General features: G+C 65.6%; 54 protein-coding genes (2 of these 54 cut by a window edge). 15 read left to right on the forward strand and 39 right to left on the reverse strand.

What is annotated here, in order from left to right:
- A protein-coding gene (locus CHB96_RS00595) for an ABC-F family ATP-binding cassette domain-containing protein (RefSeq protein ID WP_089242644.1) crosses the window boundary here: on the reverse strand, nt 1-831 show its 5' portion. 801 nt of this gene lie to the left of the window's left edge; the window shows 831 of its 1,632 coding nt (coding positions 1-831); the start codon lies at nt 829-831; its stop codon lies beyond the left edge, outside the window.
- A gap of 156 nt (nt 832-987) precedes the next feature.
- Here CHB96_RS00595 and CHB96_RS00600 point away from each other — a divergent pair, with 156 nt between their 5' ends.
- The 3 genes from CHB96_RS00600 to ku are packed head-to-tail and all read left to right on the forward strand — an operon-like array spanning nt 988 to nt 3,926.
- Nucleotides 988-1,776, forward strand: a complete 789-nt coding sequence (locus tag CHB96_RS00600) for an SDR family oxidoreductase (RefSeq protein ID WP_089242645.1) — start codon at nt 988-990, stop codon at nt 1,774-1,776.
- Nucleotides 1,773-2,897: a lycopene cyclase family protein gene (locus CHB96_RS00605; protein ID WP_245865115.1), complete on the forward strand. Its 1,125-nt coding sequence runs from the start codon at nt 1,773-1,775 to the stop codon at nt 2,895-2,897. Before CHB96_RS00600 ends, CHB96_RS00605 begins: the two co-directional genes overlap by 4 nt.
- A 51-nt stretch (nt 2,898-2,948) precedes the next feature.
- Nucleotides 2,949-3,926 carry a non-homologous end joining protein Ku gene (gene ku / locus CHB96_RS00610; RefSeq protein WP_089242646.1) on the forward strand — a complete coding sequence of 326 codons (978 nt, stop codon included), beginning with the start codon at nt 2,949-2,951 and terminating at the stop codon, nt 3,924-3,926.
- Between the two features lie 56 nt (nt 3,927-3,982).
- Here the strand turns inward: ku and CHB96_RS00615 are convergent, their stop codons facing one another.
- From CHB96_RS00615 to CHB96_RS00645, 7 genes are read right to left on the reverse strand one after another with little or no spacing between them, the layout of a single operon-like run.
- On the reverse strand, nt 3,983-4,390 hold the full coding sequence (locus tag CHB96_RS00615) for a metal-sulfur cluster assembly factor (protein WP_089242647.1): 408 nt from the start codon (nt 4,388-4,390) through the stop codon (nt 3,983-3,985).
- A complete protein-coding gene (gene sufU, locus CHB96_RS00620) occupies nt 4,387-4,857 on the reverse strand; it encodes a Fe-S cluster assembly sulfur transfer protein SufU (RefSeq protein WP_089242648.1) in 471 nt (156 codons plus the stop codon). Before sufU ends, CHB96_RS00615 begins: the two co-directional genes overlap by 4 nt.
- 1 nt (nt 4,858) lies before the next feature.
- Nucleotides 4,859-6,133: a cysteine desulfurase gene (locus CHB96_RS00625; RefSeq protein WP_089242649.1), complete on the reverse strand. Its 1,275-nt coding sequence runs from the start codon at nt 6,131-6,133 to the stop codon at nt 4,859-4,861.
- A 2-nt stretch (nt 6,134-6,135) separates the two neighbouring features.
- Nucleotides 6,136-6,906, reverse strand: a complete 771-nt coding sequence (gene sufC / locus CHB96_RS00630) for a Fe-S cluster assembly ATPase SufC (protein ID WP_089242650.1) — start codon at nt 6,904-6,906, stop codon at nt 6,136-6,138.
- A 32-nt stretch (nt 6,907-6,938) separates the two neighbouring features.
- Nucleotides 6,939-8,156 (reverse strand): Fe-S cluster assembly protein SufD, encoded by a 1,218-nt coding sequence (gene sufD, locus CHB96_RS00635; RefSeq protein WP_089242651.1) that lies wholly within the window; start codon nt 8,154-8,156, stop codon nt 6,939-6,941.
- Entirely contained in the window at nt 8,157-9,611 is a 1,455-nt protein-coding gene (gene sufB / locus CHB96_RS00640; RefSeq protein WP_089242652.1) for a Fe-S cluster assembly protein SufB, read from the reverse strand. It lies immediately after the preceding gene.
- Nucleotides 9,608-10,429 carry a helix-turn-helix transcriptional regulator gene (locus tag CHB96_RS00645; RefSeq protein ID WP_089242653.1) on the reverse strand — a complete coding sequence of 274 codons (822 nt, stop codon included), beginning with the start codon at nt 10,427-10,429 and terminating at the stop codon, nt 9,608-9,610. Before CHB96_RS00645 ends, sufB begins: the two co-directional genes overlap by 4 nt.
- 174 nt (nt 10,430-10,603) lie before the next feature.
- On the opposite strand from CHB96_RS00645, the gene mptB reads away from it, so the two are divergent.
- From mptB to CHB96_RS00665, 4 genes are read left to right on the forward strand one after another with little or no spacing between them, the layout of a single operon-like run.
- A complete protein-coding gene (gene mptB / locus CHB96_RS00650; protein ID WP_089242654.1) occupies nt 10,604-12,373 on the forward strand; it encodes a polyprenol phosphomannose-dependent alpha 1,6 mannosyltransferase MptB in 1,770 nt (589 codons plus the stop codon).
- Complete coding sequence (locus CHB96_RS00655; protein ID WP_371828972.1) at nt 12,373-13,317, forward strand: ABC transporter ATP-binding protein; 945 nt, start codon at nt 12,373-12,375, stop codon at nt 13,315-13,317. Before mptB ends, CHB96_RS00655 begins: the two co-directional genes overlap by 1 nt.
- Entirely contained in the window at nt 13,314-14,114 is an 801-nt protein-coding gene (locus tag CHB96_RS00660; RefSeq protein ID WP_089242655.1) for an ABC transporter permease, read from the forward strand. Before CHB96_RS00655 ends, CHB96_RS00660 begins: the two co-directional genes overlap by 4 nt.
- A 58-nt stretch (nt 14,115-14,172) precedes the next feature.
- Complete coding sequence (locus tag CHB96_RS00665) at nt 14,173-15,159, forward strand: COX15/CtaA family protein (RefSeq protein WP_089242656.1); 987 nt, start codon at nt 14,173-14,175, stop codon at nt 15,157-15,159.
- Between the two features lie 97 nt (nt 15,160-15,256).
- Here the strand turns inward: CHB96_RS00665 and CHB96_RS00670 are convergent, their stop codons facing one another.
- Nucleotides 15,257-15,649 carry a hypothetical protein gene (locus tag CHB96_RS00670; RefSeq protein ID WP_089242657.1) on the reverse strand — a complete coding sequence of 131 codons (393 nt, stop codon included), beginning with the start codon at nt 15,647-15,649 and terminating at the stop codon, nt 15,257-15,259.
- A 59-nt stretch (nt 15,650-15,708) separates the two neighbouring features.
- Between CHB96_RS00670 and CHB96_RS00675 the strand changes: the two genes are divergently transcribed.
- Nucleotides 15,709-16,674, forward strand: a complete 966-nt coding sequence (locus tag CHB96_RS00675; protein WP_089242658.1) for a quinone oxidoreductase family protein — start codon at nt 15,709-15,711, stop codon at nt 16,672-16,674.
- A gap of 61 nt (nt 16,675-16,735) precedes the next feature.
- On the opposite strand, the gene CHB96_RS00680 is transcribed toward CHB96_RS00675, so the two are convergent.
- Nucleotides 16,736-17,743 carry a heme o synthase gene (locus CHB96_RS00680; protein ID WP_089243019.1) on the reverse strand — a complete coding sequence of 336 codons (1,008 nt, stop codon included), beginning with the start codon at nt 17,741-17,743 and terminating at the stop codon, nt 16,736-16,738.
- A gap of 216 nt (nt 17,744-17,959) precedes the next feature.
- Here CHB96_RS00680 and tkt point away from each other — a divergent pair, with 216 nt between their 5' ends.
- The 5 genes from tkt to pgl are packed head-to-tail and all read left to right on the forward strand — an operon-like array spanning nt 17,960 to nt 24,471.
- On the forward strand, nt 17,960-20,122 hold the full coding sequence (gene tkt, locus CHB96_RS00685; RefSeq protein WP_371828966.1) for a transketolase: 2,163 nt from the start codon (nt 17,960-17,962) through the stop codon (nt 20,120-20,122).
- A 4-nt stretch (nt 20,123-20,126) separates the two neighbouring features.
- Entirely contained in the window at nt 20,127-21,251 is a 1,125-nt protein-coding gene (gene tal / locus CHB96_RS00690) for a transaldolase (protein ID WP_089242660.1), read from the forward strand.
- Nucleotides 21,252-21,255: 4 nt separating this feature from the next.
- Nucleotides 21,256-22,827 (forward strand): glucose-6-phosphate dehydrogenase, encoded by a 1,572-nt coding sequence (gene zwf / locus CHB96_RS00695; RefSeq protein WP_089242661.1) that lies wholly within the window; start codon nt 21,256-21,258, stop codon nt 22,825-22,827.
- Nucleotides 22,824-23,732 (forward strand): glucose-6-phosphate dehydrogenase assembly protein OpcA, encoded by a 909-nt coding sequence (opcA, locus tag CHB96_RS00700; RefSeq protein ID WP_342746225.1) that lies wholly within the window; start codon nt 22,824-22,826, stop codon nt 23,730-23,732. Before zwf ends, opcA begins: the two co-directional genes overlap by 4 nt.
- Nucleotides 23,725-24,471, forward strand: a complete 747-nt coding sequence (gene pgl, locus CHB96_RS00705; protein WP_089242663.1) for a 6-phosphogluconolactonase — start codon at nt 23,725-23,727, stop codon at nt 24,469-24,471. The genes opcA and pgl overlap by 8 nt, the downstream gene beginning before the upstream one ends.
- Nucleotides 24,472-24,780: 309 nt before the next feature.
- Here pgl and CHB96_RS00710 read toward each other — a convergent pair whose 3' ends face one another.
- From CHB96_RS00710 to CHB96_RS29525, 17 genes are all read right to left on the reverse strand, one after another.
- Nucleotides 24,781-25,923: an epoxide hydrolase family protein gene (locus CHB96_RS00710; RefSeq protein ID WP_089243020.1), complete on the reverse strand. Its 1,143-nt coding sequence runs from the start codon at nt 25,921-25,923 to the stop codon at nt 24,781-24,783.
- 61 nt (nt 25,924-25,984) lie between these two features.
- Nucleotides 25,985-28,816: a phosphoenolpyruvate carboxylase gene (gene ppc, locus CHB96_RS00715; protein ID WP_089242664.1), complete on the reverse strand. Its 2,832-nt coding sequence runs from the start codon at nt 28,814-28,816 to the stop codon at nt 25,985-25,987.
- A gap of 111 nt (nt 28,817-28,927) precedes the next feature.
- Nucleotides 28,928-29,161, reverse strand: coding sequence for a preprotein translocase subunit SecG (gene secG, locus CHB96_RS00720; protein ID WP_089242665.1), 234 nt, complete (start codon nt 29,159-29,161; stop codon nt 28,928-28,930).
- A gap of 145 nt (nt 29,162-29,306) precedes the next feature.
- Nucleotides 29,307-30,092, reverse strand: coding sequence for a triose-phosphate isomerase (gene tpiA / locus CHB96_RS00725; RefSeq protein ID WP_089242666.1), 786 nt, complete (start codon nt 30,090-30,092; stop codon nt 29,307-29,309).
- A 3-nt stretch (nt 30,093-30,095) separates the two neighbouring features.
- Nucleotides 30,096-31,307, reverse strand: a complete 1,212-nt coding sequence (locus tag CHB96_RS00730; RefSeq protein WP_089242667.1) for a phosphoglycerate kinase — start codon at nt 31,305-31,307, stop codon at nt 30,096-30,098.
- Nucleotides 31,308-31,311: 4 nt separating this feature from the next.
- Nucleotides 31,312-32,331 carry a type I glyceraldehyde-3-phosphate dehydrogenase gene (gene gap / locus CHB96_RS00735; protein ID WP_089242668.1) on the reverse strand — a complete coding sequence of 340 codons (1,020 nt, stop codon included), beginning with the start codon at nt 32,329-32,331 and terminating at the stop codon, nt 31,312-31,314.
- 120 nt (nt 32,332-32,451) lie between these two features.
- Nucleotides 32,452-33,435: a DNA-binding protein WhiA gene (gene whiA, locus CHB96_RS00740; RefSeq protein ID WP_089242669.1), complete on the reverse strand. Its 984-nt coding sequence runs from the start codon at nt 33,433-33,435 to the stop codon at nt 32,452-32,454.
- Nucleotides 33,426-34,451 carry a gluconeogenesis factor YvcK family protein gene (locus tag CHB96_RS00745; RefSeq protein ID WP_089242670.1) on the reverse strand — a complete coding sequence of 342 codons (1,026 nt, stop codon included), beginning with the start codon at nt 34,449-34,451 and terminating at the stop codon, nt 33,426-33,428. The genes whiA and CHB96_RS00745 overlap by 10 nt, the downstream gene beginning before the upstream one ends.
- On the reverse strand, nt 34,448-35,332 hold the full coding sequence (rapZ, locus tag CHB96_RS00750; RefSeq protein WP_245865148.1) for an RNase adapter RapZ: 885 nt from the start codon (nt 35,330-35,332) through the stop codon (nt 34,448-34,450). The genes CHB96_RS00745 and rapZ overlap by 4 nt, the downstream gene beginning before the upstream one ends.
- A 41-nt stretch (nt 35,333-35,373) precedes the next feature.
- Nucleotides 35,374-37,452, reverse strand: a complete 2,079-nt coding sequence (gene uvrC, locus CHB96_RS00755; protein ID WP_245865117.1) for an excinuclease ABC subunit UvrC — start codon at nt 37,450-37,452, stop codon at nt 35,374-35,376.
- Nucleotides 37,453-37,488: 36 nt separating this feature from the next.
- Nucleotides 37,489-37,944 (reverse strand): PH domain-containing protein, encoded by a 456-nt coding sequence (locus CHB96_RS00760; RefSeq protein ID WP_089242671.1) that lies wholly within the window; start codon nt 37,942-37,944, stop codon nt 37,489-37,491.
- A complete protein-coding gene (gene ribH, locus CHB96_RS00765) occupies nt 37,941-38,432 on the reverse strand; it encodes a 6,7-dimethyl-8-ribityllumazine synthase (protein ID WP_089242672.1) in 492 nt (163 codons plus the stop codon). The genes CHB96_RS00760 and ribH overlap by 4 nt, the downstream gene beginning before the upstream one ends.
- Complete coding sequence (locus CHB96_RS00770; RefSeq protein ID WP_089242673.1) at nt 38,429-39,718, reverse strand: bifunctional 3,4-dihydroxy-2-butanone-4-phosphate synthase/GTP cyclohydrolase II; 1,290 nt, start codon at nt 39,716-39,718, stop codon at nt 38,429-38,431. The genes ribH and CHB96_RS00770 overlap by 4 nt, the downstream gene beginning before the upstream one ends.
- Before the next feature lie 80 nt (nt 39,719-39,798).
- The gene (locus CHB96_RS00775; protein ID WP_089242674.1) at nt 39,799-40,410 is read right to left on the reverse strand and encodes a riboflavin synthase; all 612 of its coding nucleotides are present in this window, start codon (nt 40,408-40,410) and stop codon (nt 39,799-39,801) included.
- An 8-nt stretch (nt 40,411-40,418) separates the two neighbouring features.
- Nucleotides 40,419-41,447 carry a bifunctional diaminohydroxyphosphoribosylaminopyrimidine deaminase/5-amino-6-(5-phosphoribosylamino)uracil reductase RibD gene (ribD, locus tag CHB96_RS00780; protein WP_089242675.1) on the reverse strand — a complete coding sequence of 343 codons (1,029 nt, stop codon included), beginning with the start codon at nt 41,445-41,447 and terminating at the stop codon, nt 40,419-40,421.
- Nucleotides 41,447-42,124 carry a ribulose-phosphate 3-epimerase gene (rpe, locus tag CHB96_RS00785; protein ID WP_089242676.1) on the reverse strand — a complete coding sequence of 226 codons (678 nt, stop codon included), beginning with the start codon at nt 42,122-42,124 and terminating at the stop codon, nt 41,447-41,449. The genes ribD and rpe overlap by 1 nt, the downstream gene beginning before the upstream one ends.
- A 47-nt stretch (nt 42,125-42,171) precedes the next feature.
- Nucleotides 42,172-42,549: a VOC family protein gene (locus CHB96_RS29525; protein ID WP_089242677.1), complete on the reverse strand. Its 378-nt coding sequence runs from the start codon at nt 42,547-42,549 to the stop codon at nt 42,172-42,174.
- 52 nt (nt 42,550-42,601) lie between these two features.
- On the opposite strand from CHB96_RS29525, the gene CHB96_RS00795 reads away from it, so the two are divergent.
- A complete protein-coding gene (locus tag CHB96_RS00795) occupies nt 42,602-43,462 on the forward strand; it encodes a helix-turn-helix transcriptional regulator (RefSeq protein WP_245865118.1) in 861 nt (286 codons plus the stop codon).
- 59 nt (nt 43,463-43,521) lie between these two features.
- Here CHB96_RS00795 and CHB96_RS00800 read toward each other — a convergent pair whose 3' ends face one another.
- The 3 genes from CHB96_RS00800 to CHB96_RS00810 form a co-directional block, all read right to left on the reverse strand.
- Nucleotides 43,522-45,018, reverse strand: coding sequence for an RsmB/NOP family class I SAM-dependent RNA methyltransferase (locus tag CHB96_RS00800; RefSeq protein ID WP_089242678.1), 1,497 nt, complete (start codon nt 45,016-45,018; stop codon nt 43,522-43,524).
- Nucleotides 45,015-45,938: a methionyl-tRNA formyltransferase gene (gene fmt / locus CHB96_RS00805; protein WP_176444055.1), complete on the reverse strand. Its 924-nt coding sequence runs from the start codon at nt 45,936-45,938 to the stop codon at nt 45,015-45,017. Before fmt ends, CHB96_RS00800 begins: the two co-directional genes overlap by 4 nt.
- Before the next feature lie 89 nt (nt 45,939-46,027).
- Entirely contained in the window at nt 46,028-46,735 is a 708-nt protein-coding gene (locus tag CHB96_RS00810; RefSeq protein WP_371828973.1) for a PadR family transcriptional regulator, read from the reverse strand.
- Nucleotides 46,736-46,975: 240 nt separating this feature from the next.
- On the opposite strand from CHB96_RS00810, the gene CHB96_RS00815 reads away from it, so the two are divergent.
- Entirely contained in the window at nt 46,976-48,703 is a 1,728-nt protein-coding gene (locus CHB96_RS00815; protein ID WP_089242680.1) for a GGDEF domain-containing protein, read from the forward strand.
- On the opposite strand, the gene CHB96_RS00820 is transcribed toward CHB96_RS00815, so the two are convergent.
- The 9 genes from CHB96_RS00820 to carB form a co-directional block, all read right to left on the reverse strand.
- A complete protein-coding gene (locus CHB96_RS00820; protein WP_089242681.1) occupies nt 48,619-49,470 on the reverse strand; it encodes a cyclase family protein in 852 nt (283 codons plus the stop codon). The genes CHB96_RS00815 and CHB96_RS00820 overlap by 85 nt on opposite strands.
- 69 nt (nt 49,471-49,539) lie before the next feature.
- Nucleotides 49,540-51,564 carry a primosomal protein N' gene (locus CHB96_RS00825; protein ID WP_176444098.1) on the reverse strand — a complete coding sequence of 675 codons (2,025 nt, stop codon included), beginning with the start codon at nt 51,562-51,564 and terminating at the stop codon, nt 49,540-49,542.
- Nucleotides 51,561-52,775, reverse strand: coding sequence for a methionine adenosyltransferase (metK, locus tag CHB96_RS00830; protein WP_089242683.1), 1,215 nt, complete (start codon nt 52,773-52,775; stop codon nt 51,561-51,563). The genes CHB96_RS00825 and metK overlap by 4 nt, the downstream gene beginning before the upstream one ends.
- Before the next feature lie 168 nt (nt 52,776-52,943).
- Nucleotides 52,944-54,188, reverse strand: a complete 1,245-nt coding sequence (gene coaBC, locus CHB96_RS00835; RefSeq protein ID WP_089242684.1) for a bifunctional phosphopantothenoylcysteine decarboxylase/phosphopantothenate--cysteine ligase CoaBC — start codon at nt 54,186-54,188, stop codon at nt 52,944-52,946.
- A 23-nt stretch (nt 54,189-54,211) separates the two neighbouring features.
- Nucleotides 54,212-54,517 (reverse strand): DNA-directed RNA polymerase subunit omega, encoded by a 306-nt coding sequence (rpoZ, locus tag CHB96_RS00840; RefSeq protein ID WP_089242685.1) that lies wholly within the window; start codon nt 54,515-54,517, stop codon nt 54,212-54,214.
- Between the two features lie 80 nt (nt 54,518-54,597).
- On the reverse strand, nt 54,598-55,200 hold the full coding sequence (gene gmk / locus CHB96_RS00845) for a guanylate kinase (RefSeq protein WP_089243024.1): 603 nt from the start codon (nt 55,198-55,200) through the stop codon (nt 54,598-54,600).
- Between the two features lie 27 nt (nt 55,201-55,227).
- A complete protein-coding gene (gene mihF, locus CHB96_RS00850) occupies nt 55,228-55,548 on the reverse strand; it encodes an integration host factor, actinobacterial type (protein WP_089242686.1) in 321 nt (106 codons plus the stop codon).
- 197 nt (nt 55,549-55,745) lie between these two features.
- Nucleotides 55,746-56,570, reverse strand: coding sequence for an orotidine-5'-phosphate decarboxylase (pyrF, locus tag CHB96_RS00855; RefSeq protein ID WP_089242687.1), 825 nt, complete (start codon nt 56,568-56,570; stop codon nt 55,746-55,748).
- Nucleotides 56,567-57,671, reverse strand: partial view of a carbamoyl-phosphate synthase large subunit gene (gene carB, locus CHB96_RS00860; RefSeq protein WP_089242688.1) — the final stretch only. Its footprint extends 2,237 nt past the window's final position; the window shows 1,105 of its 3,342 coding nt (coding positions 2,238-3,342); its start codon lies off the right edge, out of view; its stop codon occupies nt 56,567-56,569. The genes pyrF and carB overlap by 4 nt, the downstream gene beginning before the upstream one ends.

The raw sequence follows: 57,671 nt of genomic DNA on the forward strand, positions 1-57,671 counted from the left end.
CTTCTTCTCGGCGTTCGCGCGTTCGCGGCGTCGACGCTGCTCGTCGGTGGCACGCGCGTCGATGTACTTCTTCCAGTTCATGTTGTAGATATCGGCCTCACCGCGCACGGCGTCGAGGAACCAGACACGATTGACGACGTCGCCGAGCAATTCGACGTCGTGGCTGATGACGATGAGTCCACCCTCGTGGTTCTGCAGGAAGCCACGAAGCCAGTTGATCGAGTCGGCGTCGAGGTGGTTGGTCGGCTCGTCGAGCAGAAGCGTGGTGTCGGACCTGCCGCCACTACCGTCGGATGCGGCGAACAGAATGCGTGCCAACTCGACTCGACGACGCTGTCCACCGGAGAGCGTGCGCAGCGGCTGCGCCAGGATGCGATCGGGCAATCCGAGACTGTTGGAGATCCGTGCGGCTTCGCTCTCTGCCTCGTAGCCGCCCAACGACGCGAAACGCTCTTCGAGTGCGCTGTACTTCCGCACCGCCTTGTCGAGACGATTTTCGTCGGCGACCTCCTCCATCAGCGCCTGCTGCTTCTCCATCTGACGCAGCAGAGTGTCGAGGCCGCGAGCGGAGAGCACCCGGTCCTTGGCCAGCACGTCGAGATCGCCCTCTTTGGGGTCCTGGGGTAGGTACCCGAGGTCGCCGCTGCGAACGACTTCGCCTGCGTACGGCTCGCCCTCCCCCGCAAGAATTCGCAACGTGGTGGTCTTGCCTGCGCCGTTACGCCCGACGAGCCCGATGCGGTCTCCGGCCTGCACGCGCAGCGCAGGTCCAGGGGCGGACAGCAACGTGCGGACACCGGCACGAACTTCCAAGTCGGTGGCGGTGATCACGCATGGGCTCCTAGCGATTGTGGGCAAGTGTCATCGGCGAGGCGGGCAGCAACGCGGTGAATGGTGCTCGAGACGCGCCCGAGCAACCACTCATTTTAGCTGCTCCCGGAGTGTGCTTACGCCACCCTGCCCAGTGACCCCGGTAACGTCTCGCGCATGACCACCGCGAACGCAGCACACGAGAAGGATCTGACCGGCCGAGTTGCTCTGGTCACAGGAGCGAGCCGAGGAATCGGGAAAGCAATTGCCGCCGAACTGCTGTCCCGCGGCGCAGCCGTGACGATCACGGCACGCAAGCCCGAACCTCTCGCCGACGCGGCCGAAGAACTGCTCGCGGCGGGCGCCGACGGAGCTCGCGTTCTCGGGGTGCCGGGGAACGCAGGCGACGCAGAGTCTCGACGCGACGCGGTGGCACAGACGATCGCGACGTTCGGCTCGCTCGACATTCTCGTCAACAACACCGGCATCAACCCCGTGTACGGCTCGCTCATGGAGGCCGATCTCGACGGCGTGAAGAAGATCTTCGACACCAACGTCGTCGCCACACTCGGTTTCGTTCAGGAGGCCTACCGACAGTGGATGGGTGAGCACGGCGGCGCGGTCGTCAACCTCGCCAGTGTCGCCGGAATTCGCTCGACGGGAGTCATCGCCGCGTACGGCGCGTCCAAAGCTGCCCTGATCCGTCTGACGGAAGAACTCGCGTGGCAGCTCGGCCCTGCCATTCGCGTCAACGCCGTCGCGCCCGGAGTCGTCAAGACGAAGTTCGCCGAGGCGTTGGTCGCGGCAGGTGAGGACAAGGCGTCGGCGATGTATCCGATGAAGCGCCTCGGCACCCCGGAGGACGTGGCGTCGCTCGTCGGGTTCCTCGTGTCCGACGAGTCGTCGTGGATCACCGGCGAAACCGTGCGGATCGACGGCGGGCTGCTGGCCACCGGAGGGCTGTGAAACCGATCGGCTCGCCTTCGGCCGACCTCGTCGTCGTCGGGTTGGGACCTGCCGGACGGTCGCTGGTTCACCGCGCGTCGAACGCAGGGATCGACGTCCTGGGTGTGGACCCACACCCGAATCGAGTGTGGACACCGACCTACTCCGCATGGGCCGACGAGCTTCCGGACTGGTTGCCTGCGTCGGTCGTCGCGACGTCGACCACCCACCCCGCGGCGTGGACGACCCGGCGGCAATCGATCGGTCGGACGTACTGCGTGCTGAACACCGGTGCGCTGCAGCAGGCGCTCGAGGTGAAGCCATCCGACATCGTCGCGGCAAACGCGTCGACGATCCGCGAGAACGTGGTCACGTTGGCCGACGGCACGATCGTCCGCGGGCGCACCGTCGTCGATGCCCGCGGTTCCGTGGGCATCATCGGACTCGCCGAACAGACTGCCTACGGCATCGTCGTCGACCGCGCAGTGGGCGAGACACTTCTCGAGGGTGAGGGCGCCTGGTTCATGGACTGGCGCCCGGACAACGGCTCCGACAGCGCCGACACGCCCAGCTTCCTGTACGCGGTCGCGCTCGACGAGAATCGCATTCTCCTCGAAGAGACATGCCTCGTCGGGACACCTGCGCTCGACCCGGCCGTCTTGCGAGACAGACTCGTGGAACGGCTGCGCCGCCGTGGATTCGAGCCGACGGGCGCCGAAGCCGTCGAACGGGTGAAGTTCGCCGTGCAGCCTCCACCACGCGATCGCGCCGACCACGGAGTGCGACGGTTCGGGGCCCGTTCCCCGCTGATGCATCCGGCCACGGGCTACAGCGTCGCCGCCTCGCTCGCGACGACGGATGCGTTTCTCGACGCGGTGACGACCGGCCGGTCGCCCGTGACGCCGTCGATCTGGGCCGTCCAGCGGCTGCGCAACTTGGGGCTTCGAACCGCGTTGAACCTGGAAGCGCGGCAGATTCCGCACTTCTTCGCAAGCTTCTTCGCGCTGCCGGTACCGCTGCAGACGGCGTACCTGTCCGGTCGAAGCGACCTGCGCGGCACCCTGTCTGCAATGACACGGATGTTCCCGACACTGCCGCCGAGCGCTCGTCTCGCGATCGCGAGAACCGTCGTCGGCAGATGAATCGGGCCTTACGCTCGACACGACTGACGTTTCTCGGGAATCATGAACCCCATGCGTAGCATCTGGAAGGGATCGATCGCCTTCGGGCTCGTCAACGTGCCGGTGAAGGTCTACTCCGCGACGGAGACTCACGACATACGGTTCCACCAGGTCCACGCCAAAGACGGCGGTCGCATCAAATACGACCGGGTGTGCTCGGAGTGCGGAAAGTCGGTGCAGTTCGCCGACATCGACAAGGCGTACGACTCGCCCGACGGCGACCGAGTCATCCTGACCGACGACGACTTCGACAAGCTCCCGGCAGCGGAGAAACACGAGATTCCGGTCCTCGAATTCGTGCCGACCGACCAGATCGACCCGATCCTCTACGACAAGAGCTACTTCCTCGAACCCGACTCGACGTCTCCCAAGGCGTACGTGCTGCTGAGGCAGACGCTGCTCGAAACCGAACGCACCGCGCTCGTGCACTTCACTCTGCGGCAGAAGACGCGTCTCGCGGCGCTGCGGGTACGCGACGAGACTCTGGTGATCCAGACGCTGCTGTGGCCCGACGAAGTGCGGGCCGCGGAGTTCCCGTCGCTCGACGATGCACCCGAGGCACGGCCGCAAGAGGTGAAGATGGCGACGTCGTTGGTGGAGAGCATGTCATCCGACTTCGACCCGACCGAATTCACCGACGACTACCAAATCGAACTGCGCAAGTTGCTCGACGACACCATCGCGAACGGCGGCGAGAAGGTCATCCACACCGAGGAGGAATCCTCGGACGAGGGTGAGGACGCCGAGGTGGTCGACTTGGTGGCGGCCCTGCAGCGCAGCGTCGAAGCAGCGGGTCGGAACGCCAAGAGTTCGTCCACGGAATCGTCCGAGAACCCCCCGGCCAAGAAAGCACCCGCCAAGAAGACCGCAGCGAAGAAGGCTCCTGCCAAAAAAGCTGCCGCCAAAAAAGCGCCGGCCAAGAAGACCGCAGCGAAGAAGAGTCCCGCGAAGAAAGCCGACGACGACGGTCAGGCGCGCAAGGGCGCCTGAGTCGCTCGACAAAGAGGTACGACCAGGTGGCTACCTGGTCGTACCTACGAATCCATCTAGACGGTGAAGCCGAGCGCCCTGAGCTGCTCGCGGCCGTCCTCGGTGATCTTGTCCGGGCCCCACGGCGGCATCCAGACCCAGTTGATCTTCAGGTCCGAGCACAGGCCACTGCGCACGAGCGCGCCACGTGCCTGATCCTCGATGACATCGGTCAGCGGACACGCCGCAGACGTCAGGGTCATGTCGATCGTGACGATGTCCTCGGTGTCGATCTTGATGTCGTACACGAGACCCAGGTCGACGACGTTGATACCGAGCTCGGGATCGACGACGTCGCGCATCGCCTCTTCGAGATCTTCGAGTACCGCGATCTCCTCGGCGGTGAGTTCGACGGGCGCCGACTCACCTTCCGGTGCCTGCGGTCCCCCAGCTGCCTGTGTATCCGCTGCCTGTGTTTCGGTCATGCTTGCTGTCCTTCGGATCGAGCGGGAGTTTCTTCTACTATTCGAACAACCGCGTCCTTGAAAGCCATCCACCCCAGCAACGCGCATTTGACGCGCGCTGGATACTTCGACACTCCGGCGAAAGCAATTCCGTCACCGATGACGTCTTCGTCACCTTCGACGCTACCCCTGCTTCCGACCATCTGACTGAATGCGTCGACGATCTGCAGCGCCTCCGAAACCGATTGTCCGACGACCTGATCGGTGAGCACGGACGTCGCAGCCTGGCTGATGGAACATCCCTGGCCGTCGTACGAGACGTCTGCGACCGTGCCCTCGTCGTCGATGTGCACTCGAAGTGTCACTTCGTCGCCGCACGTCGGGTTGACGTGATGAACCTCGGCGCCGAACGGCTCACGCAGGCCACGGCCGTGCGGATGTTTGTAATGGTCCAGGATCACGTCCTGGTACATCTGCTCCATCCGCATGTCACGCCACCTCGCCTGTTCCGAAGAAACTCTGCGCACGCTGAATGGCGGCGACCAGTGCATCGACCTCGTCGAGCGTGTTGTAGAGAGCGAACGACGCCCGTGCCGTGGCCGCGACACCGAACCTGCGATGCAGAGGCCAGGCGCAGTGATGCCCGACGCGGATCGCCACACCCTCGTCGTCCAGGATCTGACCCAGGTCGTGTGCGTGAATGCCGTCGACGACGAACGAGACGGCCGAACCTCGGTCCACGTTGTCCGTAGGCCCGATGACGCGCACGCCGTCGAGCGCGGCGAAGCGTTCCAACGTAGCGCCGACGAGACTGTGCTCGTAACCGGCAATGCGGGCCATGCCGATCTTGTCGAGGTAGTCGACTGCAGCTCCGAGCCCGACGACCTGCGACGTCATCGGCACGCCTGCCTCGAAACGCTGAGGCGGCGGCGCGTACGTCGTCTTTTCCATCGTCACGGTTTCGATCATGGAGCCACCCGTGACGAACGGGGGCATCGCGTCGAGCAGCGCAGCCTTGCCGTACAGAACACCGACGCCCGACGGCCCGAGCATCTTGTGTCCGGAGAACGCCGCGTAGTCGACATCCAGAGCATGAACGTCGACGCTCATGTGCGGCACAGATTGGCATGCATCGAGTACGACGAACGCGCCGACGGCACGAGCACGACGCACCAATTCCGCGACCGGCGCGACCGCACCGGTGACGTTCGACTGATGCGTGAACGCGACGACCTTGACGGCTTCGGTCAGCTCGAGCGAATCCAGATCGATTCGGCCGTCGTCGGTGACGCCGTACCAACGCAGCGTGGCGCCGGTACGACGCGCGAGTTCTTGCCACGGAACAAGATTCGCGTGGTGTTCGAGCTCGGTGACGACGATCTCGTCACCGGGACCGACACGATGCTCGAACCGATCGTCACCGAAGACGTACGTCACGAGATTGAGCGATTCGGTGGCGTTCTTGGTGAACACGATTTCGTCGACGTCCGCCCCGACGAACGACGCGATCGCCGCTCGCGCACCCTCGTAGGCGTCGGTTGCTTCCTCCGCGAGCTGATGTGCGCCGCGGTGAACCGCGGCGTTGCACGTCAGCAGAAAGTCGCGTTCGGCGTCGAGAACCTGAAGCGGACGTTGGGACGTGGCCCCCGAGTCGAGGTACACCAACGGCTTACTGTCGCGAACTTGTCGCCCGAGAATCGGAAAGTCGGCGCGAATGGTGTCGACGTCGAACGTATCGATCTTCGAAGCCACTGGTGCCTCCATCCTTACAACGTCGCGGTCTGCGTGAATCCTGCGTATCCGTTGGCCTCGAGCTCGTCGGCCAGTTCGGCGCCGCCGGACTGAACGACCTTGCCGCCGACGAACACGTGCACGAAGTCGGGCTTGATGTAGCGCAGGATTCGCGTGTAGTGCGTGATCAGCAGGACACCACCGTTCTCGCGTTCGCGGTACGTGTTGACGCCCTCGGACACGACTCGGAGTGCGTCGACGTCGAGGCCGGAGTCGGTCTCGTCGAGGATCGCGATCTTCGGCTTGAGCAGACCCAGCTGCAGGATCTCGTGACGCTTCTTCTCGCCGCCGGAGAAGCCCTCGTTGACGCTGCGCTCGGCGAACTCTTCCTTGATCTCGAGTTCGCCCATGGCCGACTTGACTTCCTTGACCCAGTGACGAAGCTTCGGAGCTTCGCCGCGGACCGCGGTCGCTGCGGTGCGAAGGAAGTTCGACATCGACACGCCTGGTACCTCGACCGGGTACTGCATCGCCAGGAACAGGCCGGCGCGCGCCCGCTCGTCGACGGACATCTCGAGCACGTCCTCGCCGTCGAGCGTGATGGTGCCGGAGGTGACGGTGTACTTGGGGTGGCCTGCGATCGCGTAGGACAGCGTGGACTTGCCGGAGCCGTTGGGGCCCATGATCGCGTGCGTCTCACCGGACTTCACCGTGAGATCCACACCCTTGAGGATGTCGATGGAAGGAGCGTTCGGGTCCGACTGTGCGACGCTGACGTGCAGATCGCGGATTTCGAGCGTGGACATCTGAAATTCCTTAGAAGTGAGAGAAAGTGGACTCAGGCGCCGGTGACGGCGAGTTCGATCTCGATCGCGGCGTCGAGCCGCTCGCGTACTGCAGGTACCGGGATGCGTTCGATGATCTCGTGGAAGAAGCCACGCACGATCAGTCGTCGTGCTGCATCTTCCGAGATTCCGCGAGCGCGCAGGTAGAACAGCTGCTCGTCGTCGAAGCGTCCGGTGGCACTGGCGTGTCCGGCACCGAGGATCTCGCCGGTCTCGATCTCGAGGTTCGGGACCGAGTCCGCTCGCGCTCCGTCGGTGAGAACCAGGTTGCGGTTGAACTCGAACGTGCTCGTGTCCTCGGCCTCGGCACGGATGAGGACGTCACCGATCCAGACGGTGTGCGCATCCTGTGTTCCGGGACCGGTCTCGCCTTGCAGCGCACCCTTGTACAGGACGTTGGACTTGCACTTCGGAGCCGTATGTTCAACCAGCAGTCGCTGTTCGAGGTGCTGACCTGCGTCGGCGAAGTACAGTCCGAGCAGTTCCGCGTCGCCACCGGGCGCGTCGTAGTGCACCGTCGGGCTGATGCGCACCAGATCGCCGCCGAGGCTGACATTGAAGTGCCTCAGTACGGAGTCACGTCCGAGCCGTGCGTGGTGGGCCGCGACGTGCACCGCGTCGCGCTCCCAGTTCTGGAGAAGCACCACCGTCAGCTGAGCGCTGTCGCCGACGACGAACTCGATGTTCTCGGCGTAGGTGCCACTGCCCTGCTGGTCGATGACGACCGTCGCCTTGGCGAACTGCTCGAGGCGAATCTGCAGGTGCCCGTAGGCAAGTGCGTCGGCGCCCGGGCCGCTGATCGTCACGTCGATCGGTTCGGAGATCTCCTGCTCACGACCCACCGACACGACAGTGGCTTCGGTGAACGCGGAAAACGCCTGTGCCGCAATGCGATCGGCAGGTACGCCGGCCACACCCAATCGGTCGTCGTCGCGCCCGACCTTCTCGACGGTGACACCCTCGACCGCGGCGACCGCGATGTCGGCTCCCGTGGTCGCGACGGCTGATCCGTCGTGCAGGCCGCGGAGGCGACGCAGCGGCGTGAAGCGCCACAGCTCGTCACGACCCGACGGCACCTCGAACGCGTTGACGTCGTAGGACGTGAACTGCGCGCCCTTGTTGGCTACGAGCTTCGACTTGTCTTCTTTCGCCGGGTTCTCCGACGCCACGGCGCCGATCACTCCGTCGACGGGGGTAAGCGGGTTGCTCACTTAACCGACCGATCCTTCCATCTGAAGCTCGATGAGCCGGTTGAGCTCGAGCGCGTATTCCATGGGCAGTTCGCGTGCAATGGGTTCGACGAACCCACGAACGACCATCGCCATCGCCTCGTCCTCGGTCAGCCCGCGGCTCATGAGGTAGAACAGCTGGTCGTCGCTGACCTTCGAGACCGTCGCCTCGTGTCCCATCGAGACGTCGTCCTCGCGGATGTCGACGTACGGGTAGGTGTCGGAACGCGAGATCGTGTCGACGAGGAGCGCGTCGCACTTCACGGTCGACCGTGAACCGTGCGCACCCTTGTTGATCTGGATGAGTCCGCGGTAGGACGTGCGGCCGCCACCACGGGCGACGGACTTGCTGACGATGTTCGACGACGTGTGCGGCGCGAGGTGCAGCATCTTCGAACCGGTGTCCTGGTGCTGGTCCGGGCCTGCGAAGGCAACCGACAGCACTTCACCCTTGGCGTACTCGCCCGTCATCCAGACCGCCGGGTACTTCATGGTGACCTTGGACCCGATGTTTCCGTCGATCCACTCCATCGTCGCGCCCGCTTCTGCCTTGGCGCGCTTGGTGACGAGGTTGTAGACGTTGTTCGACCAGTTCTGGATGGTCGTGTAGCGGCAGCGTCCACCCTTCTTGACGATGATCTCGACGACAGCCGAGTGCAGGGAGTCCGACTTGTAGATCGGGGCAGTGCATCCCTCGACGTAGTGCACGTAGGCGCCCTCGTCGACGATGATCAGCGTGCGCTCGAACTGGCCCATGTTCTCGGTGTTGATGCGGAAGTAGGCCTGCAGCGGGATGTCGACGTGCACGCCAGGCGGCACGTAGATGAACGATCCACCCGACCACACGGCAGTGTTCAATGCGGAGAACTTGTTGTCTCCGGCGGGAATGACCGTGCCGAAGTACTCGCGGAACAGTTCCGGCTGCTCTTTCAGAGCCGTGTCGGTGTCGAGGAAGAGAACGCCCTGCGCTTCCAGATCCTCACGGATGGAGTGGTAGACGACCTCGGACTCGTACTGCGCCGCGACACCGGAGACCAGGCGCTGCTTCTCCGCCTCGGGGATGCCGAGCTTGTCGTAGGTGTTCTTGATGTCCTCAGGCAGATCGTCCCAGCTCGCGGCCTGCTTCTCGCTCGAGCGGACGAAGTACTTGATGTTGTCGAAATCGATGCCGTCCAGATCCGATCCCCAGTTGGGCATCGGCTTGCGATCGAACGTCTTCAGCGCCTTCAGACGGGCTTCGAGCATCCATTCGGGCTCGCTCTTCTTCGCCGAGATGTCGCGAACGACTGCCTCGGACAGTCCGCGCTGGGCACTCGCGCCTGCAACGTCGGAGTCCGCCCATCCGTATCCGTAGTTACCGAGTGACGCGATCGTCTCGTCCTGCGTCAGCGGGACTGCGGGCACTGCTGGGGTCACCTGATCTGGTGTGACGGTCATGCGAGCTCCTTCCGGAGGCTTGTACGTTCTCCGACACTGGGCTGTGCGCCGGAAGATCTGGAGGGGGTGGAACGGACATGCGGGGTGTTCAGTGGAACGTGGGTGGTGCAGGCGCAGTCGCCGTTGGCGATGGTCGCCAGACGCTGCACATGGGTTCCGAGCAATTCGGAAAACGCTCGACGCTCGGCATCGCACAGTTCGGGAAACTCGGACGCGACGTGGGACACCGGGCAATGGTGCTGGCAGATCTGCACTCCGTTGCCGACCTGACGCGTCGACGCGGCGAATCCTGCTGCGGTGAACGCGTCGGCGATGCGATCGGCGACTTCCTCGACCTCGGCGGCACGCGTTCCGTCCGTCGGCTCGACGTCGGCGACGATGGCCTCGACGCGTTGCCGAGCGAACGTCTCGATCGCCGCGTCTCCGCCGATCTTGCGCAGCTGACGCATCGCGGCACCGGCCAGGTCGTCGTACGTGTGTCCGAGCTTGTTCCGCCCGACGGCCGTCAACTGGAAATGCTTGGCCGGTCGCCCGCGTCCTCGGTGCCTGACGGCTGCCGACGACGCGACACGCGCCTCGCCGGTATCGATGAGAGCGTCGAGATGACGACGGACACCTGCGGCGCTGAGGCCCAGACGTGCGCCGATGTCCGACGCGGTGATCGGACCTTCTTCGAGCAGTAACGTGATCACTGCACTACGCGTCTGGCCTTCGTGGCCGACAGGCCCAGGCACCGGATTGACCGAAACCGGGGTGACGACAGCCGTGTCGGAGGCGGACGCGTCGGCGCGAGAACGTGTGCTCTCGGCTTCGCGCATGCGACTGACGGATGTTTTCACAACACCAGTGTGACGGAATTGAACGCACCGGTCCACCAAGGGTGCCCTTCTTCACCGACGCTCGACACCTGGGAATATCCGCTTCCGGCTCGGCGTTGACGACTGCTCGACCGGTGTCTCCGCGCGTCGGACGGTCACGGTTACGCTGCAGTCGTGCCACAGACCGCTGACGAAGAGAACACCGAGGACGCCTCGGCGACACCGTCCACGTCGTCGCGCAGATCGGCCACGAGTCTTCGACATTCGGTCGAGATGTTCCCGCACACTGCGATGCGTGCGGCCCGACGCCTGGTAGGACTCGACACCCGCACACCGGCGTCGAGCGTCGCGGCATTGCACGGAGACGAGCCCGAAGCTCCCGGGCTCGACGCGTCGGAGACATCCCAGCTTCGTGGAATCCGGCGATTCGGCGCGACCGGCGCGATCTTGATGGCGGTCGGAGCACTCGGGGCTGGTGCGCAGCCGGTGTTGCAGAACCCGGTTGCCGGAGTGCGGGTGCTGAGCCTGCCCTCGCGCATGGCCAGTTCCGCGCTGACGATCACGATGACCGGAACCGTCATGGTCGTCCTGGCATGGTTGTTGCTGGGCAGATTCGCCGTCGGGCGCCTGCGTGACGGGAGCGTCCCGCGGCGTATGACCAGGTCACAACTCGACCGCACGCTGCTTCTGTGGATTCTTCCGCTATGTGTCGCGCCGCCCATGTTCAGCCGCGACGTCTACTCCTATCTGGCCCAGAGCGAGATCACCGCACGCGGTCTCGACCCGTACGAGATCGGGCCTGCGGGCGCGCTCGGGGTCGACAACGTACTGACGCGAACGGTTCCCAACATCTGGCGCGAGACACCTGCGCCCTACGGACCGTTCTTCCTGTGGATCGGCCGCGGAATCACCTGGCTCACCGGCGAGAACATCGTCGCCGGAATATTCCTGCATCGTCTGTTGGCGCTCGTCGGCGTCGCACTGATCGTGTGGGCTCTGCCTCGCCTGGCACGTCGCTGCGGCGTCGCCGCGGTCAGTGCGCTGTGGCTCGGAGCCGCGAACCCGTTGTTGCTGTTCCACCTCGTCGCGGGGATTCACAACGAGGCGTTGATGATCGGGCTCATGCTCGCGGGCACGGAACTCGCTCTGCGCGCCGTCGAATCGAGGACTCCGATCCGCACGACGACCATGCTGTTGCTGATCTCGGGCGCGGCTCTCATCGCGTTGTCGTCGACGGTGAAGATTCCGTCGCTGCTGGCCCTCGGATTCGTCGGGATGGCACTCGCACGACGATGGGGCGGGACGTTCAAGGCCGTGGCGGCCGCGGCAGCTCTGCTCGGCGTCGTGGCGGTGATCGTCCACGTCGGAGTCAGCCTCGCGAGCGGGCTCGGGTTCGGCTGGGTGCATACGCTCGGCACGGCGAGCGTCGTGCGCAGCTGGATGTCGATCCCGACGATTCTCGGTGTCGGAACGGGATTCGTCGGAGTCCTGCTCGGGCTCGGCGATCACACCACTGCTGTGCTGGGACTCACACGCCCGATCGCGTCGGTCGTCGCCGGGTTCGTCGCGATTCGGATGCTCGTCGCAGTTCTGAAGGGCCGCCTCCACCCGGTCGGAGCCCTCGGCGTGTCCCTCGGAGCTCTCGTCCTGCTGTTCCCGGTGGTCCAGCCCTGGTACCTGCTGTGGGCGGTGACACCGCTCGCGGCGTGGGCGACTCGCCCCGCGTTCCGTGTGCCCGCGATCGTCTTCTCCTCGATCGTCAGTGTCATTCTGATGCCCAACGGCAGCGAGTACTTGCCGTTCCAGATCGTGCAGGCCGCCGTCATGACGATCCTGACCATCGGCGTTCTGTATCTCGTCACCCGTTCACGACTGCCGTGGCGCTCGAACGTCGGACCGCCGACGCGCCGGATTTCGGCGGGGGAATACGCTGGTTCCTCGTGATCGTGCGCTCGTCGAACTCCTCGACGCAACCTGCCGTGCAGCTGACCGATGTACGGAAGTCGTACAACGGGCATCTCGCCGTGGACGGATTGGACATCACGGTCGAGCGGGGTCAGGTGCTGGCACTGCTCGGCCCGAACGGCGCAGGGAAGACCACGACGGTCGAGATGTGCGAAGGGTTCGTCACCCCCGACTCCGGAACGGTCCGGGTGCTCGGGCTCGATCCGATCGCTCAGTCGGCCCAGCTACGCCCCCGCATCGGCGTCATGTTGCAGGGCGGCGGCGCCTATCCAGGCGCGAAGACCGGGGAGATGCTGCATCTCGTGGCGTCGTACTCCGCCAACCCGCTCGATCCCGACTGGCTGCTCGACTGCCTCGGGCTCGATCGAGCGGTGAAGACCCCGTACCGGCGGCTGTCCGGTGGACAGCAGCAACGCCTCGCACTCGCGTGCGCGATCGTCGGCAGGCCCGAGCTGGTCTTCCTCGACGAGCCGACGGCGGGTCTCGACGCGCAAGCCCGTCTCCTCGTATGGGAGCTGGTCGAAGCACTGCGCCGCGACGGCGTCGGCGTTCTGCTCACCACACATCTGATGGACGAAGCCGAACAGCTCGCCGACAACTTGGTCATCGTCGACAACGGACGCATCGTCGCTTCGGGCACCGCATCGGAGCTGACCAAGCAGGGCGCCGAGGGCCGTCTGCGGTTCACCGCTCCCCCTGGTCTCGAACTGTCGCTTCTCGACGCCGCCCTCCCCGGCGGGTACAGCCCGGTCGAGGAATCCGCGGGCTCGTACGTCATCGAAGGTGTCATCGAGCCGCACATCCTCGTGACCGTCACGTCGTGGTGTGCTCAGCAGGACGTCCTCGCGACGGAACTCCAAGTGGACCAACGCCGATTGGAAGACGTGTTTCTCGAATTGACGGGCAGGGAGCTCAGACGATGACGGTGCGCAAGGACGCGCGCGGTTCGGACAACCGATTCGAGACGGGGCTGTTCGCTCCCGATCCGTCGCCGAACTCCCCTGTCGCGATGCTGGTCTCGCAGTCGATGCTCGAACTCAAGCTTCTACTGCGCAACGGTGAACAACTGCTGTTGACGATGTTCATACCCATCACGCTGCTGGTCGGGCTGACGCTGCTGCCGTTGGGCACGATGGGCGACGAGCCCGTCGACCAGGTGGTGCCCGCTGTGATGATGGTGGCGATCATGTCCACGGCGTTCACCGGGCAGGCGATCGCCGTCGGATTCGACCGTCGTTACGGCGCTCTCAAACGCCTCGGTGCGACACCGCTGCCGAAGTGGGGAATCATCGGCGGCAAAGCCGTCGCCGTGGTGCTCGTGGTGATCCTGCAGTCCATTCTGCTCGGCGCGATCGGCGCGCTCCTCGGGTGGCGTCCGGACGTCGCTGGACTGGCCCTCGGTGCGATAGTGATCGCCCTCGGAACAGTCACCTTCGCCACGATGGGTCTACTGCTGGGCGGAACCCTGCGCGCCGAGATCGTTCTGGCGCTCGCCAACATCCTGTGGTTCGTCATGCTCGGAATCGGATCGCTCGTCGTGCTCGGCGACGACCTACCCGTCGCGCTCCACACGATCGCCCGGTTCGTACCGTCGGGGGCACTGGCAGAGGCGCTCGGCAACGCTGTCTCCGGGTCGTGGGACTGGTTCGGGATTACCGTCCTCGCAGGCTGGGCCACCGTGTGCTCGTGGCTGGCCGTGCGTACGTTCAAGTTCGTCTGACCGGGCGCGGACCGGGGTCAACGACAGGCTGTAGTTGATCGACCATTACCATCACCACGTGCTGTATCGAGCGTTTCTGAGCGTCGTCGACCGCTTTCCCCTCCCGTCGCTGCGGGTGCAGAAGATTCTGGCGTTCATCGTCATCCTCACCCAGGGCGGTATCGCCGTCACGGGTGCGATCGTCCGTGTGACGGCATCGGGACTGGGGTGCCCGACGTGGCCGCAATGCTTTCCCGGCAGTTTCACTCCCGTCGGAGTCTCGGAAGTCCCGGTCCTGCACCAGGCCGTCGAGTTCGGCAACCGCCTTCTGACGTTCGTCGTCGTACTCGCCGCTGCCGCGATCGTGGTGGCCGTGACGCGGGCTCGTCGCCGACGCAACGTCCTCGTCTTCGCCTGGCTGATGCCACTGGGAACCGTCGCGCAGGCCGTCATCGGCGGCTTCACCGTGCTGACGGGTCTGCTGTGGTGGACCGTCGCGATTCACCTGGTGGTCTCGATGGCGATGGTGTGGCTGGCCACGCTGCTGTACTTCAAGGTCGGCGAGCACGACGACGGAGTCGAGGTCACCAAGACCGTGCCAGAACCACTGCGTCAGCTGACCGGGCTGTCTGGGATCGTCCTTGCGGCCGTGCTCGTGGCGGGCACGATGGTCACCGGGGCTGGTCCGCACGCGGGCGACAAGAGCATCGAGGAACCCGTTCCGAGGCTCGAGGTGGAGATCGTCACCCTCGTGCACTTGCACGCGCAGCTACTCGTGGCCTATTTGGCGCTGCTCGTCGGACTCGGCTTCGCGCTCTACGCTGTCCGCGCCACCGAGACCATCAAGAAGCGACTGTGGATTCTGATCGGAATCGTGGTGGCGCAGGCACTGGTCGGCGTTGTGCAGTACTTCACAGACGTGCCTGCCGCGCTGGTGGCGGTGCACGTAGCCGGTGCAGGTGCCTGCACCGCCGCGACCGCGGCTGTCTGGGCAGCATGCCGAACCCACAGGCTCACCGGACTCGGCAGTGCCACCGAACAGCCTGCTTCCATTCCGACGACCTGAGAACGGGGAGAGGTGGCCGGTCTCCCCCTCAGACGACCGACTACCTCTCCACCCAATTCGACGCGCCCGACAAACGTTCGGTTCCCCGGTTTCGAGATTATTTTTCGAGCACTGCGTTTCGGGCCTTCGGGAAGCGAGTCTGGCGCGCAACCCATCCCGCCATCTTTCGATAGTGCCCGGGCGCGGGGTTGACCGAACTGATCAGCTCACGATCCCACTCGGATTCGGTGAGAGACTCGACCTCCGCGACCAATGCGCGAGCGACCTCGTCGTTCGCGACGACCTGGTCCCCCAGAACACCGTCTGCGCCGACGAGGGTGAGCCTCGTACCGGCGCGGCCGATCGGCTGAAGGACTGCGCTGGCAGATCCGCCGTGCTCACCGACGAATGCGCGGACGGCCTTCAGCGCACCGGCGGGCACCTCCGTCTTCGGGGCGTCCTGTGCCTGGTCCGAGATCTCCTGCAGCGACTTCTCTGAATCGGTAGCCATTGCTGCACAATACCGCTCGGTAACGTAAGCCAGACATGCCCACCGTGTAGAAACGAGCCATGCGAGCAACAGAGATTCGTGAGACCGGTGGCCCCGAAGTACTGCAGTCCGTCGACATCGACGAACCGACTCCGGCCGAGGGTGAGCTTCTGGTCCGCGTCGAGGCGATCGGTATCAACTTCATCGACACCTACTTTCGCAAGGGCCTCTACAGTCGCTCCCTGCCCTACGTGCCGGGCGACGAGGGGGCCGGAATCGTCGAGCAGGTCGGACCGTCGGTGACGGAGTTCGTCGTCGGTCAGCGTGTCGCGTGGGCGGCCGCCCCCGGTAGCTACGCCGAAAAGGTGATAGTGCCGGCACGGGTCGCCGTCGCGGTCCCCGACGGGGTTCCCGCCGACCAGGCGGCGTCGGCCTTGTTGCAGGGAATGACTGCTCACTACCTGCTCGAGTCGACGTATCCGGCTCGCACAGGTGAGACGGTGCTCGTGCACGCAGGCGCCGGCGGCGTCGGGCTGATCCTCACGCAACTCGCGGTCGCCAAGGGTGTGTCGGTCATCACGACGGTGTCGTCGGACATCAAGGAGACACTGTCGCGGGAGACCGGCGCGTCGCACGTGCTTCGGTACGACGACGACATCGCCGCGCGCGTCCGCGAACTCACGGACGGGGAAGGTGTGCACGCGGTCTACGACGGGGTCGGGGCGTCGACGTTCGAGCAGAGCCTTGCATCACTACGAATCAGGGGCACGTTGGCACTGTTCGGTGCGGCCAGCGGACCGGTGCCGCCGTTCGATCCTCAGCGACTGAACGGAGCAGGCTCGATCTTCCTGACGCGTCCCACGCTCGCGCACCACGTGCGGGATCGAAGCGAGCTCGAATGGCGGGCCGGCGACATCTTCAAGGCCGTGGCGGACGGAGTCCTGAAGATCCGGATCGGTGCCACCTATCCCCTGGCCGAGGCGTCGGCGGCGCACACGGATCTCGAGGGTCGTCAGACGACGGGATCGATCGTGCTGATTCCCTAGCGGGGGCTTCGCCCCATGTGCACGGAAATACATAGCGGGCTATGTATTTTCGTGCACATGGTCAGGAGACGAGCTGCGCGAGCGTGTCCCAGCCGATGACCGAGTCGACGGCCAAGCCGCAGAACACCAGCGCCAGATACTCGTTCGACAGGATGAACAGCTTCAGCGGCTTCACCGGTGTCCCGGCTCGAACGCCGGCATACAACCGATGCGCGACGACCAGGAACCAGATGCCCGCAGCCAGCGCGACCGCGGCGTAGATGACGCCCGATCCCGGAGCCAGAGCGAGCGTCGCGGCGACCGTGGCCCACGAGTAGACGACGATGTGCTTCGTCACCTTGGTCTCCGACGCCACCGCAGGCAGCATCGGGACGTTCGCGGCCTGATAGTCCTCCTTGTAGCGGAGCATCAACGCCCATGTGTGCGGCGGCGTCCACAGGAAGATGACCAGGAACATCACGACGGCCTGCCAGCCGATCGTGCCGGTCACCGCGGACCAACCGATCATGACGGGCATGCACCCAGCTGCCCCGCCCCAGACCACGTTCTGCGACGTCCGACGCTTGAGCACAAGGGTGTAGACGAAGATATAGAAGCAGATGGTGACGACGGCGAGGATGCCGCTGAGCAGATTCGTCGTCGCCCACAGCCAGAAGAACGAGATGATGCCCAGAGTCACGCCGAACACGAACGCGTGGGACACGGGCATCGCGCCTCGCGCCAGCGGACGCTTGGCTGTCCTGGCCATGACCTTGTCGATGTCCGCATCCGCGACCATGTTGAGGCAGTTGGCGCTGGCCGCTGCGAGCATGCCGCCGAACAGCGTCGTCAGGATCAGCCACGGCTGAACGTGTCCGCGATCGGCGAGCAACATCGCGGGGATGGTCGTCACGAGAAGGAGCTCGATGACCCGCGGCTTGGTCAACGCGACATACGCGAGAACCAACGCGATCGCTCGTTTGAACGCCGACGTCTCGGCCGGATGCGTGTCCTCGCCCCGATCGTGGTCATCGGGGTGGCTCGGGCCGCCTGCGAATCCGTGGCCGCCCGGCTGCTGCCCAATTCGCACTACGTCTCCTCGCACGGGCTCGATGAACATGAAGGCACTCGGCTGAGTGCAGGCACACGTCGACACCGACGAATTCGGTGCGGATGCGTACTACTACAAGCGATGGTAGACGTCGACCATCCCGTCTCCAATTCTCAGGGCACCCAAACCGTGCCGGGAGGGGGAAGGCACGACAGCGGACGTGCTCGGAACTAGGCTGGTAGCCGACGTGTTCCGATGCCGGACGGATCGGCGCGCGCGACTGGCCTTACCCGTACCAATGTCAGGAGATCTCTGCTCGTGTCGATCACAGACGATATTGACGTCCTCACCACGGCGCACCACCCAAGCGACTGGACGGACCTGGACACCAGGGCGGTCGACACCGTCCGCGTCCTCGCTGCAGATGCGGTGCAGAAGGTCGGCAACGGGCACCCCGGCACTGCGATGAGCCTGGCCCCGCTCGCCTACACGCTGTTCCAGCGCACGATGCGTCACGATCCGAACGACACCCACTGGATCGGACGCGACCGATTCGTTCTGTCGTGCGGTCACTCCAGCCTCACCCTGTACTTGCAGTTGTACTTGGGTGGATTCGGTCTCGAACTGGTCGACATCGAGTCGCTCCGCACGTTCAAGTCGAAGACACCCGGACACCCCGAGTTCCGCCACACGGACGGCGTCGAGATCACCACCGGCCCCCTCGGCCAGGGCCTCGCATCCGCAGTCGGCATGGCGATGGCGTCACGTCGCGAGCGTGGACTGTTCGATCCCGAGCCTGCACTCGGTGAGAGCCCGTTCGATCACTACATCTACGTGATTGCGTCCGACGGCGACATCGAAGAGGGTGTGACGTCCGAGGCGTCGTCGCTGGCAGGCACGCAGCAGCTCGGCAACCTGATTCTGTTCTACGACGACAACAAGATCTCGATCGAGCACGCCACCGACATCGCACTGTCCGAGAACACCGCCCTCCGTTACGAGGCATACGGCTGGCACGTCCAGGTCGTCGAGGGTGGCGAGAACGTCGTCGCCATCGAAGAGGCCATCGAGAAGGCCAAGGCCGTCACCGACAAGCCGTCGATCATCGTGCTGCGCACCATCATCGGCTTCCCGGCGCCGACGATGATGAACACCGGTGCCGTTCACGGTGCTGCCCTCGGCGACGAAGAGATCGCCAAGGTCAAGAAGGCGCTCGACTTCGATCCCGAGAAGAAGTTCGAGGTGACCGACGAGGTCATCACGCACACTCGCTCTCTGCAGGAACGTGGCCGCAAGGCACACGCGGAATGGAACACCCAGTTCGACGCATGGGCCGCCCGTGAGCCCGAGCGCAAGAAGCTGCTCGACCGCCTGACCGCGGGCGACCTCCCCGAAGGCTGGACCGACGTCCTTCCGAAGTGGGAGCCGGGCAGCAAGGCTCTCGCGACGCGCGCCGCGTCGGGCGAGGTTCTCAGTGCCGTCGGCCCCGTTCTGCCCGAGCTGTGGGGCGGCTCTGCCGACCTCGCGGGCAGCAACAACACCACCATCAAGGGTGCCAAGTCCTTCGGCCCGACGTCGATCTCGACCGACGACTGGGATGCCGAGCCCTACGGTCGTACCCTGCACTTCGGTATCCGTGAGCACGCGATGGGCTCGATTCTCTCGGGCATCGTCATGCACGGACCGACGCGTGCGTACGGCGGCACGTTCATGCAGTTCAGCGACTACATGCGCCCCGCGGTTCGTCTCGCGTCGCTCATGGACATCGACCCGATCTACGTGTGGACCCACGATTCGATCGGACTCGGCGAAGACGGCCCGACGCACCAGCCCGTCGAGCATCTCGCGGCGCTGCGCGCGATCCCCAACCTGTCCGTCGTGCGTCCGGGTGACGCCAACGAAACGGCGTACGCGTGGCAGTCGGTGCTGGCACGGTCCAGCAGCAGCGGCCCCGTCGGTCTGGCGCTGACGCGTCAGGGCATCCCGGTCCTCGAAGGCACGAGCTACGAAGGCGTGTCGAAGGGCGGCTACATCCTCTCCGAGTCCTCGAAGGCGGCGCCCGACGTCATCCTCATCGGTACCGGCTCCGAGCTGCAGTACGCCGTCGAGGCTCAGAAGACGCTCGAAGAGCAGGGAATTGCGGCGCGCGTCGTGTCGTTGCCGTGTGTCGAGTGGTTCTACAGCCAAGACCAGAACTACCGCGACCAGGTCCTCCCGCCCACCGTCAAGGCTCGTGTCTCCATCGAAGCCGGTATCGCGATGCCGTGGTACCCGATCGTCGGCGGCTTCGGCGAGATCATCTCGCTCGAGCACTTCGGCGAGTCGGCAGACGCCAAGACGCTGTTCCGCGAGTACGGATTCACGGCCGAGGCCGTGGTCGCCGCCGCACAGCGCTCGATCACCAATGTGAAGGGATAACCCCATGACCCAGAACAAGAACCTCGCAGATCTGTCCGCAGCAGGCGTATCCGTCTGGCTCGACGATCTGTCCCGCGATCGCATCACCTCCGGCAACCTGCAGGAGCTGATCGACAGCAAGAGCGTCGTCGGCGTCACCACCAACCCGTCGATCTTCCAGGCTGCACTCAGCAAGGGCGACGCGTACGACGCGCAGGTGCGCGAGCTGGCCGAGCGTGGCGCCGACGTCGATGCCACCATCCGCACCGTCACAACCGACGACGTGCGCAACGCGTGCGATATCTTCGCCCCGATCTTCGAGTCGTCGGCAGGTGTCGACGGCCGCGTCTCCATCGAGGTCGACCCGCGGCTGGCTCACGAGACGGACAAGACGGTCGCGCAGGCCGTCGAACTGTGGAAGATCGTCGACCGGCCGAACGTGCTGATCAAGATCCCGGCCACCGAAGCGGGAATCCCGGCGATCGCCAAGGTCATCGGCGAGGGCATCAGCGTCAACGTCACGCTCATCTTCTCGGTCGAGCGCTACGAAGCCGTCATCGGCGCATACCTCGAAGGACTGGAAGCGGCTCGCGCGGCCGGGCACGACCTCTCCAAGATCCACTCGGTCGCATCGTTCTTCGTCTCCCGCGTCGATACCGAGATCGATGCACGCCTGGACAAGATCGGCACTCCCGACGCCGAGGCACTGAAGGGCAAGGCCGCTCTCGCCAACGCCCGCCTGGCCTACGTCGCGTACCAGCAGGCATTCGAGGTCGGGCCTCGATTCCACGAGCTCGCTGGTTCCGGTGGCCGTCCGCAGCGTCCGCTCTGGGCGTCGACCGGCGTCAAGAACCCGGCATACTCGGACACGCTCTACGTCACCGACCTCGTCTCACCCAACACCGTCAACACGATGCCCGAGAAGACTCTCGACGCAGTCGCGGACCACGGTGTGGTCACCGGTGACACGATCTCGGGCAAGGGCCCGGAATCGCAGGAGGTCTTCGACAAGCTCTCCGCCATCGGCATCGACGTCACCGACGTCTTCCTGACGCTCGAGAACGAAGGCGTCAGCAAGTTCGAGGCGTCGTGGACCGAACTGCTCGACGCGACCGGTGAGCAGCTGCGTCAAGCGGGCCAAAAGAGCTAGACACGTGACCACCGCAGACACCGACACCAAGGATTCCGTTCCGAAGAATCCTGCGGAGTGGAAGAACCCCCTCCGCGATCGAAGTGACAAGCGTCTTCCACGAATCGCCGGACCATGCAGTCTCGTGATCTTCGGAGTCACAGGCGATCTCGCGCGCAAGAAGCTCATGCCTGCGGTATACGACCTGGCGAACCGGGGGCTCCTTCCCCCCGGTTTCGCCCTGGTCGGTTTCGCCAGGCGCGAGTGGGGCAACGAGGATTTCGCCAAGATCGTGCACGACGCGGTCCGCGACCATGCGCGTACGCCGTTCAGCGAGGAGGTGTGGAACACGCTCGCCGAAGGATTTCGGTTCGTCCAGGGATCGTTCGACGACGACGCCGCATTCGACGAGCTGTCCCGCACGCTCGCAGAGCTCGACGAGACTCGCGGCACCGGCGGCAATCACGGGTTCTACCTGTCGATTCCGCCCGGCGCGTTCCCCGTCGTTCTCGAACAGCTCTCGCGGTCCGGCCTCGCTCAGGGCGAGGGTGACAAGTGGCGACGCGTCGTCATCGAGAAGCCGTTCGGTCACGACCTCGAGAGCGCTCAGGAGCTCAACGCCGTCGTGAACCGAGTCTTTCCGGAGGACACCGTCTTTCGGATCGACCACTACCTCGGCAAGGAGACGGTGCAGAACATCCTGGCTCTGCGCTTCGCGAACCAGTTGTTCGATCCGATCTGGAACGCTCACTACGTCGACCACGTGCAGATCACCATGGCCGAGGACATCGGATTGGGCGGGCGCGCAGGCTATTACGACGGCATCGGTGCCGCTCGCGACGTGATCCAGAACCACCTGCTGCAGCTGTTGGCCATCACCGCCATGGAAGAGCCGGTCAGCTTCAGCCCGTCGGAGCTGCAGTCGGAGAAGATCAAGGTTCTCTCGGCCACCACACTCGCCGAACCACTCGGGGAGACCTCTGCGCGAGGGCAGTACACCGCGGGGTGGCAGGGAAGCCAGAAGGTCAAGGGCCTCAAGGAAGAAGAGGGATTCGACGCCGAGTCGAACACCGAGACCTACGCCGCGATCACGCTCAACGTCGAAACCCGACGCTGGGGTGGAGTGCCGTTCTACCTGCGCACAGGCAAGGCACTGGGACGACGCGTCACCGAGATCGCCATGGTCTTCAAACGCGCGCCGCATCTTCCGTTCGACGCGACGATGACCGAGGAACTCGGGCAGAACGCACTCGTCATCCGAGTGCAGCCCGACGAAGGCGTCACGATGCGCTTCGGATCGAAGGTTCCAGGTTCGAGCATGCAGGTCCGCGACGTCAGCATGGACTTCAGCTACGGGCAGGCGTTCACCGAGTCCTCCCCCGAGGCCTACGAACGGCTCATCCTGGACGTGCTCCTGGGCGAACCGTCGCTGTTCCCGGTGAACGCCGAGGTCGAACTGTCCTGGAAGATCCTCGACCCGATCCTCGAGTACTGGGCATCCGGCGGCACCGCCGAGCCCTACGAGGCCGGTACGTGGGGACCGTCTTCCGGTGACGAGATGATGCAGCGCACCGGACGTGAATGGAGAAGGCCTTGATCGTCGACATCCCGAACACCACGACGGCCGAGGTCGGCAAGCAATTGGTCGAGCTGCGCGAGTCCGGTGGTGCCGTCACCATCGGACGTGTGCTGACGCTGATCGTCGCGAGCTCGGACTCCGAGAAGGCGGAGCGCGCGATAGAAGCGGCCAACGACGCGAGCCGTGAGCACCCGTGCCGCGTGATAGTGCTCACCCATGGAGATCGTTCGGCCGAGTCGAGCCTCGACGCGCAGATCCGAGTCGGAGGTGACGCGGGCGCGTCCGAGGTCGTCGTACTTCGACTGAACGGCGAGCTCGCGGATCACGAACACAGTGTCGTGATTCCGTTCCTGCTTCCCGACACCCCGATCGTCGCGTGGTGGCCGGACGAGGCGCCTGCCGTCCCTGCTCAGGATCCGTTGGGACGCTTGGCCATTCGACGCATCACCGATGCGACGAACGCACCCGACACCACCGAGGCGATCAAGAGCCGGACCGCGAGCTATCGACAGGGCGACACCGACCTGTCCTGGAGCCGGATCACGTACTGGCGTGGGCTTCTCGCGACGGCACTGGATCAGCCGCCCCACGAGAAGGTGGTGTCGGTGACAGTGTCGGGTCTGGCCGAGGAACCCGCGTTGGACATCCTCGCCGGCTGGCTGGCCGCCAAACTCGATGTGCCGGTTCACCGACGCGCCGGCGAGTTGAAGGTCGAGATGCACCGGGAGACCAGCACCATCTCGATCACTCGGCCGCAGACCGGCAAGACGGCAACCCTGCGTCGGACGGGTCAGCCCGATGCCGAGGTCGCACTTGCACGCCGGGAGACACGAGAATGCCTGGCGGAAGAGCTGCGCAGACTCGACACCGACGAGATCTACGAGCTGGCACTGAACGGACTGTCGAAGGTGACCTATGAGTGAGACATCGGTTCTGCGATTCCTGGATGCGGACGCGCTCGTGGATGCGGCGCGGTCGCGGTTCGTCGACGTCGTCACCGCGGCGCAGGCGGCACGTGGTTCCGCGTCGGTCGTCCTCACCGGCGGTGGGACGGGCATCGCGTTGCTCGAGGCATTGAGGAAGGATTCGGGCGGTATCGACTGGGGCCGCGTCGACGTCTATTTCGGTGACGAACGGTTCCTTCCGGCAGGCGATCCCGAGCGCAACGAGGTACAGGCGGCCGACGCGCTGCTGAATCACGTTGCCGTGCATCCGGATCGGGTGTTCAGGATGGCTGCATCCGACGGTCCGCACGAGAGCGATCCGGAGGTGGCCGCGGCGTCCTACGCCCAGATTCTGCACTCGCACGGCGTGGACGGAGAACGTGCACCGGAGTTCGACGTCCACCTGCTCGGCATGGGCGGCGAGGGACACATCAACTCACTGTTTCCCCACACCGATGCGGTCCGCGAGACGACACACTATGTCGTGGCGGTCGAGAATTCCCCGAAGCCTCCGCCCGTGCGAATCACGTTGACACTGCCTGCAGTTCAGCGTGCGAAGCATGTATGGCTGTTGGTGTCCGGGGCCGCCAAGGCCGAGGCCGTTGCGGCAGCAGTCGGCGGCGCCTCCGCCGACGACGTACCGTCGGCAGGAGCGATCGGTTCCGAGTCGACGGTGTGGTTCCTCGACGAGGCTGCGGCGTCCGAACTGGAGAAGTAGACAGCGACTCACGACGGCGTCGAATCCGGTTGCTCATCAACTGGATTCGACGTCGTCGTCGTTCGCGGCGCGACCGTCCATGATGCAGCGCGCATCGGCGGGTACAGAGGGGCTTGCATCGTCCAGCCCAGTGGTCGGCTGCACTCGACCACCGATCGGCCGCCTGCCGTGTGTCCGATACGCGGTACCGTCACGCCACGAACGGGCTTCGCTCGCACAGTGCCCCACGGCCACTCCCCCGGATAGAAAAGACTCTGCTTCCTACCCGTTCTGACGCGACCGCGGACCGAACGGTTCCACCGTCCGCTCTTACTGTGCGACGGACGAGAAGAAGGCCCGCAGATCGGCGACCAGGTCGTCGGGAGTCTCCATCGATGCGAAATGACCACCGTGATCGAACTCGGTCCACCGCACGATGTTGTTCTGCTTCTCGGCGATACCGCGAATGGTGGTGTCCCGCGCGAATACTGCCACGGCCGTGGGCACGCCGGACGACGTCAACTCCGCTCCCCACTGGCCCGATTCCTTGTACAGGCGCATCGACGAACCGATGGTCTTGGTGAACCACAGAACGCTGACGTTCGTGAGCAGCGTGTCTCGGTCGATCGCGTCGGCCAGGCTCTTCGCGGGATCGATGTACGTATTGACGACGTCGATCACCCAGGACAGCAAGCCCGTCGGCGAATCGGTCAGCGCAGGAGCCAGGGTCGCGGGCCGCGTCGAATGTATCGACGCGTACGACGACGTCTCGGCATTGCTCCAATCCTGCAGCGCCGCAATCTTTTCCTGATCCTCGGCGCTGTACCCGCTGCCGTCGTCATCCCAGGACGGGATGGTCAACGGCCCGTTCAGGTGAACCCCGAGTACTCGATCGGGGGCCATACGGCCGAGTTGCGGGGCGATGAACGAGCCGGCGTCACCGCCTTGAGCGCCGTAGCGTTCGTATCCGAGCTCGTCCATGAGGCGCGCGACGATCTCGGCGGAACGCAGTGTGTCCGCCTCGCCGGGCTGCGTCGTCGGGCCGGAGAAACCGAAACCGGGCAACGTCGGAATCACGAGATGGAACGCCTGCGCAGACCCGCCACCGTGCGCGCGGGGATCGGTGAGCGGTCCGATCACGTCCGAGAAGTCCTCGAACGGCCATCCGTGCACCAGGACGAGCGGAATCGCATCGGGTTCCGGCGATTCCACGTGTACGTAGTGCACCGACCGGCCGTCGATGTCGGCGACGAACTGCGGATATTGGTTGAGTTCCTTCTCACGAGCGCGCCAGTCGAGCGACGTGCTCCAGTACTCGACCAACTCACGAAGATACGAGACGGGGACGCCGTAGTCCCAACCCACACCGGGCAGCTCGTCGGGCCACCGGGTGTCGGCCAGTCGTCTCCGGAGATCGTCCAGCTCGGCCTGAGGAATGTCGACGCGGAAAGGCGATGCGGTGAATGAGGTCATGCCGGGGACGGTAGTGGCCATCGAGGACCGATACGGTCCTCGATGACCCGACCTCGAGCTGCTATCCGCTGTTGCGCAACGCCGTCGCAAGCCCGTTCATCGTCAACAGGATCCCACGTTTGACACGCTCGTCGTCGTCACCCGCGCGGAAGCGGCGCAGCATCTCCACCTGCATCTGGTTCAGCGGTTCGAGATACGGGAAGCGGTTGTGCACCGACCGTTCCAGAGCCGGGTTGTCCTCGAGCAACCGCGAGTGCCCGGTGATCTTCAGGTACATCTCGATGGTCTTCGCGTGCTCGGTTTCGATCATCCCGAAGATGTGGTCGCGGAGCGCGGCGTCGGGAACCAGTTCCGCGTAACGAGCGGCGATGCCCAGATCCGACTTCGCCATGACCTGCGCGAGGTTCGACAGGACCGTCTGGAAGAACGGCCACTTGCGATACAGGTCCGTCAGCACGGCCAACTTCTCGTCGTCACCGTCGACCCATTCCTCGAACGCGGTGCCGGTGCCGTACCACCCGGGCAGCATGACGCGGCACTGGCTCCACGACATCACCCACGGGATCGCACGAAGGTCGTACACCGAGTTGGTCGGCTTTCTCGACGCGGGGCGGCTACCGATGTTCAGCTCGCCCACTTCGGCGACCGGCGTGGACGTTCGGAAGTACTCCACGAACCCGGGCTCTTCGTGCACCAGACGGCCGTATGCCGCACGGGCTTTCGCGGCGAGGTCGTCGAGCACGGCGTAGGCCGGCTCGGCACCGTCGCCGAGTCCCTCGACGTCGAGCAGCGTCGATTCGAGAGTGCCCGCGACGAGCGATTCGAGGTTGCGCCGCGCCATCGACGGTTCCGCGTACTTCGCCGCGATGATCTCGCCCTGCTCGGTCAGCCGAAGCGAACCCTGCACGACGCCGGGAGGCTGGGCGAGGATGGCGTCGTAGCTCGGGCCGCCGCCGCGTCCGACCGTGCCGCCGCGGCCGTGGAACAGACGCAACCGAATGCCGGTGGAACGCGACGCCTCGAGCAGATCCAACTCGGCGCGGTAGAGCGCCCAGTTCGCGGCGAGGTAGCCGCCGTCCTTGTTGGAGTCGGAGTAGCCGAGCATGACCTCCTGGTTCATGCCGCGGCCTTCGACGAGGGCACGGTAGACCGGAACGTTCAACGTGGCGACCAGCGTCTCGGCGCCCTGCTGCAGGTCCTCGATCGTCTCGAACAGAGGAACGACGCCGACCGTCGACGTCGGGGCGGACCCGTCGGCGCCCGGATCGAAGATGCCCGCTTCCTTGAGGAGCAGCGTTGCCTCGAGCATGTCGCTGACCGACTGGCACATGCTGATGATGTAGTTCTGGATCGTGTCAGGACCCAGGTGATCGATGGCGGTTTTCGCGGCACGGACGATACCGAGTTCCTTGGTCGCGAGCTCGCTCAACTCGGCCGTCGGGCCGACGAGGGGACGTCGTGTGGTCAGCTCACGCGACAGGACCGCGACGCGTTCGTCCTCGTCGAGCGATGCATAGTCCGGGTGAACTCCGGCCCACGCCAACAACTCGGCGACGACCTCCTCGTGGGTCTCCGAGTTCTGACGCATGTCGAGCGCCTGCAGATGGAACCCGAACGTCTCGACGGCCTGCCTGAGCGCCAGCAACCGATCGTCGGCGATCAGTGCGTCTCCGTCCGCGCGCAGAGCACGATCGATGACGTCGAGATCGTTCAGCACATCCTGCGGGGTGCCGTACGGAGTCGAACCCAGATCGAGTGCCGACACGGGCAGCGAGTCCAACACCGCAGCCGCGGTCGCGGTCAGTCGGGCGCGAATGCCCCGTACCGCAACGCGATACGGCTCGTCGTCGCGGCGGTCGTCGGGATCCCCCGCTTCCGCGGCGAGGGTGGACAACTCGTCGGCGACGTCGACCAGACGCGCGGACATCGACAGTTCCTTCTCGAGCGCGACCAATTCGTCGAAGTAGTGCGCGAATGCAACGTATCCCGCCTGATGCGTCGCGGTGTGCACGACATCGCCGGTGACGTTGGGATTGCCGTCGCGGTCGCCACCGATCCAGGAACCGGGGCGCAGAATCGGCCGTGGCAGCAGCCCGTCCTCGGGATACCGCTGACGCAGCGCAGCCCGCACATCGGCGTTCAGAGCGGGGATCACGTCGAAGAGCGACGTCTCGAAGTACCGGAGACCGACCTCGATCTCGTCTTGAATCCGCAAGCGCGACAACCGAATCAGGGCCGTCTCCCACAGGGTGAGGACCTGCCTCCTGATCTGGACGTCGATGGCTGCGAGCTCTTTCGCCGCCGAGGCAGCCTTGCTCGACGCTGCAGCCGACGCCACCTCGCGACGACGCATCAACTCGGTGATCTTCGACTGGACATCGAACACCGTACGACGACGCGTCTCCGTCGGATGCGCTGTGATGACCGGTGACACAAGGGCATCCGTCAGTGCGGTGGCTACCTGCTCACGGGTCAGGTTCGCGGAGTCGAGCTTGACCCACGTGGCGTCGAGGCTGCTGTCCTGCGGGGGATCCTCGCGGTCGAGGTGGATCGCGCGCCGACGTTCCCGGTGCAGGTCTTCGGCGAGGTTGGCCAGAAGCGAGAAGTGACTGAATGCGCGGATGAGCGGAATCGCTTGCGCGACTGCGGTATCGGCGTACGTGCCGACCGACGTGTCACGGTCGACCTCGGAGCGGCGGACGGCGAACGACTCGACGCGCGCACGCTCGACAAGATCGAACGTCTCCTCGCCTTCGTGCTCACGGATGATGTCGCCGAGAATGCCTCCGAGATAACGGATGTCCTCGCGCAGGGGTTCGGTCAGCTCACGACCCTGGATCGTCGGTGTCACGAACGCAGGTGATCCGGCCGACTCGAAAGGGGTTTCGCTCATGGAGCGATTATCGTGCACGCACTCCCGGCACGCAGCCCGAGGCCCTTGCGATGCCGGAGATCAGCGCATGATATGTAAAGACAAACCGCGCCGGATCGTGGGGATGCTGGATCAGGAGAACTTGATCTCGAGGCCGATGCCCAGGATGGCGATCAACCAGATGATGCCGGTGAAGATGGTCAGGCGGTCGAGGTTCTTCTCGACGACCGTGGAGCTCGACAACGAGGACTGCACGCCGCCACCGAACAGACTGGACAGACCGCCGCCCTTACCCCGGTGCAACAGCACCAGAAGAATCAGCGCCAAGCTGGTGACGACCAGCAAGATATCCAGAAACAGTTCCATGTCCGCCTCACATCGATTCAGCTCACGACCGCTGACAGCCTACCTGTCCAACGGACACCGCCGTGCCACCGCCTCCGGTAGAGGCGGTGGCACGGCAGCACAATCTTGTTCTGCCCGTCAGCGGACGGGCATCACGACAGCACGATCACGGCAGGGGCCCGCCGGCTGCGATAGCCGACAGGGTGGCGAATTCGTCCGCCTTGAGCGACGCTCCACCGACCAGGGCGCCGTCGACGTCGGTCTGGGCGACGATCTCGCCGACGTTCTTGGCGTTGACCGATCCGCCGTACAGAACGCGGACACCTGCGGCGACGTCGGCCGACGCCAGCGTCTTCAGCTCGTCGCGGATGGCAGCACAGACTTCCTGCGCGTCCGCGGCACTGGCAACCCGGCCCGTGCCGATGGCCCACACCGGCTCGTACGCGATGACGACCTTGGCGATGTCCTCGGCGGACAGGCCCTCGAGCGACCCGCGCAGCTGCGTCACGTTGTAGGACACGTGTTCGCCGGCTTCACGGATGTTCAGTCCCTCACCGATGCAGACGATCGGCGTGAGGCCGTGCTTCAGCGCTGCTTTGGTCTTGGCCAGTACCGTCGCGTCGTCCTCGCTGTGCAGCGTCCGACGCTCGGAGTGACCGACGACGACGAACGTACAGCCGAGCTTCGCGAGCATCGAACCGCTGATCTCACCGGTGTATGCGCCTGAGTCCTGTGCGGACACATCCTGTGCACCGTAGGTGAGCAGCAGTTTGTCGCCCTCGATGAGCGTCTGCACACTACGGATGTCGGTGAACGGCGGAATGACCGTCACGTCGACCTTGTCGAAGTACTTCGCGGGCAACGAGAAGGCGATCTTCTGCACCAGTGAGATGGCCTCGAGGTGGTTGAGATTCATCTTCCAGTTGCCGGCGATGAGCGGCTTGCGTGCCATGTGTCAGCCCTCCAACGCTGCGATACCGGGAAGCTGCTTGCCCTCGAGGTATTCGAGCGACGCCCCTCCTCCGGTCGAGATGTGCGAGAAACCGTCGTCGGACAGTCCGAGTGTGCGGACGGCCGCAGCGGAATCGCCGCCGCCGACGACGCTGAACGCGCCCTTCTCGGTGGCCGCGACGATCGACTCGGCGATGCCCTTGGTGCCGGCAGCGAACTTCTCGAACTCGAACACGCCCGCCGGGCCGTTCCAGAAGATGGTCTTCGCGTTCGACAGTACGACGGCGAAGCGGCTGACCGACTCGGGGCCGATGTCCAGACCCATCCAGCCGTCGGGAATCTCCGACGCCTTGACCGTCTGGGCTTCGGCGTCCTTGGAGAACGAATCTCCGACGACGATGTCCACCGGAAGGTGGATGACGTCACCGAAACGCTCGAGCAGGTCCTTGCAGACATCGATCTGATCTTCCTGCAACAGCGAGGATCCGACCGAATAGCCCTGTGCGGCCAGGAAAGTGAAAGCCATGCCGCCACCGATGACGAGTGTGTCGACCTTCGGAGCCAGTGCCTCGATGACGCCCAGCTTGTCCGAGACCTTCGAACCGCCGAGCACGACGGCGTACGGACGCGCGGGCTCCTCGGTGAGCTTGGCCAGCACGTCGACCTCTGTCGCGACGAGGTTGCCCGCGTACGACGAAAGGAGCTTCGCCACGTCGTACACCGACGCCTGCTTGCGGTGCACGACGCCGAAGCCGTCGGACACGAAAGCGCCTTCACCGTCGGTCAGAGCGACGAGTTCCGCGGCCAGAGCGGCGCGCTCGGATTCATCCTTGCTGGTCTCGCGCGGGTCGAAACGAATGTTCTCCAGCAGCAGGACGTCACCATCGGTGAGTCCCTCGGCGCGGGCCTGTGCGTCCTGTCCGACGACGTCACCGGCCAGCTGCACGTGCCTGCCCAGTAGTTCGCCGAGCTTCGACGCGACCGGCGCCAGCGAGTACTTGGACTCGGGCTTGCCGTCGGGACGACCGAGGTGGGCCGTCACGATCAGCTTGGCGCCCGCGTCGAGAAGCGCGTTGAGCGTCGGCAGCGAAGCCACGATCCGGCCGGGATCGGTGATGACACCGTTCTCGATCGGAACGTTGAAGTCCGAACGCACCAGCACTGCGCGGCCGGAGACTCCGGCTGCGATCAGGTCCTGCAGTGTCTTGACCGCCATGTGATCAGAGAGACTTTCCGACGAGGCCGATGAGGTCTGCGAGGCGGTTGGAGTAGCCCCACTCGTTGTCGTACCAGGACACGATCTTGACCTGATCGTCGATGACCTTGGTCAGGCCTGCGTCGAAGATCGACGAGTGCGGGTCGGTGACGATGTCGGAGGACACGATCGGATCCTCGGTGTACTTCAGGATGCCCTTCAGTGCGCCCTCGGACGCAGCCTTCATCGCAGCGTTGATCTCGGCTGCGGTGGCCGACTTCTTCAGGTTGGCCGTCAGGTCGGTGACCGAGCCGGTCGGGATCGGCACGCGCAGTGCGTATCCGTCGAGCTTGCCGAGCAGCTGCGGAAGAACCAGGCCGATGGCCTTCGCTGCGCCCGTTCCGGTGGGAACGACGTTCAGCGCAGCAGCGCGTGCACGACGCAGGTCGCTGTGCGGGCCGTCCTGCAGGTTCTGGTCCTGCGTGTATGCGTGGACGGTCGTCATGAGGCCCTTGACGATGCCGAACTCGTCGTCGAGCACCTTGGCGATCGGTCCGAGGCAGTTGGTGGTGCACGAGGCGTTGGAGATGATGTTCTGGCTGCCGTCGTACTTGTCGTCGTTGACGCCCATCACGATGGTGATGTCCTCGCCCTTGGCGGGAGCGGAGATGATGACCTTCTTGGCGCCTGCGTCGATGTGGCCCTTGGCCTTGGCAGCGTCGGTGAAGATACCGGTGGACTCGACGACGACGTCGACGCCCAGGTCGCCCCACGGAAGTGCGGACGGGCCCTCACGCAGCGACAGCGCCTTGATCTTCTGATCGCCGACGACGATGGTGTCGTCGCCCTCGAGGCTCACGTCGTGCGGCAGACGGCCGAGGATGGAGTCGTACTTCAGGAGGTGAGCGAGGGTCGCGTTGTCGGTGAGGTCGTTGACAGCCACGATCTCGATGTCGGTGGTGCCCAGAGCTTTCTGCGCATCGACTGCCCTGAAGAAGTTACGTCCGATGCGGCCGAAGCCGTTCACGCCTACCCGGATCGTCACTGTTCGCTCCTAAGTTGTTGAACCGATTGTCTTGTTGCGCGCATGTGGAGATCCGCACGCGGCAGATCCCACCCTAGTGGGCAGCTTCGGCTCGCGCGCGCGTCACCCGTCACCTGGGGATCACGCCTCGTCGAGCAGTTCGGCGGTGACTGCGGACTCGGTGTCCGGAATGCCGGTGTCCTTGGCCTTGCGGTCCGCCATCGACAACAGACGACGGATGCGGCCCGCGACCGCGTCCTTGGTCATGGGTGGGTCGGCCAATTGACCGAGTTCTTCGAGTGAGGCCTGTCGATGCTGCACCCGCAGCGAGCCAGCCGCGGCCAGGTGATCGGGCACGTCGTCCCCGAGAATCTCGAGCGCACGTTCGACGCGTGCTGCAGCCGCGACGGCCGCACGGGCGGAGCGGCGCAGGTTGGCGTCGTCGAAGTTGGCGAGCCTGTTGGCTGTCGCACGCACCTCGCGGCGCATACGGCGTTCTTCCCACACAAGCCGGGTGTCCTGCGCACCCATCCGTGTCAGCAACGCTCCGATGGCTTCGCCGTCCCTGACCACGACACGGTCGGTACCGCGGACCTCGCGCGCCTTGGCTGCGACGCCGAGGCGGCGCGCCGCACCGACGAGGGCCAACGCCGCTTCCGGACCGGGGCAACTGATCTCGAGTGCCGACGAGCGCCCGGGCTCGGTCAACGAACCGTGCGCGAGGAACGCGCCGCGCCACGCAGCTTCGGCGTCGCCGACGGTTCCGCCGACGACCTGGGCGGGCAGCCCGCGGACCGGTCGACCGCGCAGGTCGAGCAATCCGGTCTGCCGCGCGAGCGCTTCCCCGTCCTTCGCGACGCGCACGACGTACCGAGAACTCTTGCGGAGACCGCCTGCCGTCAACACGTGGACGTCGGAGGAGTATCCGTAGAGATCGAAGATCTCCCGACGCAGCCGACGAGCGATCGACCCCAGATCGACCTCTGCCTCGACGACGACTCGCCCAGCAACGATGTGAAGCCCACCTGCAAAGCGCAGGAGAGCCGACACCTCGGCCCTCCTGCAGCTCACCTGAGTGATGGCGAGCCGCGACAGCTCGTCCTTCACCTCCGCTGTCATGGCCACGAAGTGATCCCCTCTCTGCGCGACGCCGTCGGCGCAGTCCCGTCTCGCGACGAGACGATGCTACCGAGTGCGTCTGCCAACTTTCCGAAATGATGCGCGTGAGTACCTGATTCGGCGACATCGTCGTAGACGACCTCGGCCCCCAACCGGGCAGCAGCACGTGCGACATGGTCACGCTCTCCCCCGGCGGGCACGGAGAGCGAGTCCACGAGGACGTGGTCGACTCTGAAATCAGGTGCGTGTTGGGAGAGTACGTGCAGATGCCGCTCGGCGGAGAATCCCGTCGTCTCCCCGAGTTCGGGTGCGAGATTCAACACAAGGACCTTTTGCGCCGACGACTCGGCCAGAGCCGTCAGCAGACCGGGAACGAGGACGTGGGGAATGACACTCGAGAACCACGATCCGGGCCCGAGCACGACGAGGTCGGCCGACGCGATCGCCGCGACGGCCTCCGGAGTCGCCGGCGGATCGGGTGGCATCAGCCGGACGCGGCGGACCTTGCCCGGCGTCGTCGCGACAGCGACCTGACCGCGGATGACGCGGCTGACCCGTGGATCGTCCTCCAGGCCCGCGACGTCCGCTTCGATGTCGAGTGGGACGGGCGCCATCGGCAGGACCCTGCCCTCGATCCCGAGCAGGTGCGACACCTCGTCCAACGCGAGGACCGTGTCACCGAGAACCTCGGTGAGTCCGGCGAGAATGAGGTTGCCCACCGAATGCCCGGCAAGAGCCCCCGTCCCCCGGAAGCGATGTTGGAGCACGTCCGCCCATCGGGTGGTGCGCGGCTCGTCGGCGGCCAACGCGGCCAGCGCCATCCTGAGGTCGCCGGGTGGCAGCACCCCGAGCTCGGCCCGAAGACGTCCGGAGGATCCCCCGTCGTCGGCGACCGTCACGACGGCGGTGACGTCCGAAGCCAGCCTGCGTACCGCACTGAGCGTGGCGTACAGGCCGTGTCCACCACCCAGCGCGACGATCTTCTTCGGCGACGAGTTGCCGTCCGGCTGAGTGTCGGTCATTCGCGGCCCATGTCTCGGTGCAGCACGCGCACCGACAGGTCGTCGTGTCGGTCCAGCAGTGCGGCGAGCGCTTCCGACATCGCCACGCTTCTGTGTTTTCCTCCGGTGCACCCCACAGCAACCGTCATGTACCGCTTGCCTTCCCGTCGATATCCCTCGACCGTCAACTGCAACAAATGGTGATACGTGTTCAGGTAGTCCTCGGCCCCGTCCTGACGCAGAACGTAGTCGCGGACCGCACTGTCTCGACCAGTGTGCTCGCGCAGCTCCGGAATCCAGTGCGGGTTCGGCAGAAATCTCACGTCGCACACCAGATCGGCGTCGATCGGCAGACCGTACTTGAATCCGAAGGACTGCACCGTCACGCCGATCATCGCCGCGTCGGCACCCCCGAACGCACCTTCGATCTTGCGACGGAGTTGGTGCACCGACAGCGACGACGTGTCGATGGTGACGTCGGCGGCGGCCTTGACCTGAGCCAGTTGCAGGCGCTCCGCGGCGATCCCCTCCGTCAACGTGCCGTCCTGGCCGTCCTTCTGCAACGGGTGACTGCGTCGGTTGGACTCGAAGCGCTGGATCAGCACCGCGTCGGTGGCGTCGAGGAACAGAACTCGGTTGTGTACGCCCTTCGAGTTCAGTTCCTGCACGACCCAGCCGAGGTCGCCGGTGAACAACCTGCTGCGCACGTCCATCACGAGCGCGAGCCGTTCGATGCGAGGATCCGAGCCCCTGCCCAGGTCGACCATCTTGGAGATGAGCTCGGGGGGCAGGTTGTCCGCCACGTACCACCCCAGGTCTTCCAGTGCTTTCGCGGCGGTGCGAAGCCCCGCACCGGACACCCCGGTGACGAGGGCGACTTCGATTCCGCCCGCGTGCTCGATGTCGTCCGCGGATTCCGGCGCCTGCTGCACATCTTGGTTGCTCACGTCACGCCCTGCCCTGTCGAAGTTGCGTCTTCTCGAGCCAGATCGGAGGTCTCACTGCCCGTGACTCCATCCTGCACAACTATGTCCGATGTGTCCGAACCGGCGTCCGCGCCCAGCGCCACGAGGACCGCCTTCGCCGTCATCTCACCGATCCCGGGAACTTGGACGATCTCCGCGACCGAGGCCTGCTTGAGTTTGGCGACGGACCCGAAGTGGCCGACGAGCGCATTGCGTCGCGTTTCACCCAAGCCGCGCACCGAGTCGAGTGCCGAGGCCGTCATCCGACGCGAGCGCTTGCTGCGGTGGAAACTGATCGCAAAGCGGTGCGCTTCGTCGCGAACCCGCTGCAACAGGTACAGGGACTCGCTGGTTCGCGGCAGGATCACCGGATCCGACTCTCCCGGCACCCACACTTCTTCGAGCCGTTTCGCCAGGCCCACCACCGCGACGTCGGTCACACCCAACTCGTCGAGCACCTCGGCGGCGGCAGCGACCTGAGGCGCACCGCCGTCGACGACGAACAGGTTGGGTGGGTACGCGAACCGCCTCGGCCGTCCCGTCTGCGGATCGAGTGCGGCCTCGGGGGCGAGATCGCCGCCGCCGGCGTCGGAACTGTGCCGCAGAAATCGGCGACGCGTCACTTCGGCGATGGACGCGACGTCGTCCGAGTGTCCGTCTCCGGCGGCTTCCTTGATCGAATAGTGCCGGTAGTCGCTCTTGCGCGGCAGACCGTCCTCGAACACGACGAGCGAGGCGACGACGTCGGTGCCCTGAACGTGCGAGATGTCGATGCACTCGATGCGCAGCGGCGCGGAATCGAGATCGAGCGCCTCCTGGATACCTTGCAGCGCAGCCGATCTGGACGTGAAGTCACCAGCGCGCTTCAGCTTGTGTTGCTGCAGAGCCTCTTTCGCATTGCGCTCGACGGTCTCGGCGAGTGCTTTCTTGTCACCGCGCTGGGGAACACGAAGTTGCACGTTGGACCCGCGAAGACTGGTGAGCCACTGCTGAACCTGATCCGCATTGGCCGGTAGCACCGGCACCAAAACCTCACGCGGCACAGCGTTGGCACCTGCGTCCTCGAGGCCGGGTGTCTGCAGGGACATCGAGGCCTGTTCGCCGTAGAACTGCGTCAGGAATTGCTCGACGAGCGCAGGCAGGTCCTTCTGGTCCTCGGCGCGATGCTCGATGACCTCGCCCGCCTTCTCCACGACCCACCCACGCTGACCGCGGACGCGACCGCCGCGAACATGGAACACCTGCACGGCGGCTTCGAGGTCGTCGGTCGCGAACGCCACGAGGTCGGCGTCGGTGCCGTCACCGAGAACGACAGCCTGCTTCTCCAGCGCCCGACGCAATGCACCGACGTCGTCGCGCAGGCGTGCGGCCGTCTCGAAATCGAGGTCGTCGGAGGCCTCCTGCATCTGCTTCTCGATCTGCCGAACGAGTTTGTCGGTCTTCCCCGACAGGAAGTCGCAGAAGTCCTCGACGATCTTGCGGTGCTCGTCGGCGCTGACTCTTCCCACGCACGGCGCGGAACACTTGTCGATGTATCCGAGCAGGCAGGGCCGACCGATCTGCCGGTGCCGCTTGAGCACACCCGCCGAACACGTCCGCGCAGGAAAGACTCGCAGCAGCAGATCGAGGGTCTCGCGGATGGCCCAGGCATGTGCGTACGGACCGAAGTACCGCACCCCTTTGCGTCGAGGCCCGCGATAGACGAACAGCCGCGGATACTCCTCGTTCATCGTGACGGCGAGCATCGGATAGCTCTTGTCGTCGCGATACCTGACGTTGAACCGAGGATCGAACTCCTTGATCCAGTTGTACTCGAGCTGAAGGGCCTCCACCTCGGTGGTGACGACCGTCCACTCGACCGAGGCCGCGGTGGTGACCATCTGCCGGGTACGCGGATGCAGCGACGCGACGTCGGCGAAGTACGAATTGAGTCGGCTACGCAGGCTTTTGGCCTTGCCGACGTAGATCACGCGTCCGTGTGGATCGCGAAATTTGTACACCCCTGGCTCGACCGGGATGGTTCCGGTGGCGGGGCGATACGTCGATGGATCGGGCACGTAATCCAGGCTAGCCGCAGGGTCCGACGAAGACCGTCACGTGGCGGCACCCGCGTACTTGGCTTCGAGCGCACGGAACGAACGCACGGCTGCGACCGCCTGATCGCGGTCGTTCGACTGAATGGCCATGACCGGAATGAACTCGTCGTCGGGAATGTCGACGCGGGCCCACATGGCACCGTCCGGAAACGACAGGCCCTGAACCAGATCCCATTCGATCAGACGCTCGGAGAGGATGTTCCTGACCGCAACACCCTCGGCGCCGACGCGCACGCGCGGACGCGTCAACAGCAGCGCGATACCGGCGAGCAGCACACCTATGCCCGCGAGCGCGAGCTGATCGGCGGTACGGAAGTAGACACCGGTCGGCGATATCCGAAGTAGGACCGCGACAGTCACATGCGCGACGAGGAGAACAGCCGCCGCAGCGATCGCGTACCGCGCCGACTTGCGCGAACGGACTTCGAGCTCCCACCGACCGGGCCCGGTCATCGCAGCGCCTCGGCCGACTGGCGGAGCTGCTGCAACGTCAATGCGGTGTCGATGGCGGCCGCGACGGCTTGGGCACCCTTGTCCTCGCTCGAACCGGGCAGTCCGGCACGATCGAGGGCCTGCTGCTCGTCGTTCGTGGTCAACACGCCGTTGGTGACGGGAGTGCCCTCGTCGAGGGAGACACGCGTCAGACCAGCGGTCACCGCATCGCACACGTACTCGAAGTGCGGCGTGCCTCCGCGGATCACGACGCCCAAAGCGACGACGGCGTCGTGTGTACGCGCCAGAGCCTGCGCGACGACGGGAATCTCGATCGCACCGGCGACGCGAATCACGGTCACGTCGGTGACACCGGCCTCGTCGGCCTTCCGCTGTGCGCCGTCGAGCAGTGCTTCGGACACCGTCCGGTGCCACTGGCCTGCCACGATCGCCAACTTCAAGTCGGACGCGCCTGCCAGCTGCAGCTGAGGTTCGCCTTCACCGCTCATCGTGTGGTTCCTGTTCCATGGTCAGGAGTGGAGCCTGCGGAATGACCCAACTCGAAATCGTCGAGGCCCACGAGATCGTGGCCCATGCGGTCGCGCTTGGTGCGAAGGTACGTCAGGTTCTCGGCGTTGGCGCGCAACGGCATCGGCACCCGCTCGGTGACGTGCAGGCCGTAGCCGTCGAGTCCGACGCGCTTGGCCGGGTTGTTGGTCAGCAGTCTCATCGACGAGATGCCGAGGTCGACGAGAATCTGTGCGCCGATGCCGTAGTCACGCGAATCAGCGGGCAGACCGAGCTGCAGGTTGGCGTCGACGGTGTCGGAGCCTGCGTCCTGCAGCTGATAGGCCTGAAGCTTGTGCAGCAGTCCGATGCCGCGGCCTTCGTGTCCGCGCATGTACAGCACCACACCTCGGCCTTCCTGGGCGATCATCTCCAGTGCAGCGTCGAGCTGTGGTCCGCAGTCACAGCGCAGCGACCCGAAGACGTCACCGGTGAGGCACTCGGAGTGAACCCGAACGAGGACGTCGCTGCCGTCGCCGTCGGGGCCTTCGATGTCGCCGCGTACGAGTGCGACGTGCTCGACCTCGTCGTAGACACTCTGGTATCCGACGGCACGAAACTCCCCGTGCGACGTCGGGATACGGGCGTCGGCGACACGAACGACGTGCTTCTCGTGCTTACGACGCCACGCGATGAGGTCGGCGATGGAGATCAGCGCGAGGTCGTGGTCGTCGGCGAAGACACGCAGCTCGTCGGTCTGAGCCATCGCGCCCTCGTCCTTCTGGCTGACGATTTCGCAGATCACACCTGCGGGGCGCAGGTCGGCCATGCGCGCGAGGTCGACGGCCGCCTCGGTGTGGCCGGGTCGACGCAGCACGCCGCCGTCCTTCGCGCGCAACGGAACGACGTGTCCCGGACGCGTGAAGTCGCCTGCACCGCTCGACGGATCGGCCAGCAGCCGCATCGTGGCCGCACGGTCCGACGCCGAGATTCCGGTGCCGATTCCTTCACGGGCGTCGACGGTGACGGTGTAGGCCGTGCCGTGCTTGTCCTGGTTGGTGGCGTACATCGGAGGCAGGCCGAGGCGATCGCAATCGTCCCCGGACAACGGGACACAGAGGTAACCGGACGTGTATCGCACCATGAAGGCAACCAACTCGGGGGTGGCCTTCTCCGCTGCGAAGATCAGATCGCCCTCGTTCTCGCGATCCTCGTCGTCGACCACCACCACGGCCTTGCCTGCGGCGATGTCGGCGACGGCACGTTCGATACTGTCGAACCTAGTCACGTCGTACGCTCCAAATGTCTCGTTCCGCGCCGAAGACGATGTCGGCGCGGATACCTCTTCAACAGTACTTTCCGGTCGGGTCAGTCCGCGGCGAGGGTCTGCAGACGCTCGACGTACTTGGCGATGACGTCGACCTCCAGGTTGACCGGAGTTCCGACGGGTGACTGCCCGAGGGTCGTGAGATCGAGTGTCGTCGGGATGAGCGAGATCTCGAACCAGTGATCGTCGCCGTCGCGGCCGAGCCCGGAGACGGTGAGCGAGACTCCGTCGACGGTGATCGATCCCTTCTCCACCACGTATCGTGCGACCGACGTCGGCAGTGCGATGCGCACCACGGTCCAGTTCTCCGACGGGGAACGATCGACGACGGTTCCAGTGCCGTCGACGTGGCCCTGCACGAGGTGACCGCCGAGCCTGCTGCCCAGCGACGCCGCTCGTTCGAGGTTGACGCGACTGCCGACCTCGAGCCGTTGGAGACTCGACCGGTTCAGCGTCTCCTGCATGACGTCGGCGGTGAAGGAGTTTCCGTCCAGTACGTCCACGACGGTCAGGCAGACCCCGTTGACGGCGATGGAATCACCGTGTCCGGCGTCCGACGTCACGACCGGCCCCTTGACCGTGAATCGTGCCGCGTCGGTCAGTTCTTCCTTGGCGACGATCTCGCCGAGTTCTTCGACAATCCCGGTGAACACTTGTTACGTCACTCCTGATTCTTCGGTACGGCGACGACGACCAGGTCGGTCCCCAGCGACTGCACGCTCTCGATCGAGAACCGCAGAGCGTCGGAGATTGTTCCGACTCCAGCATTTTCCACTGCGGCGACGCCGGACCCGAGCACGACAGGCGCGACGTACGCCACGATTCGGTCCACCACACCTGCCCTCAGGAATGCACCGGCGAGCGTCGGGCCACCTTCGACCAGCACGTCCGTGTGCTCGGCGAGCGCAGCGATCACGTCGTGCGGGTCGTGGCTGTGTACGAACGTCGTCGGTGCGTCGATGCCGCGGATCCGTGCATCGACGGGAACGTCACGAGTGCCGACCACGACCCGATGCGGCTGGTGACCGGCGTTCGAGCCGTCGGGACGCCGTGCGGTCAGCAACGGATCGTCGGCGAGGACGGTTCCCGTGCCGACGACGATGGCATCGAGCTTCGCGCGTTCGGCGTGGACGTGCGCACGGGCGTCGGGACCGGTGATCCACTGACTCGTCCCGTCCGACGCCGCGCTTCGTCCGTCGAGACTCGCTGCGTATTTGAGCGTCACGAACGGCCGTCCCGTGCGCTGCTTGTGCAGCCATGCGCGCAATGGGCCGCGCGCGACGACGTCGGCCAGGAGTCCTGATCGGACGTCGATGCCTGCAGCCCGCAGCCTGTCCGCGCCCCCGGTCGCGACGGGATTGGGGTCGCCGATGGCATAGATCGCGCGGGCGATGCCTGCCTCGATCAGTGCCAGCGCACACGGACCCGTTCGGCCGGTGTGATTGCACGGTTCGAGAGTGACGACGGCTGTGCCGCCGCGGGCACGCTCACCGGCGTCGCGCAACGCCACTATCTCGGCGTGCGGCCCTCCCGGCGGCTGCGTGGACCCGATGCCGACGACAGTGCCCGACGCATCCAGAATCACCGCGCCGACAGGCGGATTGGGGCTCGTTCGCCCACGCGCCGACTCCGATGCCTCGACGGCAGTGCGCATCGCGGCCGCGTACTCGGCGACATCGGAATCCGACATCAGAGGGACAGGTGCGCCGACGCCCGACCGGCCTGCGCGCGCAGTGCACGGACCGCGGCCGCAGGGTCGGATGCGCCGTACACCGCAGAACCGGCGACGAAGCAGTCGACGCCCGCTTCCGCTGCTTGTTCGATCGTGTCGACGTTGATGCCTCCGTCGATCTCGACGACGAGCGTCAACTCACCCGAATCGACGAGATTGCGGACCGTCCGTGCCTTGCTCAGGACGTCGGCAATGAAGGATTGTCCGCCGAAGCCCGGCTCGACGCTCATGACCAGCAGGGTGTCGAACTCTCGCAGGATCTCGAGGTACGGCTCGATCGGCGTGCCCGGCTTGATCGACAGTCCGGCCTTGCCGCCGGCCGCCCGAATGTCCTTGGCCACGGAGATCGGATCGTCCGTCGCCTCCGCGTGGAACGTCACGTTGTAGGCGCCTGCCTCGGCATAGGACGGCGCCCAGCGGCCCGGGTCGTCGATCATCAGGTGGCAGTCGAGTGGAATGTCCGTCGCCTTCAACAGGCTCTGCACCACCGGCAGGCCCAACGTGAGGTTGGGAACGAAATGCGCATCCATGACATCCACGTGCAGCCAGTCGGAACCGGCGACGGCATCGGCCTCCTCCCCCAGACGAGCGAAGTCGGCGGACAGAATGGACGGAGCGATCATCGGAGCAGCCACACGCGCAGCCTAATCGGGTCGTTCGGGCACAGCGACGACGGCTGCCGTCAGCCCCAGTTCTCGGCCTTCGTCAGACAGAACGGGTGACCCGCTGGATCCAGCAGCACTCGCCACGTCTCACCTGGCTGGTCGTCGGGCAGCACGGCACCGAGCTCGACGGCCTTACGTGCGGCGTCGTCGAGATCGCGCACCGCGAGGTCGAAATGAAACTGTTTGCTGCCCTGCGGGTTGGGCCACACGGGAGGTACGTAGTCCTCGACACGTCCGAAGCCGAGTGCGGTGTCGCCTCCTGTCACCATCGCGTACTCCTGTTCGGCGTGAGCAACGGTCCAGCCCAGCAGCCCGGCCCAGAACTGGGCGCTCGCAGACGGATCGGCACAGTCGAGTGTCACCATTTTCAACGTGGCCAACGGTGTTTCGGTCATCGGATTCTCCTCGATCGTTCGTCGTGTCCCACCAGGCTCCTAGACTTCATCGGTGGCCGATAGGAAAAACACGACAGCAGTCGCACCGGCTGTCGGGACGTCGACGACCGCGGGCATTCTGAGCCCGGATCGATTGGCGGAGTACGTCGATCTCACTCGAATCCCATGCGGTGACGGTCCGAGCCAGTGGGTGGAGAACTACTGGCTGCTGCGTTGGGATCTGCCGGCGGGTACGTCGTACCGCAGTTCGACGCTGCCGCATCCGTCGTGCACGCTGAGCGTCGAGCGTGGTCGGGTGCGCGACGGCGTCGCCGAGGTCGGTCCGGTCGTGACGACGGGCGTGCTGACGTCGCGTTTCGACGTCATCATCGCCGAGCAGGGCTGGGTCTTCGGCATCAAGTTTCGGCCCGGTGGCTTCGCGAGCCTCACCGGAACATCAGGCCGAGAACTACGGAACGTTCCGGTCGCCGCACCGACGATGCTTCGTCCCGACACCGTCGCGGCCTTGGCCGAGCTGGGCCCCGAGGACCGACCGGCGCACTGCGCAGAGGTTGCCGACCGCGCCCTTGCGCACTACGGACACAGCGTCGAACCGGGCTACCGAACCGTTCTGTCCGTCGTGTCCACGATGCTGAACGACCGAACCCTGACGCGAGTGTCGGACGTGGAACGGGCATGCGACATCGGCACCAGACGACTGCAGCGACTCTTCGAGAGGTACGTCGGCGCGACCCCGAAGTGGGTGCTCGCGCGCTACCGAATTCACGACGCCGTTCGCGATCTCGACGCCGGCTATCCCGGATCGATCGCCGATCTGGCGGCGCGGTACGGATGGTTCGATCAGGCCCACTTCACTCGTGAGTTCACCGAACTCGTCGGTGTGCCGCCGACCGAGTACCGCCCGCAGTCGTGAGCGAAAATATCCCGCCCGCAGTCGTGAGCGAAAATGCATAGCCCTCTATACATTTTCGCTCACGAGGGCTTGCGGAGGGCAGCGAGGAACATCGCATCGGTTCCGTGCCGGTGTGGCCAGAGCTGCACCGATGTTCCGTCGCCGAGCCCGGGGACACCCGGCACCAGGGCGCGCGTGTCGAGTTCCTCGACACCGTGACGCCGCACCGCGTCGGCGACGACAGCGGACGTTTCCGACAGATGCGGCGAGCACGTCGAGTAGACGACGACTCCGCCCGGACGCACCAGTTCGATCGCCGACGCGAGCAGCTGCTTCTGCAAGGCAACCAGCTCGGCGACATCCTTCGGTGAGCGTCGCCACCGAGCCTCGGGACGGCGCCTCAGTGCACCGAGTCCGGTGCAGGGGGCGTCGACGAGGATTCGGTCGTACCCCGCGTCCAGGCCCGTGTCACGACCGTCGACGGCGTGCACGGTGACCGGGAGCGACTTGGTGGTCTTGCGTACCAGTTCGGCGCGGTGAGCTGCCGGTTCGACGGCGTCGACGTGTGCGCCGTCGATCTCGGCGAGCGCACCGAGCAACGCTGCCTTACCGCCAGGTCCGGCACACAGATCGAGCCAGCGCCCTCCGTCGGCGCCGCCGAGCGGCGCGAGCGTCAGGGCACGCGCGACGAGCTGACTCCCCTCGTCCTGTACTCCGGCGAGACCGTCGCGCACGGCGTCGAGCTTCCCCGGGTCACCGCCGTCGAGGTAGACGGCGTACGGCGAGTACGCACCTTCTTCTCCCCCGGTGATCAACGCCAGTTCCTCGGCCGAGATCTCACCGGGACGAGCAACGAGATGCACTGCGGGACGCGCGTCGTCGGCTTCGAGCACGGCCGCGAGTTCACCGGCGTCGGCTCCGAGCGCATCGGCGAACGACTGCGCGATCCACTTCGGATGGGCGTGTTCGAACGCAAGATGCCCGACGGGGTCCTTCGCTGCATCCGGCGCGAGCAGGGCGACCCACTCGTCTGCGGACTTCTCCGACACACGACGAAGGACAGCATTGACGAATCCTGCTTTGCCACTGCCCAATTCGGATCGAGTGAGGTCGACGGACGTCGCGACCGCAGCATGCGGCGCGACGCGTGTCCGCAGCAATTGATAGGCGCCCAGCCGGAGAATGTCGAGCACACTGCCGTCGATCTCGGATACCGGTCTGCCCGCACCGGACTCGATGACCGCGTCGAGAAGCCCTCGCGCTCGGCTCGCACCGTAGGCGAGTTCGGTTGCCAGTGCCGCGTCGCGCGTGTTCAGCTTGCGATCTCGAAGAAGCCCCGGCAGAACGAGATTCGCGTACGCATCACGTTCTCGGACGGCGGCGAGTACGTCGCGTGCCGCCAGCCGGGCCGGGTCGATCGGAGGCGTCGACGACGGTCCACGTCCGCGCTGGGGACGTTGTCCGCCCCCGCTGCGTGTTCCGGGGCTGCGTTGCGCGCGTCCGCGTCGTCCGGCTTCGCCGTCGGCGCGACGTCGTCCGGAATTGCCCTTCTCGGAATTGTTGTTCCGGTCGTTCATTCCGCTACCGTCCCGTCGATCGACCGAGCGCCGCGCGCCCAGTCCGATGCCTTCATGAGTTTCTTGCCCTGGGGTTGGACGTCGCCGAGAACGACCGCCGAATCCGCTGTTCCGATGTGAACGCCGTTCTTTCTGACAACGACAGCGCCCGGGTCGAGAGTGTCCTCGGAGCGACCGACGGGGCCGATCTTCACTCGGAGGTCACCTAACGTCGTCCACGCACCCGGCGCGGGAGTGACGGAACGGATATGTCGATCGATCGTCGCCGACGACGCAGACCAGTCGATTCGGGCCGCATCGACCGTGACCTTGGCAGCATGAGAGACGCCATCGGTGGATTGGGCGATGGCCGATGCCTCGCCCGCCTCGATGGCGTCGAGAGTCGCTTCGAGCAGTGCTGCGCCGCTGACGGCAAGCCTGCCTAGCAGATCACCCGAGGTGTCCGTCGGGCGAATGGTCTCCGTGACGACGCCCAGCACGGGACCGGTGTCCATGCCCTCGTCGAGCAGGAAGGTCGACGCCCCGGTGATGTCGTCGCCCGCGGCGATGGATGCCTGAACGGGCGCGGCGCCGCGCCACGCGGGCAGCAGCGAGAAGTGCAGATTGATCCAGCCGTAGCGTGGAATGTCGAGGACCGGCCGCGGCAGCAACGCTCCGTAGGCGACGACCGGGCACACATCGGGCGCGAGGTCGGTCAACGCGGCGACGAACTCGGGTTCCGACGGACGACGCGGTGTCAACACGGGAATCTCGTGCGCGTCGGCGAGTAGCCCCACGGGCGAGCGGTTCACCTTTCGGCCCCGCCCGGCGGCTGCGTCGGGACGAGTGACGACGGCAACCACGTCGTGTTTCGTCGACGCGATCAGCCGTTCCAGCGACGGAACCGCCGCATCGGGTGTCCCTGCAAACACAACACGCACCAGTGAGCTCCCGAAGAATAGGTAGTCCGATTTCCTGCACCGAACTACCTATCCTAGGGACCGGCTCACGAGCGAGCCGAGCGCACTGCTCATGCGTCGTCGGCCGGGGTGTCGTCACCGACGGCCTCGTCCTCGGCGAGGATCCGGTAGAGACGGCGTCGGGCATCGGCGAGCACGTCGCTGGCTGCCTTCACCTGGTCCGGAGTACCCACGGCCGCAACCTGTCCGGCCGCGCCCATCAACTGGCCGATGAGTCCGCGCAGATCGATGGCGTCGCCGCCGACACTGCTCCGCACGTCGTCCCATGGGGCGCCCAGTTCGGTTCGATGTTCCTCGACGAATGCGACACCCTGTTCGGTCAGTCGAGCCGTCTTACGGCCGTCGACCTTCTCGATGAGGACGAGCCCCTCGTCTTCGAGCTGGGACAACGCCGGATAGATCGACCCGGGGCTCGGCTTCCAGGCACCGTCGCTCTTCGCGGCGATCTGCTGGATCAGCTCGTACCCGTGCATCGGGGATTCTGCGAGCAGCAGCAGAACTGCCGATCGAACATCTCCCCGTCGGCCGCGTCCGCCCCGACCACGCCCCCGGCCCAGGTCACCGCCCGGACCGAACCCTCCGGGACCGCCAGGACCGAAACCACCCGGACCGAAACCGCGACCCCATCCACGTCCACCGCGTCCGCGATGGTCTTCGCGTCCACCCGGGCCGTGACCCCGCTCGTCACGACCGTGGCCGCGTCGCCGAGGATTCGGCTGAGCGTCGTCGGGACCGGGCGCATCCTGCGGCACCCACATCGTGAACGGCTGACGCTGTTGCGCCCGTTCTGCCATGCCCATCCAGGGCCTGCGCTGCTTGTCGAAAATGTTTTCCATGTCCTTGCTCCTTCTGTATCGATTGGACATATTGACGATATATCGACAATGCATCTTTGGCAAGAGTGAGAATCGTTCCGATCTCCTCGACACCGGTGAACGTCGGCGCAAGGCGTTAGCCTGTTCGCACCGGTCACGATCGAGCGCGACAAGGGGGACCGCATGTTCGCACCGCTGGGGAGGCGCATCGTCGCCTCCCTGAGCGCGGTGGTTCTCGTGGTCGTGGTGGTGACCTCCGGACTGCTGTCCTACCCGGCGTCCGTCGCACTGGACGACGCCGCCCAGCTCGTCGCCGGCCTCGCCGCGACCGTGACCTGCACGTACACCGGTCGACGACGTCGCGGATCGCAGCGTCGATGGCGGCTTCTCATGGCAGCGGGAATGGCGTGCTGGACCGCAGGGATGGTCGTCTGGGCCACCTATCGTTCGATACTCGACACTCCGCTCCCGTCACCGTCGTTCGCGGACTTCGGGTTCTTCCTCTTCCCCGTCTTCGCTGTACCGGCACTGCTTGCCGTCCTCGGGCGGACGCCGAGGCGCACCGCGATCGACTCCAACCACGCGTGGGCCACGTCGCTCCTCGACGGCACGGTCATCGTGGGCTCGCTGTTCGTACTGTCCTGGTCCACGGTCCTCGGCCAGGTTGCACGTCAGGACGAGTCGGATTCGCTGCAGTTCCTCGTCGCGTTGATGTACCCCGTCACCGACCTCGTTCTGGTCGTCCTGGTGGCGCTGCTCGCCGTCGTTCCACGCATTCTGCGTCGATACCGGTCACAGCTGGCGCTGCTCGGGTGCGGGTTGGTCTCGTTGGCGGTGTCCGACAGTGTCTACGCGTACCTCGTCGCTGTCGGCGCCGACAGCATGCCGCTGCTCGCCGACGCCGGTTTCATCGCGGGGCCGGTGCTGATCGCTCTCGCCGCGACGACGCCCGCCGTCGGCGCGTCGTTCGTCGATCAGGGCACTGTGGTCGGGAGTCACAGCTGGCCGGACCGACTGGCAAGCGACCGGACCCAGTTGCTGGTGCCGTACGCACTGCTCGCGACCATCGGCGTCGTCGTCGCGGTGCAGTGGATCGCGGGCGGCGGGGTCGATCCCGTTGTTCTCGCCCTGTTCTTCGTCGTCGTCGTACTGGCCATCGTTCGTCAGGTCGTGACGCTGCTGCAGAACGACACACTGCTGCGAAAGCTGTCCGACGCGCAGACCGAGTTGCTGCACCGCGCCCATCACGACGGGTTGACCGGGCTGCTCAACCGTTCGGCATTCGACGACCATCTGGCGCGCGCTCTGGAACGCAGAACCACCCACGGGCAGGTCGGCGTTCTGCTGCTCGTCGACCTCGACGACTTCAAGGGCATCAACGACCGGCTCGGGCACGCCGCGGGCGACCGGAGTCTGCAGACACTGTCCCGGCGTCTGGTCGACACCGTCGAGGTCTCACACGAGCGCGGCATCGTCGCGCGTTTCGGTGGCGACGAATTCACCGTCCTCATCCCGGCCGGGATCGACGACGGGTGTGCGGTAGCCAAGGCCATCGTCGACGCCATTCGTGCGCCCCAGGCGATCGAAGGTCGATCGGTATCGATCGGGGCCAGTGTCGGGGTCGTCGAACTCGATGTGTTCGAGCACGACGTCACCGCGGACACCTTGCTGCGCAGCGCGGATCGGGCGATGTACGAGGCAAAGAAGAACGGGAAGGCAGGCGTGTTCGCCTACGACTCGGACGGCACACTCCGCATGGTCTACAACCTGTCCAACACCGGTGCGCCCTTCGACTGGTGGGGCACGAGGCGCACCGGGCAGCCAGGTCAGGGCAGTCGCGGAATCAACCCGAATATCGTTGCAGGAGAACCTGATCCAGCACGATTGATCGGTCCGCCGACGAGAATGTAGGCGCCCGTGGTCGGGAGGGCCTCCAGATTGGTGAGGTTCTCGAGGCTGATGCGGCGCTGGTCGTACAGCTTGACCGACACCGGGTACGTCTCGTCGTTGCCCAGGTCGGGCCCGAACGTGTCGGTGCCCAACGCGCCCCGTGTGGCGAGCTTGCCGGTGTCGATCAACCACTGAGCGGCGGCCTCGGAGAAGCCGGGCTGATGCGTCACACCGTCGGCGTCGGCGTTGACGTACGCGTCGGTACCCCACCGAGATTCCCACCCGGTCCACAGAATCACCGCGGCGCCGGGAGGAATGGATCCGTGCGCGCTCTCCCACCCCTGCAGATCGGCGACGGTCACCGCGTAATCGGCGTCCGCCGCGGCCTTCTCGCGGATGTCGATTTTCACCGCGGGCAGGAACAGATCCTCGGGTACGAGCTGATCGGCCGTCAACCCACCTTCCTGGAAGTGCGCGGGTGCACCCCAGTGCGAGCCGGTGTGCTCGCCTTCCTCGACGTTCTGCAAGTAGTACCCGTCCTCGGCCACCGTCGCGGCGGTCTCGAGCACGAACTCCGGGTCACCCGGGAAGATCGGCGTCGTCGCCGGATCGTTGACGTGCGACAGCGACACGATCCTGAGCAGTCTGTCCAAAGGTATCGACGGGGTCGGCAGATCCGCCGAACCCGTACCCGGCGCGGCGTGCGCAAGACTCGGCCCCGCCAATCGCGCCCCTGCGACGACGGCCAAACCTGTTGCCACTCGCCGAATCAACTGCCTCCGGTGCATTCTCGACCCCTCTCCATCGTGTGACGTTCCCGGCGAGGACTCTATGCGCAGATCGAACCGCATGGTGTCTCAACCGATGCGGATCGGATCTATCTGCACGCGTACGGCTTCGGTGTTCTTCCGGGCGCTGCGTACTGCCTGTGCGTCCGCGAGTGCTCGTGCCAGCGCTCCCCCGGCAGCGCGGGGAACCCGCAGCAGAAGTCTCTGAACGTCCCCGGGCAGTCTGTCCTCGCCGCCGCCGGCCGGCAGTCGTTGTCCCTCGGGCAATTCCACCGGACCGAGAATCTCGGTCGGCTCCGGAAGTTCGGCAGCCTCGACGAGCGCCATGATCGCCGCCGTAGTGCCGTCGATCGCGGCGACGTGCACGGCCGGCGGAAACCGCACCTCGACGCGCTCGTCGAGCTGGCTGCGGGCGTGCCCGACCGGGTCCCACCGCACCAGGGCTTGCACCGTCGGGATCTCGGATTCGGCCACGACCACGACACGACCGCCCGACGTCCCGGGTCGCACGAGCGCAGCCGCCGTCATCCAGCGCCGCAAGGTCTCCTCGGCCGCACGCAGATCGGCGCGGCCGAGCAGAGCCCACCCGTCGAGCAGAAGCGCGGCCCCGTAGCCGTCTTCGGTCCACGGCTCGGCGCCGACCGTCGAAATGACAAGGGAAGCACCGGCTTCGACGCTGTCGAGGACCGTGGATCCACCCGACGTCCGGACCGGCACGCCAGGAAAGGCTCGACCGAGCTCCTCGGCCGTTCGATGTGCGCCGATGACGACCGCGCGCAGTGCACGCGACCCACACACGTTGCAGCGATGGTTGGCGTCGGGGATGCCGCACCACGAACACGTCGGGCTGGCGGCGCCGTCCGCCCCCGGCCCCGACGGCAGCGCGAGTGGCCCGTTGCACCTGCGACATCGCGCCGGGTTTCGACACTTGCCGCACGCGAGCGACGGGATGTACCCCCCGCGTGGCACCTGAACCAGCACCGGCATGTCGTTCTTCAACGCCGTGCGCGCGGCATCGAACGCGATCGCCGGTAACCGCGCGGCACGAGCGCCGGGATCACGGGCGAGCGCGTGGTCGCTGTCGGCCAGCGCGACGATGTGCGGCTGTCGATCACGAACGACATCGCGGGGAGCGACGAGATCGTGTGCCCACCCCGAATCCACGAGCGCTTCCGCCTCGGCGGTCCGCGCATGCCCGGCGAGCACGACGCCGCACCCGGTTCCGTGCGCACGCAGCAACGCGACCTCACGCGCATGGGGATACGGCGACCGGGGTTCGGCGTACCCGTCGTCGCCGTCGTCCCACAGCACGACGAGACCGAGATTCGCGGCAGGACTGAACACCGCGCTTCGAGTGCCGACGACGATCGACACGTCGCGCCGCAGAACACCGAGCCACCGACGATAACGCTTGGCGGGCCCGAGCCCGGCAGACAATGCGCTGACGACGTCGGGGCCGGCGACCGCCTCGCACGCAGCCGCGACTCGGTCCAGATCGCGCTGATCCGGGACGAGAACGACCGTACTGCGACCTGTTGCGGCGCAGGCACCAGCCAGTTCGGCGATCCGACGCGCCCAGTCCTCCCCCGGCAGGGCCTGCCAGACCGCTCGCGGGTTGCGTCCGGCGCGGACCGCGTCGAGAAATGCGGTTCCGTGGGTGTAGTTGCCCCAGGCCGCCTCGTCGACGACCGGATCCGGCACCGCTGGGCTGTCGGTTCCGGGTTCCGCCTCGACCTTGGCGTGCCGCGGCGGAACGGCCAGCCGGAGAACGTCGGCTCTGGTCCCGGCGTAGCGGTGTGCCACCGCCGTCACCAGCTCGCTGACCTCCGGCGTCAGAACCTGCTCGTCGGACACCACGCGATCGAGCCAGCCCAGCTTGCCGGTGTGTTCGCTCGTCGCCGTTCGCTCGACGACGAAACCGTCGACGAGCCGTCCAGCGAAACGGATACGAACACGAACGCCGACGAGCGCTGTCTCGGCGAACTCGGCCGGAACGAGGTAGTCGAACTCACGATCCAGGTGCGGCAACGGCAAGAGCGGCAGCACCCGAGCCACTGGTAGCTCGGGTGCTGCCGCTCGGGCAGTGCCGCTCAGAGACCCGCGGCCGCGCGCAGTTTGTCTGCGCGGTCCGTCGACTCCCACGGAAGCGCGATGTCGGTGCGCCCGAAGTGTCCGTACGCAGCGGTGGGTGCGTAGATCGGACGCAGCAGATCCAGATCACGGATGATCGCACCCGGACGCAGGTCGAACACCTCGGAGATGGCCGACTGGATCCTGGCCGGATCGGTCTTCTCGGTACCGAAGGTCTCGACGAACAGACCGACCGGAGCAGCCTTGCCGATGGCGTAGGCGACCTGCACCTCGATGCGGTCGGCCAAACCGGCTGCGACGGCGTTCTTGGCGACCCAGCGCATCGCGTAGGCGGCACTCCGGTCGACCTTCGACGGATCCTTGCCGGAGAACGCGCCGCCACCGTGGCGAGCCATGCCACCGTACGTGTCGACGATGATCTTGCGGCCGGTCAGACCGGCGTCACCCATCGGTCCGCCCAGAACGAACTTGCCGGTGGGATTGACCAGCAGGCGGACGTCCGACGTGTCGAGCGTCGGAACATCGAGCTCGGCCAGCACCGAACCGAGAACCTTCTCGCGGATGTCCGGCGTCAACAGGTTGTCGAGGTCGATGTCGGCAGCGTGCTGCGTGGACACGACCACGGTGTCGAGGCGAACGGCGTTGTCACCGTCGTATTCGATGGTGACCTGAGTCTTGCCGTCGGGGCGCAGGTACGGCAGAACACCGGACTTGCGGACCTCCGTGAGTCGACGCGACAGACGGTGCGCGAGCGCGATCGGCAACGGCATGAGCTCGGGGGTGTCGGTGTTCGCGTAGCCGAACATCAGACCTTGATCGCCTGCACCCTGGCGATCGATCTCGTCGTCGGACAGACCCTCGACGCGAGCTTCGTGCGAGTGGTCGACGCCCTGGGCGATTTCAGGCGACTGCGCGCCGATCGCGACGTTGACACCACAAGAGTTGCCGTCGAAGCCCTTGGCCGACGAGTCGTAGCCGATCTCGAGCACCTTGTCCCGCACGATCTTCGGGATGTCGGCGTACGCGGTGGTGTTGACCTCACCGGCGACGTGAACCTGGCCGGTGGTGACGAGCGTCTCCACTGCCACACGCGCACGCGGGTCCTCCGTGAGCAGCGCGTCGAGAATCGAATCGCTGATCGCGTCACAGATCTTGTCTGGATGGCCCTCGGTCACGGACTCACTGGTGAAGAGCCGACTGCCGGACTTGCTCACGGATTTCCTCTCGACGTGTTTCGTTGCCGATCGGAGCCCTGCTCCTCCCGGCACATACATTCACTACGGTCACGCTGGTACTGCTGCGACAAGCCTGGTGATTACACTTGGACACTCTGGGCGCACAACGAGACTAGTCGCGTGGACGGAACCTGTGCACCCTTCGAATCACCCGAGATTCGAATGCGAACCGTCGGAGAGAACGGACGTGACTGCATCGACGACCCGACTGGCCAGCAGTGCTTTCGAACCCGCCCCGAGGGCCGCTTCCGATCCGTCGGCTCCGAGCAGCCATCCGTCGTTGTGATCCACTTCGAACGCCTTGCCGTCGCCGACGGCGTTCACGACCAGCAGATCGCAGCCCTTGCGGTGCAGCTTCGCGCGCGCGTAGGTCAACACATCGCCGTGCTCGTCACCGGTCTCGGCCGCGAATCCCACTATGACAGTGGACTTTTCGATCTCGCCGTCGCGACGAGCCTCGACGAGGCCGGCCAGGATGTCGTCGTTGCGGACCAGGGCGATCGAATCGGGCTCGTTCGCGCCCTTCTTGATCTTGCTCGTGGCGACGGAGGACGGACGGAAGTCGGCGACCGCGGCGGCCATGACGACCGCATCGGCGTCGACGGCATGCCGACGCACCGCTTCCTGCATGTCGGCGGCAGTTCTGACGCGCACGACCTCGACAGCAGCGGGATCCGGCAGATCGGCAGTGAACCCTGCGATCAACGTCACACGTGCACCACGCTGGGCCGCGACTCGCGCGAGTGCGTAGCCCTGCTTTCCGGAACTGCGATTACCCAGGAACCGGACGGGATCCAACGGCTCACGGGTGCCACCGGCGGTGACCACGACCGATCTGCCTGTCAGATCCTGCGGCAGCGCGTCGGCACGCTCGGACAGCAGCATCGCCAGCGCGTGGATCTCCCCTGGCTCGGGCAGCCTGCCTGCGCCGGTGTCGCGGCCGGTCAGACGACCCGACGCGGGCTCGATCACCGTGACGCCACGGCTGCGCAACGTCGCGACGTTGGCCACGGTGGCGGGGTGCTCCCACATCTCGGTGTGCATCGCGGGGGCGACGACGACGGGACACCGTGCGGTCAACAACGTCGCGGTAAGCAGATCGTCGGCTCGGCCTCCGGCTATCCGAGCGATCAGATCGGCGGTCGCAGGTGCTACGACGACCAGTTCGGCTTCCTGACCGAGGCGAACGTGCGGCACCTCCGGCACGTCGGTGAAGACGCCGGTGTGTACCGGATTGCCGGACAATGCCTCGAACGTGGCACGGCCGACGAACTCCAGCGCAGATTCGGTCGGGATGACTCGAACGTGGTCACCGTTCTCGGTGAAGCTGCGGATGAGGGAACAACTCTTGTAGGCGGCGATACCTCCGCCTACACCGACGACTACGCGCAACAGCTGGAGTCCTTTACCGGTTGTTATTCGCCTTCGGCGTGCTCGAGGAGATCGGAATGGATCTCGCGAAGAGCGATCGACAGGGGCTTCTCCTGCAGACCGGGCTCGACGAGCGGGCCGACGTACTCGAGGATGCCGTCACCGAGCTGGTTGTAGTAATCGTTGATCTGACGAGCACGCTTGGCCGCGTAGATGACCAGCGCGTACTTCGACGACGTGCGCGCAAGCAGCTCGTCGATGGGAGGGTTGGTAATCCCGAGCGGCGTGTCGTAAGCCGGGAGTGCGCTACGCGCGTCGAAGTCGGATCCGGCCACTGAAGTGCTGCTCACTATGAGATCTCCCTGAAATAGCGTGGTGATTGGTGCTGCATGAAAGTCGTGGACAAACGACAGTCTCGAGGCTGAAATCCTCAGGAAGGACCGACCGACGAGCTACCGACCAACAAGGATACCAACTCTTCGCACGAATGGTCGACATCGGTATTGACTATCACCGTGTCGAACTCGTCCTGCGCAGCCAATTCCACCTTCGCGGTCTCGAGTCGTCGCTCGGTAGCCGCTGATTCCTCGGTCGCACGCGAGGTGAGCCGGTGGACGAGATCTTCCCAGGTCGGCGGTGCCATGAAGACCAGTTGCGCCTCGGGCTTGGACACCCGAACCGCCCGTGCTCCGGCGAGGTCGAGCTCCAGCAGAACCGGTTTACCCTCCTCCAGCGCTTTCTCCACGGGATCGGCGGGTGTGCCGGACCGATGCAGACCGCCGTGCACACTCGCCCACTCGAGCAGCTCACCGGCTTCGATCATGCGATCGAACTCGGCGGCGGTGACGAAGTGATAGTCCTCGCCGTCGATCTCGCCCGGCCTCGGATCACGCGTGGTGACGGACACGCTGAACCACAATTCGGGCAGTGTGCGCCGGACGACCCGGACGACACTGGACTTACCGACACCGGAGGGACCGGCCAAAACGATGAGCCGGCCCCTCCGATGGGGTGACGCGTCACTGTCGGACACGTGCGCTACCTCCGCTTGTTCTCGCACTCAGGCTTCGAAATCGAACTTGGTCAACAATGCCTTGCGCTGGCGGTCGCCGAGGCCACGCAGCCGACGGGTCGGCGCGATCTCCAACTCGGTCATCAACTCCTGCGCCTTGACCTTGCCCACCTTCGGCAAGGCTTCGAGCAACGCCGACACCTTCATCTTGCCGAGGACCTCGTCGGTCTCCGCGTCTTTCAGTACCTGCTTGAGATCGGTACCGCCTCGCTTGAGCCGCTCTTTGAGCTCGGCCCTGATTTTACGGGCGGCAGCCGCCTTCTCCAGAGCTGCTGCGCGCTGCTCTGGGGTCAACTGGGGAAGCGCCACGTTTCCTCCGTCTCATCGTGGGTGGACAGTGCGCGGGTAGTGCAGTCTCGCGCACGTCGCCGGTGCTTCACCGATGGTCACCAGCAACAACAGCGACGTTACCGACGCTGGACCCGCATGGCTAACTTGCCCCCGGCGGCTACCGGACACCGTCGATGGTCTATGTGGGGCAGGAGCGGAGCCTGCAGGAGCGACCATCAAAGACTGTGCTCGATCTCGTCCCTGAGGGTTGCTGCGGCGTCGCGAAGAGCACTCACCGACGGCCCCGCAGCGAGCACTCCCCGAGAGGAGTTGGGCAGCAGAAACTCTCGCGATCCCGTGAAGATCTGGGCAAGATCCGAGACACCGGCACCCTGTGCGCCGAGGCCGGGCGCGAGAATCGGTCCGGAGAATTCCGACAGATCGAGGCCGTGATCACGCGTCGCACCGACGACGAGACCGACAGTGCTGAGTCCGTCGCCGTTGATCGCCGCCGACGCGTCGACGATCGATTGCGCGACGGACCGCTCACCCGCTCGCGCACCCTGCAGTTGCGCGCCCTCGGCATTGGACGTCCGGGCGAGGACGAACACACCTCGACCGTTCTCGGCGGCCAGTGCGTACGTCTCGCGGAGCGAGTCGAATCCGAGGTACGGCGAGACGGTGACAGCGTCGGACGACAATGGCGATTCGGCGCCGAGCCACGTCTGTGCGTACGCGCTCATCGTGCTTCCGATGTCGCCTCTCTTGGCGTCGGCGACGACGAGGGTCCCGGCGCCACGCAGCACCGAAATCGTGCGTTCGAGCACCGCGTAACCCGCGCTGCCGTAGGCCTCGAAGAACGCGACCTGCGGCTTGACGACGGCCACCTCGCCGGCGAACGCCTCGACGCACAGTTCGGCGAACGTCTCGAGCCCGTCCGCGGACCGTGGCAGATCCCACGCGTCCAGCAGTGACGGATGCGGATCTATGCCGACGCAGAGCCGGCCGCGTGCCGCTGTCGCGGCACGCAACCGATCCGCCCAGGCGTCGTGACCGCTCATGCGGAGACCGAAGACCCTGCGATCGCCGCGTGCAGGTCCTGCAGAGACCGCACTCCTACACCGCCTGCAATGCCTGCTTCGATACCCTGCACCGCAGCCGACGCTCCCTGGACCGTCGTGATGCAGGGAATGTTCTGCGCCACTGCGGCACTGCGGATCTCGTAGCCGTCGACGCGTGGGCCGGAGTTGCCGTACGGCGTGTTGATGACCATCGCGACGTCGCCTGCGAGGATGCGATCGACGATCGTGGGTGCACCTTCAGGCACGTCCTCACCGGACTGCTTGTACACCTGCTCGCACGCGATTCCGTTGCGCCGCAGCACCTCTGCGGTGCCCTCGGTCGCGAGGATCGTGAAGCCGAGGTCGGCGAGACGCTTCACCGGGAAGATCAGCGACCGCTTGTCCTTGTTCGCGACGGAGACGAACACCGCACCCGACGCAGGCAGCGAACCGTATGCGGCCGTCTGGCTCTTCGAGAACGCGGTACCGAAGTCCGCGTCGATACCCATGACCTCACCCGTCGACTTCATCTCCGGGCTCAGCAGTGTGTCGACGCCTGTGCCGTCGGCGCGACGGAACCTGTTGAACGGCAGCACCGCTTCCTTGACGGCGATGGGCGCGTCGAGCGGCGTGGTGCCTCCGTCGCCCACGGCGGGCAGGATGCCTTCCGCACGCAGGTCCGCGATCGACTCACCGAGCATGACGCGTGCACATGCCTTGGCCAGCTGAACAGCGGTGGCCTTCGACACGAACGGCACCGTCCGGCTCGCGCGCGGGTTCGCTTCGAGGACGTACAGGATGTCGTCCTTGAGCGCGTACTGGACGTTGAGCAGACCCTTCACACCGATGCCCTTGGCCAGCAGCTCGGTCGAGCGTCGCACGTTCTCGATGTCGGCCTTGCCCAACGTGATCGGCGGCAACGCACACGCCGAGTCGCCGGAGTGGATTCCGGCCTCCTCGATGTGTTCCATGACGCCGCCGAGGTACACCTCGGTTCCGTCGCACAACGCGTCGACGTCGATTTCGACTGCGTCTTCGAGGAAGCGGTCCACGAGAACCGGGCGGTCGTGCGAGATCTCGGTCGCGCGGGAGATGTAGTCG

Source organism: Rhodococcoides kyotonense, assembly GCF_900188125.1.
Classification (GTDB): domain Bacteria; phylum Actinomycetota; class Actinomycetes; order Mycobacteriales; family Mycobacteriaceae; genus Rhodococcoides; species Rhodococcoides kyotonense.

Excerpts from the sequence above, each read along its gene's own strand:
- CHB96_RS00600 (WP_089242645.1), top strand. The coding sequence starts at position 988 with ATGACCACCGCGAACGCAGCACACGAGAAGGATCTGACCGGCCGAGTT.
- ku (WP_089242646.1), top strand. The coding sequence starts at position 2,949 with ATGCGTAGCATCTGGAAGGGATCGATCGCCTTCGGGCTCGTCAACGTG.
- CHB96_RS00615 (WP_089242647.1), bottom strand. The coding sequence starts at position 4,390 with ATGACCGAAACACAGGCAGCGGATACACAGGCAGCTGGGGGACCGCAG.
- sufU (WP_089242648.1), bottom strand. The coding sequence starts at position 4,857 with ATGCGGATGGAGCAGATGTACCAGGACGTGATCCTGGACCATTACAAA.
- CHB96_RS00625 (WP_089242649.1), bottom strand. The coding sequence starts at position 6,133 with ATGGAGGCACCAGTGGCTTCGAAGATCGATACGTTCGACGTCGACACC.
- sufC (WP_089242650.1), bottom strand. The coding sequence starts at position 6,906 with ATGTCCACGCTCGAAATCCGCGATCTGCACGTCAGCGTCGCACAGTCG.
- sufB (WP_089242652.1), bottom strand. The coding sequence starts at position 9,611 with ATGACCGTCACACCAGATCAGGTGACCCCAGCAGTGCCCGCAGTCCCG.
- CHB96_RS00645 (WP_089242653.1), bottom strand. The coding sequence starts at position 10,429 with ATGCGCGAAGCCGAGAGCACACGTTCTCGCGCCGACGCGTCCGCCTCC.
- CHB96_RS00660 (WP_089242655.1), top strand. The coding sequence starts at position 13,314 with ATGACGGTGCGCAAGGACGCGCGCGGTTCGGACAACCGATTCGAGACG.
- CHB96_RS00670 (WP_089242657.1), bottom strand. The coding sequence starts at position 15,649 with ATGGCTACCGATTCAGAGAAGTCGCTGCAGGAGATCTCGGACCAGGCA.
- CHB96_RS00675 (WP_089242658.1), top strand. The coding sequence starts at position 15,709 with ATGCGAGCAACAGAGATTCGTGAGACCGGTGGCCCCGAAGTACTGCAG.
- tkt (WP_371828966.1), top strand. The coding sequence starts at position 17,960 with ATGCCGGACGGATCGGCGCGCGCGACTGGCCTTACCCGTACCAATGTC.
- tal (WP_089242660.1), top strand. The coding sequence starts at position 20,127 with ATGACCCAGAACAAGAACCTCGCAGATCTGTCCGCAGCAGGCGTATCC.
- pgl (WP_089242663.1), top strand. The coding sequence starts at position 23,725 with ATGAGTGAGACATCGGTTCTGCGATTCCTGGATGCGGACGCGCTCGTG.
- CHB96_RS00710 (WP_089243020.1), bottom strand. The coding sequence starts at position 25,923 with ATGACCTCATTCACCGCATCGCCTTTCCGCGTCGACATTCCTCAGGCC.
- ppc (WP_089242664.1), bottom strand. The coding sequence starts at position 28,816 with ATGAGCGAAACCCCTTTCGAGTCGGCCGGATCACCTGCGTTCGTGACA.
- secG (WP_089242665.1), bottom strand. The coding sequence starts at position 29,161 with ATGGAACTGTTTCTGGATATCTTGCTGGTCGTCACCAGCTTGGCGCTG.
- tpiA (WP_089242666.1), bottom strand. The coding sequence starts at position 30,092 with ATGGCACGCAAGCCGCTCATCGCCGGCAACTGGAAGATGAATCTCAAC.
- CHB96_RS00730 (WP_089242667.1), bottom strand. The coding sequence starts at position 31,307 with ATGGCGGTCAAGACACTGCAGGACCTGATCGCAGCCGGAGTCTCCGGC.
- CHB96_RS00745 (WP_089242670.1), bottom strand. The coding sequence starts at position 34,451 with ATGACCGACACTCAGCCGGACGGCAACTCGTCGCCGAAGAAGATCGTC.
- CHB96_RS00760 (WP_089242671.1), bottom strand. The coding sequence starts at position 37,944 with ATGACCGGGCCCGGTCGGTGGGAGCTCGAAGTCCGTTCGCGCAAGTCG.
- ribH (WP_089242672.1), bottom strand. The coding sequence starts at position 38,432 with ATGAGCGGTGAAGGCGAACCTCAGCTGCAGCTGGCAGGCGCGTCCGAC.
- ribD (WP_089242675.1), bottom strand. The coding sequence starts at position 41,447 with ATGTCGGATTCCGATGTCGCCGAGTACGCGGCCGCGATGCGCACTGCC.
- CHB96_RS29525 (WP_089242677.1), bottom strand. The coding sequence starts at position 42,549 with ATGACCGAAACACCGTTGGCCACGTTGAAAATGGTGACACTCGACTGT.
- CHB96_RS00800 (WP_089242678.1), bottom strand. The coding sequence starts at position 45,018 with ATGAACGACCGGAACAACAATTCCGAGAAGGGCAATTCCGGACGACGT.
- CHB96_RS00810 (WP_371828973.1), bottom strand. The coding sequence starts at position 46,735 with ATGTGGGTGCCGCAGGATGCGCCCGGTCCCGACGACGCTCAGCCGAAT.
- CHB96_RS00815 (WP_089242680.1), top strand. The coding sequence starts at position 46,976 with ATGTTCGCACCGCTGGGGAGGCGCATCGTCGCCTCCCTGAGCGCGGTG.
- CHB96_RS00820 (WP_089242681.1), bottom strand. The coding sequence starts at position 49,470 with ATGCACCGGAGGCAGTTGATTCGGCGAGTGGCAACAGGTTTGGCCGTC.
- pyrF (WP_089242687.1), bottom strand. The coding sequence starts at position 56,570 with ATGAGCGGTCACGACGCCTGGGCGGATCGGTTGCGTGCCGCGACAGCG.